General features: G+C 51.1%; 49 protein-coding genes and 1 tRNA gene (1 of these 50 running past the window's edge). 44 read left to right on the forward strand and 6 right to left on the reverse strand.

Annotated elements, in window-relative coordinates:
• The first annotated feature begins 148 nt into the window (after window positions 1–148).
• The 4 genes from EKM99_RS07705 to EKM99_RS07720 all read left to right on the forward strand — a co-directional run bounded on the left by EKM99_RS07705 (window position 149) and on the right by EKM99_RS07720 (window position 5,358).
• Window positions 149–221: transfer RNA gene (locus tag EKM99_RS07705), tRNA-Thr, on the forward strand.
• Window positions 222–622: 401 nt separating this feature from the next.
• Window positions 623–1,525, forward strand: a complete 903-nt coding sequence (locus EKM99_RS07710) for a C39 family peptidase (protein WP_125582498.1) — start codon at window positions 623–625, stop codon at window positions 1,523–1,525.
• 10 nt (window positions 1,526–1,535) lie between these two features.
• On the forward strand, window positions 1,536–2,387 hold the full coding sequence (locus EKM99_RS07715; RefSeq protein ID WP_164511556.1) for a C39 family peptidase: 852 nt from the start codon (window positions 1,536–1,538) through the stop codon (window positions 2,385–2,387).
• 157 nt (window positions 2,388–2,544) lie between these two features.
• Entirely contained in the window at window positions 2,545–5,358 is a 2,814-nt protein-coding gene (locus EKM99_RS07720) for a MucBP domain-containing protein (protein WP_125582501.1), read from the forward strand.
• A 268-nt stretch (window positions 5,359–5,626) separates the two neighbouring features.
• Here the strand turns inward: EKM99_RS07720 and EKM99_RS07725 are convergent, their stop codons facing one another.
• A complete protein-coding gene (locus EKM99_RS07725; protein ID WP_125582503.1) occupies window positions 5,627–6,154 on the reverse strand; it encodes an NUDIX hydrolase in 528 nt (175 codons plus the stop codon).
• 212 nt (window positions 6,155–6,366) lie between these two features.
• On the opposite strand from EKM99_RS07725, the gene EKM99_RS07730 reads away from it, so the two are divergent.
• The 5 genes from EKM99_RS07730 (at window position 6,367) to EKM99_RS07750 (ending at window position 11,675) form a co-directional block, all read left to right on the forward strand.
• The gene (locus EKM99_RS07730) at window positions 6,367–7,620 is read left to right on the forward strand and encodes an MFS transporter (RefSeq protein WP_225419817.1); all 1,254 of its coding nucleotides are present in this window, start codon (window positions 6,367–6,369) and stop codon (window positions 7,618–7,620) included.
• 65 nt (window positions 7,621–7,685) lie between these two features.
• Window positions 7,686–9,020 carry a dihydrolipoyl dehydrogenase family protein gene (locus EKM99_RS07735; protein WP_125582505.1) on the forward strand — a complete coding sequence of 445 codons (1,335 nt, stop codon included), beginning with the start codon at window positions 7,686–7,688 and terminating at the stop codon, window positions 9,018–9,020.
• 445 nt (window positions 9,021–9,465) lie between these two features.
• Window positions 9,466–10,647, forward strand: coding sequence for a cation:proton antiporter (locus EKM99_RS07740; RefSeq protein WP_125582506.1), 1,182 nt, complete (start codon window positions 9,466–9,468; stop codon window positions 10,645–10,647).
• Window positions 10,648–10,699: 52 nt separating this feature from the next.
• On the forward strand, window positions 10,700–10,882 hold the full coding sequence (locus tag EKM99_RS07745) for a hypothetical protein (protein ID WP_125582508.1): 183 nt from the start codon (window positions 10,700–10,702) through the stop codon (window positions 10,880–10,882).
• 400 nt (window positions 10,883–11,282) lie between these two features.
• Window positions 11,283–11,675 carry a transporter gene (locus EKM99_RS07750; protein ID WP_125582510.1) on the forward strand — a complete coding sequence of 131 codons (393 nt, stop codon included), beginning with the start codon at window positions 11,283–11,285 and terminating at the stop codon, window positions 11,673–11,675.
• Window positions 11,676–11,838: 163 nt separating this feature from the next.
• Here the strand turns inward: EKM99_RS07750 and EKM99_RS07755 are convergent, their stop codons facing one another.
• Entirely contained in the window at window positions 11,839–12,177 is a 339-nt protein-coding gene (locus EKM99_RS07755; protein ID WP_125582512.1) for a hypothetical protein, read from the reverse strand.
• Window positions 12,178–12,322: 145 nt separating this feature from the next.
• Between EKM99_RS07755 and EKM99_RS07760 the strand changes: the two genes are divergently transcribed.
• Window positions 12,323–12,784 (forward strand): hypothetical protein, encoded by a 462-nt coding sequence (locus EKM99_RS07760; protein ID WP_125582514.1) that lies wholly within the window; start codon window positions 12,323–12,325, stop codon window positions 12,782–12,784.
• 107 nt (window positions 12,785–12,891) lie between these two features.
• Here the strand turns inward: EKM99_RS07760 and helD are convergent, their stop codons facing one another.
• A complete protein-coding gene (helD, locus tag EKM99_RS07765; protein WP_125582516.1) occupies window positions 12,892–15,198 on the reverse strand; it encodes an RNA polymerase recycling motor HelD in 2,307 nt (768 codons plus the stop codon).
• A 323-nt stretch (window positions 15,199–15,521) separates the two neighbouring features.
• On the opposite strand from helD, the gene EKM99_RS07770 reads away from it, so the two are divergent.
• The 9 genes from EKM99_RS07770 to metG all read left to right on the forward strand — a co-directional run bounded on the left by EKM99_RS07770 (window position 15,522) and on the right by metG (window position 25,749).
• Window positions 15,522–16,481 carry an alcohol dehydrogenase catalytic domain-containing protein gene (locus tag EKM99_RS07770; RefSeq protein WP_225419818.1) on the forward strand — a complete coding sequence of 320 codons (960 nt, stop codon included), beginning with the start codon at window positions 15,522–15,524 and terminating at the stop codon, window positions 16,479–16,481.
• Window positions 16,482–17,064: 583 nt separating this feature from the next.
• Window positions 17,065–18,084: a tryptophan--tRNA ligase gene (gene trpS / locus EKM99_RS07775; protein ID WP_125582519.1), complete on the forward strand. Its 1,020-nt coding sequence runs from the start codon at window positions 17,065–17,067 to the stop codon at window positions 18,082–18,084.
• 20 nt (window positions 18,085–18,104) lie between these two features.
• Window positions 18,105–19,025: a Ppx/GppA family phosphatase gene (locus tag EKM99_RS07780; protein ID WP_125582521.1), complete on the forward strand. Its 921-nt coding sequence runs from the start codon at window positions 18,105–18,107 to the stop codon at window positions 19,023–19,025.
• An 11-nt stretch (window positions 19,026–19,036) separates the two neighbouring features.
• The gene (locus EKM99_RS07785; RefSeq protein WP_125582523.1) at window positions 19,037–20,299 is read left to right on the forward strand and encodes a hydroxymethylglutaryl-CoA reductase, degradative; all 1,263 of its coding nucleotides are present in this window, start codon (window positions 19,037–19,039) and stop codon (window positions 20,297–20,299) included.
• Window positions 20,300–20,314: 15 nt separating this feature from the next.
• Window positions 20,315–21,280: an IpaB/EvcA family protein gene (locus EKM99_RS07790; RefSeq protein ID WP_125582525.1), complete on the forward strand. Its 966-nt coding sequence runs from the start codon at window positions 20,315–20,317 to the stop codon at window positions 21,278–21,280.
• Between the two features lie 339 nt (window positions 21,281–21,619).
• Window positions 21,620–22,324 (forward strand): NAD-dependent protein deacylase, encoded by a 705-nt coding sequence (locus EKM99_RS07795; RefSeq protein WP_125582527.1) that lies wholly within the window; start codon window positions 21,620–21,622, stop codon window positions 22,322–22,324.
• A 5-nt stretch (window positions 22,325–22,329) separates the two neighbouring features.
• Window positions 22,330–22,656 (forward strand): hypothetical protein, encoded by a 327-nt coding sequence (locus EKM99_RS07800; protein ID WP_125582529.1) that lies wholly within the window; start codon window positions 22,330–22,332, stop codon window positions 22,654–22,656.
• Window positions 22,657–22,668: 12 nt separating this feature from the next.
• On the forward strand, window positions 22,669–23,514 hold the full coding sequence (locus EKM99_RS07805; RefSeq protein ID WP_125582531.1) for a DUF72 domain-containing protein: 846 nt from the start codon (window positions 22,669–22,671) through the stop codon (window positions 23,512–23,514).
• 198 nt (window positions 23,515–23,712) lie between these two features.
• Window positions 23,713–25,749, forward strand: a complete 2,037-nt coding sequence (metG, locus tag EKM99_RS07810) for a methionine--tRNA ligase (RefSeq protein WP_125582533.1) — start codon at window positions 23,713–23,715, stop codon at window positions 25,747–25,749.
• Window positions 25,750–25,894: 145 nt separating this feature from the next.
• Here the strand turns inward: metG and EKM99_RS15795 are convergent, their stop codons facing one another.
• Window positions 25,895–26,041: a hypothetical protein gene (locus tag EKM99_RS15795; protein ID WP_164511557.1), complete on the reverse strand. Its 147-nt coding sequence runs from the start codon at window positions 26,039–26,041 to the stop codon at window positions 25,895–25,897.
• Window positions 26,042–26,645: 604 nt separating this feature from the next.
• Between EKM99_RS15795 and EKM99_RS07815 the strand changes: the two genes are divergently transcribed.
• The 7 genes from EKM99_RS07815 (at window position 26,646) to EKM99_RS07845 (ending at window position 31,594) form a co-directional block, all read left to right on the forward strand.
• Window positions 26,646–27,425, forward strand: a complete 780-nt coding sequence (locus EKM99_RS07815; protein WP_125582535.1) for a TatD family hydrolase — start codon at window positions 26,646–26,648, stop codon at window positions 27,423–27,425.
• Window positions 27,412–27,975, forward strand: a complete 564-nt coding sequence (rnmV, locus tag EKM99_RS07820) for a ribonuclease M5 (protein ID WP_125582537.1) — start codon at window positions 27,412–27,414, stop codon at window positions 27,973–27,975. The genes EKM99_RS07815 and rnmV overlap by 14 nt, the downstream gene beginning before the upstream one ends.
• Entirely contained in the window at window positions 27,976–28,866 is an 891-nt protein-coding gene (gene rsmA, locus EKM99_RS07825) for a 16S rRNA (adenine(1518)-N(6)/adenine(1519)-N(6))-dimethyltransferase RsmA (protein ID WP_125582539.1), read from the forward strand.
• A gap of 99 nt (window positions 28,867–28,965) precedes the next feature.
• Window positions 28,966–29,202, forward strand: coding sequence for a Veg family protein (locus EKM99_RS07830; protein ID WP_061777444.1), 237 nt, complete (start codon window positions 28,966–28,968; stop codon window positions 29,200–29,202).
• A 246-nt stretch (window positions 29,203–29,448) separates the two neighbouring features.
• A complete protein-coding gene (gene ispE, locus EKM99_RS07835) occupies window positions 29,449–30,303 on the forward strand; it encodes a 4-(cytidine 5'-diphospho)-2-C-methyl-D-erythritol kinase (RefSeq protein ID WP_125582541.1) in 855 nt (284 codons plus the stop codon).
• 119 nt (window positions 30,304–30,422) lie between these two features.
• On the forward strand, window positions 30,423–30,989 hold the full coding sequence (locus EKM99_RS07840; RefSeq protein ID WP_164511558.1) for an ImmA/IrrE family metallo-endopeptidase: 567 nt from the start codon (window positions 30,423–30,425) through the stop codon (window positions 30,987–30,989).
• A gap of 26 nt (window positions 30,990–31,015) precedes the next feature.
• On the forward strand, window positions 31,016–31,594 hold the full coding sequence (locus EKM99_RS07845; protein ID WP_125582544.1) for a uracil-DNA glycosylase family protein: 579 nt from the start codon (window positions 31,016–31,018) through the stop codon (window positions 31,592–31,594).
• Between the two features lie 651 nt (window positions 31,595–32,245).
• On the opposite strand, the gene yicI is transcribed toward EKM99_RS07845, so the two are convergent.
• Window positions 32,246–34,534: an alpha-xylosidase gene (gene yicI / locus EKM99_RS07850; protein WP_125582546.1), complete on the reverse strand. Its 2,289-nt coding sequence runs from the start codon at window positions 34,532–34,534 to the stop codon at window positions 32,246–32,248.
• A gap of 522 nt (window positions 34,535–35,056) precedes the next feature.
• Between yicI and EKM99_RS07855 the strand changes: the two genes are divergently transcribed.
• The 15 genes from EKM99_RS07855 (at window position 35,057) to EKM99_RS07925 (ending at window position 53,953) form a co-directional block, all read left to right on the forward strand.
• On the forward strand, window positions 35,057–36,466 hold the full coding sequence (locus EKM99_RS07855) for an MFS transporter (protein ID WP_125582548.1): 1,410 nt from the start codon (window positions 35,057–35,059) through the stop codon (window positions 36,464–36,466).
• A gap of 21 nt (window positions 36,467–36,487) precedes the next feature.
• Window positions 36,488–37,645, forward strand: a complete 1,158-nt coding sequence (locus EKM99_RS07860; RefSeq protein ID WP_125582550.1) for an ROK family transcriptional regulator — start codon at window positions 36,488–36,490, stop codon at window positions 37,643–37,645.
• A 971-nt stretch (window positions 37,646–38,616) separates the two neighbouring features.
• On the forward strand, window positions 38,617–40,092 hold the full coding sequence (locus EKM99_RS07865; protein ID WP_125582552.1) for a 6-phospho-beta-glucosidase: 1,476 nt from the start codon (window positions 38,617–38,619) through the stop codon (window positions 40,090–40,092).
• Window positions 40,076–40,993, forward strand: coding sequence for an ROK family protein (locus tag EKM99_RS07870; RefSeq protein WP_125582554.1), 918 nt, complete (start codon window positions 40,076–40,078; stop codon window positions 40,991–40,993). The genes EKM99_RS07865 and EKM99_RS07870 overlap by 17 nt, the downstream gene beginning before the upstream one ends.
• Before the next feature lie 233 nt (window positions 40,994–41,226).
• Window positions 41,227–41,505: a type II toxin-antitoxin system RelB/DinJ family antitoxin gene (locus tag EKM99_RS07875; RefSeq protein ID WP_125582556.1), complete on the forward strand. Its 279-nt coding sequence runs from the start codon at window positions 41,227–41,229 to the stop codon at window positions 41,503–41,505.
• 168 nt (window positions 41,506–41,673) lie between these two features.
• Entirely contained in the window at window positions 41,674–42,609 is a 936-nt protein-coding gene (locus EKM99_RS07880; RefSeq protein ID WP_125582558.1) for an alpha/beta hydrolase, read from the forward strand.
• Between the two features lie 223 nt (window positions 42,610–42,832).
• Window positions 42,833–44,077 (forward strand): MFS transporter, encoded by a 1,245-nt coding sequence (locus tag EKM99_RS07885; RefSeq protein ID WP_125582560.1) that lies wholly within the window; start codon window positions 42,833–42,835, stop codon window positions 44,075–44,077.
• Between the two features lie 723 nt (window positions 44,078–44,800).
• A complete protein-coding gene (locus EKM99_RS07890; protein WP_125582562.1) occupies window positions 44,801–45,721 on the forward strand; it encodes a dihydroorotate dehydrogenase in 921 nt (306 codons plus the stop codon).
• Window positions 45,722–46,349: 628 nt separating this feature from the next.
• Window positions 46,350–47,279 carry a metal ABC transporter solute-binding protein, Zn/Mn family gene (locus tag EKM99_RS07895; RefSeq protein WP_125582564.1) on the forward strand — a complete coding sequence of 310 codons (930 nt, stop codon included), beginning with the start codon at window positions 46,350–46,352 and terminating at the stop codon, window positions 47,277–47,279.
• On the forward strand, window positions 47,276–47,977 hold the full coding sequence (locus EKM99_RS07900; RefSeq protein ID WP_125582566.1) for a metal ABC transporter ATP-binding protein: 702 nt from the start codon (window positions 47,276–47,278) through the stop codon (window positions 47,975–47,977). The genes EKM99_RS07895 and EKM99_RS07900 overlap by 4 nt, the downstream gene beginning before the upstream one ends.
• Window positions 47,970–48,767 (forward strand): metal ABC transporter permease, encoded by a 798-nt coding sequence (locus EKM99_RS07905; protein ID WP_125582568.1) that lies wholly within the window; start codon window positions 47,970–47,972, stop codon window positions 48,765–48,767. Before EKM99_RS07900 ends, EKM99_RS07905 begins: the two co-directional genes overlap by 8 nt.
• A gap of 1,303 nt (window positions 48,768–50,070) precedes the next feature.
• Window positions 50,071–50,910, forward strand: a complete 840-nt coding sequence (gene purR / locus EKM99_RS07910) for a pur operon repressor (RefSeq protein ID WP_125582650.1) — start codon at window positions 50,071–50,073, stop codon at window positions 50,908–50,910.
• A gap of 16 nt (window positions 50,911–50,926) precedes the next feature.
• Window positions 50,927–52,306 carry a bifunctional UDP-N-acetylglucosamine diphosphorylase/glucosamine-1-phosphate N-acetyltransferase GlmU gene (gene glmU / locus EKM99_RS07915; RefSeq protein ID WP_125582570.1) on the forward strand — a complete coding sequence of 460 codons (1,380 nt, stop codon included), beginning with the start codon at window positions 50,927–50,929 and terminating at the stop codon, window positions 52,304–52,306.
• 82 nt (window positions 52,307–52,388) lie between these two features.
• A complete protein-coding gene (locus EKM99_RS07920; protein ID WP_125582571.1) occupies window positions 52,389–53,369 on the forward strand; it encodes a ribose-phosphate diphosphokinase in 981 nt (326 codons plus the stop codon).
• Between the two features lie 230 nt (window positions 53,370–53,599).
• The gene (locus EKM99_RS07925; RefSeq protein WP_125582573.1) at window positions 53,600–53,953 is read left to right on the forward strand and encodes a DUF3899 domain-containing protein; all 354 of its coding nucleotides are present in this window, start codon (window positions 53,600–53,602) and stop codon (window positions 53,951–53,953) included.
• 80 nt (window positions 53,954–54,033) lie between these two features.
• On the opposite strand, the gene EKM99_RS07930 is transcribed toward EKM99_RS07925, so the two are convergent.
• Window positions 54,034–54,942, reverse strand: a complete 909-nt coding sequence (locus tag EKM99_RS07930; RefSeq protein ID WP_125582575.1) for a LysR family transcriptional regulator — start codon at window positions 54,940–54,942, stop codon at window positions 54,034–54,036.
• A 169-nt stretch (window positions 54,943–55,111) separates the two neighbouring features.
• Here EKM99_RS07930 and EKM99_RS07935 point away from each other — a divergent pair, with 169 nt between their 5' ends.
• The 3 genes from EKM99_RS07935 to EKM99_RS07945 form a co-directional block, all read left to right on the forward strand.
• On the forward strand, window positions 55,112–56,590 hold the full coding sequence (locus EKM99_RS07935; RefSeq protein WP_125582577.1) for an FAD-dependent oxidoreductase: 1,479 nt from the start codon (window positions 55,112–55,114) through the stop codon (window positions 56,588–56,590).
• Window positions 56,587–57,144, forward strand: a complete 558-nt coding sequence (locus EKM99_RS07940; protein ID WP_125582579.1) for an NADPH-dependent FMN reductase — start codon at window positions 56,587–56,589, stop codon at window positions 57,142–57,144. Before EKM99_RS07935 ends, EKM99_RS07940 begins: the two co-directional genes overlap by 4 nt.
• 169 nt (window positions 57,145–57,313) lie before the next feature.
• Window positions 57,314–57,671, forward strand: partial view of a type II toxin-antitoxin system RelE/ParE family toxin gene (locus EKM99_RS07945; protein ID WP_164511559.1) — the 5' portion only. It continues 65 nt past the right edge of the window; 358 of the gene's 423 nt are visible here — the first part of the coding sequence; it begins with the start codon at window positions 57,314–57,316; its stop codon lies off the right edge, out of view.

Genomic DNA, 57,671 nt, shown 5'->3' on the forward strand with positions numbered 1-57,671 from the left:
CGAACACGGAAGTTAAGCTTCAGCACGCCGATAGTAGTTGGGGGATCGCCCCCTGCGAGGATAGGACGTTGCTACGCAAACGGAAAGGCCCAGTGATTGGGTCTTTTTTTATTGCCATTTTTCGTGAAATTAGCGATAATGGTATTATGCCGCTTTAGCTCAGTAGGTAGAGCGTTTCCATGGTAAGGAAGAGGTCGTTGGTTCAAATCCAATAAGCGGCTTATCAGTAGACAAAAATGTAGAACCAAGAGAGTGTGGATAAGGCCGCCGTTTAGGGTCTTCCCCACACTCTCTTGGTTTTTTGTTGTCGAATCCGCAGTAAAGGCCACGTGGTAAATCAGTATTGCTAAAATAAATCAATAAGGTGGAACACACTTGTTTCCTGATAGTTGGCGGCTGTATACTTTAAGGGTTAGAAATATAAAGCGTTGTCTCATGGAAAGGGGACTTGCTGTATGAGCATAAAGGCGTTATCTCCAGTGGGGCGAAGAAAGTGTCGTGGAAAGTAATGTAGTGCAATTCTCAGAGCCAAGGAGTCCTACCCGTACGGTCTGCTTTAGCGGTGCTGGACGCTTCCTTTGTGAGGCTGGGAGAAGTAACGTTTTCGTATTAGGAGGATAAAATGTTTAAGCAAATTGGTATTGGTATAGCTGTCGGGTTAGCATGTCTTGGCCTAGGGGTAACCGCTCAAGCCGCAAGTGCCCAGCACGTCATTTCACAAAAGGCCGTCACAAAGTATGGGAAGGTAACGGGGAATATCGCTGGGAGCCTCTATACGTTTAAAAACACAGATCAAACGCTGACATTAACCGCTACACACCAACTCAAGAAATATCCGCATACAGCCTGGATTGTCAGCCGGTCGGCATTAGTTCAGATGGCGAATGGCCAGAGCGCACGCTACAACTACGTCACGTCAACTAGCTCGAAGACGCCCAAGCAGGTTAGTGGGTGGGTATTGGCGCACGATTTGAAAACGCCAGCTAAGGTCAACTTGGGTGCGTCTTATATTAGCCAAAATGCTGTGAAAGCTTGGATGGGATGTGAGTCTGCCAGCCTGTTGGAAGGGCTACATTACAAGGGCGTTTTAAAATCGACGGGATTGGTGGCGTTCATGCGTCATTTGCCACGGAGTAAAAATAATAATCCCAATAACGGCTTTGCTGGTAGTCCCTATAAAGTGACGCCAGGAGTCTTCCAGTCGATCTTTCCGAAACCGCTGGCAAAATGGGGTAATACCTATACGCCAGTTAAGAATATCAGTGGCGCGTCATTAGCCAAGTTACGGTCGCAATTGCGACTACACAATCCCGTCGTGGTTTACGTGACGTTGCACTTTGCCAAGGCGCAGTATGGTCACTACTTCTGGGGAACTGGTATTAACAACAGTCACGTCATGTTGCTCGACGGCTATAAGGCAGGGGCGTACCACGTTGCCGATCCCAACCACGGCAAATATTGGGTCAGTGCCAAGAAATTTGCCCGCAGTTATAACTATAAACACTTTGCGGTTGCTGTTCAGTAAGGAGAGACTGATGAAAAATTGGTTAAATGTACTAGCTGGTGTGACCACAATTCTGATAGGTGTCAGTCTCATTGGGATTGCGCATGCCAGTGAATATGTCGTGACGTCTGGTCGTCACTATCATGCCCGAATTGTTCGTAGTGCAGGCTGGCGGCTGTGGAATCAACCGTACACGACGCAGGCAAAATCAACCCGTCAAACAGGCAAGTTGCAAGGAAAACTGGTCCAGATTGACCGGGTCGCCAAGCGGGGACGGACGCGCTACTTTCAAATCAGTCGCCGGGGCCACACGTATGGCTGGCTCAATGCTAATGGGCTGAGAACCACCAAGCGCTACGTCCTACCCTACACCTACACTAGCCAGTTGTATCCGCTGTACGCGCCCAATGCCTGTGAAGCCGGCAGCTTAAAAATGGCGCTATCCGTGAAAGGACTCGCGACGGGGACGTCCTTGAAAACCATGATTACCAAAATGCCTAAAGCAAAGACGCCCAGTCAAGGTTTTGTAGGGAATCCCTATACGGAGAGCCGTCCCGGTGAGACCCGGACCATTTATCCCAAGCCTTTAACGGCTTATACCAAAACCTATGATCCTCACGCTGAAAATATTACCGGCGCCAGTAAGAATCAGTTGATAAAGGAAATAAAACGGGGCAATGCCGTGATTTTTGCTGGCGCTTGGCGGATGCAAAAACAGCGACCATACCACGTCTTAGCATTAGTTGGGTATCAACCTGGTCAATTTTTAGTTGCAGATCCATACATGAAAAGAGGGTGGCCCAACAAGGTTTATTGGGTGCGCTCAACAAACTTCACCGACGTATACCAATCCCGCCATTCACGGGCGATTGCGGTACGTTAACAAAAAAATAGGAATCACCGTTGAAAGGCGGTGGTTCCTATTTTGATTGTGCACAATGAATTATATTTTCTTTTGGGTGGCGACCTGATAGGATATGGTTTATCGGAAAGAGAACAAAGACAAGCGTAAGTAAATTAAATTTTTGGAGGAGAAAGAGATGACACAACACGTCAGTAACAGTTTATGGATAGCAACGGCAGCGGCCTTGATGGGGACGGGTATGCTGATGACGGATGATCAGACGAAACATGCATTTGCAGCGAAAGGTTCTGGGCACGTTCGCGTGGTTGAAACGGGAGATTTGAAACCAACGGATCGTTTAGATAAGGAAATGCAAAATGTGTATCTCCAGTCGGTTGTTTTGCAAGCGCTTAATCGAGAAAACCTCGGTCGCAAAAAATGGACGGAATTTTCTGAGGTTAAGGTAAAAGACGTCACCCACATTAAACGGTTAGCGATTACCAAAGAAAATACAATCTACGGGACCAACATTCCGTTGGGTGAGTATTCATTGGCGGGTCTTAAGTACTTCAAGGAGTTGGAAGAACTAGAATTGGACGGGTCAATTCGAAACTTTGATGACAGGGACCACTTTACGGCTGGTTCCAAGCCAATTGCGCAAGAGCAGGGCAAGTTGACCAAGTTAAAGCAGTTGGAAAGATTACAAAATTTAAAGGTGCTGGATCTGAGCCACAACATGATTCGTGATATCAGTTCGCTGGCTGGGTTGCCTAAGCTGGATGTCCTTAAATTGACGGGATGTCGGATTAAAGATTTTTCACCACTGGGCGGGAAGAATTTTGAAGTTTTAGAAATAACCAATCAGGTCATCACGGCAAATTCACGACTTAAAGGACAGACAGCCAACGTCCATCTAGAAAACAGCTTAACTTGGATTGATGGCACTAAAAAGCAGATGACGCCGGTGAAACAATTTGACATGACGTCTTACTTTCAGGAATACCGAAATGAGCTAGGCGAATGGCAGTCAACGACGCGGTTCTACAAGCCACGGTTTAGCGGCGGGGAAGCGACTGCCAACACACAGACTAAAGGACTTGATTTTAAAAATCTGGCGGTTCAAGAACGGACGAAAGCGACTGATACAATTGGTGAAGGACAGATTGCTGGTGTAGGTGCCGACAACCGTTTTGCCATGATTGGTGAGGTTCGTGGGGATGATGACCGGCCAATTTGGACATACATTGATACGTATTCATCGGATGTGTACCCAGCGCCAGTCACGGTGTCGTACGTTGATGATCAGGGGAAGAAGTTGAGTGAAGATGAGGTTTTGAAGGACAACTTGGGAGCTAGTTACACCGCGGAAGAAAAGAAAATTTCCGGATACAAATTGCAGAAGGTTGAAGGAAAAGCAACCGGTGAATTTACGGCTGACAAGCAGTCCGTGACCTTTGTCTACGTGCTGGACGATAATGATAGCGGTTCCAACGGTGGGAGTAACCCTGGTGACGGCGGGGACAACAATGCCGGTAATGGGAATGGCAACGGCGGTTCTAACAACGGGAACGGCGACGGCGGTTCTAACAACGGGAATGGCGATGGCGGTTCTGACAACGGGAATGGCGATGGCGGTTCTAACAACGGGAACGGCGACGGTGGTTCTGACAACGGGAATGGCGATGGCGGTTCTAACAACGGGAATGGCGATGGCGGTTCTAACAACGGGAATGGCGATGGCGGTTCTAACAACGGGAATGGCGATGGCGGTTCTAACAACGGGAATGGCGATGGCGATTCTAACAACGGGAATGGCGATGGCGGTTCTAACAACGGGAATGGCGATGGCGGTTCTAACAACGGGAATGGCGACGGCGGCTCGAATAACGGGAACGGCGGCGATGGGACTAACACCGGCGATGGTGGTGACGGTTCTAACACCGGCGATGGTGATGACGGTTCTAACACCGGCGATGGCGGTGATGGGACTAACACTGGCGATGGCGGTGATGGCACTAACACCGGCAACGGTGGCGGAACGGTAACCGGGCCTGGAGCTGGTGGTACGAATCCAGGTGGCGGTTCCGGTGGCGGAAACACAGGCGGCTCTGGCTCTGGCAACGGTGGTGGATCTGGCTCTGGCAACGGTGGTGGATCTGGCTCTGGCAACGGTGGTGGATCTGGTACTGGCGGCGGCTCTGGCTCTGGCAACGGTGACGGTTCCGGTAACGAAGGCGGCTCCGGCAACGAAGGTGGCGCCGGTGATGGCGGCGGAAACGTAACCGGACCTGGTACTACGACTCCAGGTGGCGGTAACGAATTTGGAAACGGGAACGATACTGGTGTCGGTGATGGGAACAACAACGGTTCCGGTCAAGGCAATGGTTCAAATAACGGTAACACCAATGGTTCAGGTAGTGGTTCTGGCAATAGCGGGTCAGGCAATGGATCAGGGCCTGGTAACAGCGGTTCAAACAATGGTAACAGTGGTTCAGGTAATGGAACGAACACTGGTAACCAGGGCTCAAACAATGGCAATGGTTCTGGTACCGGCAATAACGGTTCGAACAACGGTTCCGGTAATGGCAGTAACAATGGGAATGGCAACGATTCCGGGACTAACAATGGCTCGGGTGCCAACAACGGTGGTTCACAATCTGGCAACACTGGTTCACAAGAGGATGCCGTGAGCGCTGAAGAAGATGAGGACCAAAACGTTACCGGTTCGCTTGCTGACGGCTTGACGAGTGGCAGTGGTTCCGCGACCGGTGGCTCACCAAGTGGGTTAAGCTATGGGGGTTCCGGTGCGGCCAGTTCCGACGATAGTGACAGTAGTACCGGCAGTGGAAGTGGTAGTTATGGCCATTCTACTGGTAGTAGTTACGGAAGCACGGCGAATGGCGTCTTGCCGCAAGCCAACGAACAACAGTCACAGGCATCGTGGCTCGGTGCACTAATGGTGGCCATGACGTTAGGCGGCTGGAAAATGTCTCGCAAACGCCGGCAATAGAATTCAGTCACGACCAACTAGCAGTAATAGAAGAATGCAGTAATTTGTCACGCAAGACTGATCATTAGATTTAGAACCAATGTTTAACTGGTTTAGTCAAAGACGTAAGTATGAAATTGTAGCTGGGGGAGCTACATCAGTTTACAAGCAACGTCTTAGTCCGGACTGATAAAAATTTTGAGGAAGGTCAGTTGAAAGCCAGGCGTCAGATAGCTAAAAAAGGAAGTCCCGTCAACGTCGGTGAGCGTTGGCGGGACTTCCTTTTTAATTACACCATGTTTAGGCGTTCCTGGATATGATGACGTGCGCGTTCCAGTTCCTGCGTGTAGGCATTGAAGCCGATCTGTTGGAGGTGCCGGTGGGCGTTTACGGGATCAAAGTAAGCGACACGTTGAAGTTCGGCAGTTTGAATCGTAAAATCAGCGACGGTCCAGTCCGTTTGAAAGGCGAACCACGCCTCAATCCAGTGCGAGTGTGGTTGTAAAAGAAAGTTGTCCGCGGGGGTTACCGAGATGTCTAATCCCAGTTCCTCGGTCATTTCCCGGTGCATCGCTGCCGTAATGGTTTCGCCAGCAACTACCGAACCACCCACCGAGCAATCCCAACAACTCGGAAAGTTGAGCTTATCGGGAGAGCGTTGTTGCAGAAGCACTTGTCCCGCCGGGTTAAAGATAAAGGCATCGACGACCAAATGAAATTCCCCAACCTGCACGGGCTCCCGGCGTTGCTGCTGGCCGACCCGTTGTAACTGCCGATTGTAAACGTCCCAATACTCGCCTAAGCGGTCAGCCGCCATAACCAATCATCTCCAAACCTTTTAGTCTAGCGTACCACTTTTACGTCAAAAGGTTGACCGTTAAATTAGCCGATTGGATTCAAAAAGCACATCACTGACAGGAAATCATGATGTGAGGTGATTGGCAGGTTTCCGAAAGAATTTTGTGGAAAACTATTAATTAGAAAATGGTTAGAGTATAATGAGAATATTTATTGATGGGAGGGACCACCTTGGACGTTCAAATTACCAATCGCCAATCGGTCATTCAAATCGTGAAGGCCGCCAGTAGCGATATCATTAGCACCCTTGGTGGTGACACCTTTAGTTTTGCCCTGGGACTCATGTTATTACATACGACGCATTCCGCGATTAGTTTTGGCCTGGGATCCATTATCTATCCGCTAGTCGGGCTACTACTCGTGATGCCCGTTGGCAATCTTGTAGATCACCGCAAGCATAAGCCGTTACTCTTGAGCAGTCGGGGCATCGACGTCTTAGCTTTCAGCGCCTATGCTTTGCTGGCGCCTCATGTGAGCAACGTCATGGTTTTGGCGGTCATTGTGCTGACCATTATTGCTAGTGCAGACAAGGTAACCGCGACGACCTACACCGCGTCTGTTCACGAGTTAGTTAACGATGAACACGTGAAGACGTTAGCAACCATCGAACAGGCCGCTACGGCTGGGATTCAATTGATTTCCCCAGTTTTAGCTGCGGCCCTTTACGGCTGGATTGGGTTTGAAGGAATCGTCGAAATTGAAATTGTCGTGGAGGCATCGACTTGGTTGATTGCTTTAAGCATGCGGTTCCATCCCCTCAAGGGCGCAGATGAAACGAGTATGCCCGTGGCTAAAGGCCAATGGGAACAATTCAAAGTGGGCTTACTGTTTATCCGTCAGCACTTCACGTTGTTTTCAGTGGTCTCCATGGGAATCTTCTTGAATTTCCTCTTCTCCTCGATTGACGTGGGGCTCCCGTTTGCAGTCGTTCAGACGCGGCACTTGGGAAATTCACGGCTGAGCTGGATACTCAGTGCCTTTGCTGGCGGCGTGCTCCTGGGTAACCTGATTCTATCTGTATTGCCGCGTTTTAAAAACGTTTTAATGACCGTGTTGCGATTGTCGATAACGATCGGCATCTTAATTACTGCGATTGGCGTTCTCTTCATGGTACCAATCGGTGGTCGCACATTGGTTATTAGTCTAATTATGGTCTCGTTAGCGATTGGGTTAGTCTTGGCCTTCGTGAACACGCCGATTTCCGTCTATATGCAAATGACGGTGCCCACAGAACTACTGGGGCGGGTAGGGTCCACCGTGTCAACGCTGATGCAACTCGCTTTGCCTTTAGGAACCGTGTTCTATGGGGTGTTATTTCAAAAGCTGGCAGCGGGTCCCGTTTACCTGGTTACTGGGATCGTCATCACCGTGTATATGGGGTTAGACGTCATCCTCGTCCGTCGGCACCCAGGTAAAGCAAATTAGGCGTGATTGCGGGCATTTCGTGCTACACTCGACAACGTAGAGTATACGAAATGGAGGGATACAGCATGCAAGAATTTGATGTTGTTGTGATTGGTGGCGGCCCAGGTGGACTAGCTGCGGCCTATGGTTTACATGCGCATGGCATGAACGTCGCTGTGGTGGAAAAGGACCTTTGGGGTGGCACTTGTCCTAACCGCGGTTGCGACCCGAAGAAGATTTTGATGGCTGCCGTAGAGGCTCAGGGCCGGAGTGAAGCGCTACAAGGGCACGGCCTGACTGGAACGCCCCAAATAGATTGGCCGGCTTTGATGGCGGCCAAGCGGGCCTACACGGATAAAATTCCGAGTGGGACGCAGGGTGGACTGCAAGCCGCTGGCATTGCTAATTTTCATGGTGTGGCGAGCTTTAACGAAGATGGCACCTTGTCTGTGGGGGACGAACAGCTGAATTCGGCTAACTGGATTATCGCTACGGGGCAGGAACCGCATCTACCAGCCATTGATGGTCAGGAATGGTTACAAACTAGCAACGAGTTTTTGGATCTCGATACGTTGCCAACGGATATTACCCTCATGGGTGCGGGTTTCGTAGGGGTTGAACTGGCAGCGATTGCTAATGCCGCTGGTAGTCGGGTTCATTTGGTCCATCACAGTGACCGCGCGTTGCGGGCGTTTGATAAAGATCTCGTCACTGATTTACTGGCACGACTACGTGCCGATGGTGTGGATGTCAAGTTGGACACAAACATTACGGCTGTCGCCCCAGCCGATGATCAATATCGTGTGACGACAGCATCGGGAGAGACCTGGACCTCCGACCTAGTCTTTGCGACTGCTGGGCGGACACCGGTTCTGGCTGATTTACACTTGGAACGCATTAACGTGGTCACTACCAAGCATGGGATCAGCGTTAACGGCCGGCTACAAACGACCAACCACCACGTCTTCGCGATTGGTGATGTGGTTGACCGGCCACAACCGAAATTGACCCCCGTTGCCGGCTTTGAAGGACGGTACCTGGCCCAAACGCTGACGACTTGTGATTCACCGGACATTGTTTATCCGGTGATTCCATCCGTCGTCTATGGCAAGACACAATTGGCTCAGTTGGGAATCACCACGGCCGAAGCCACCCGTGCACCAGAGAAATATCACGTCACCGACTTGGATTTAAAACACTGGTACAGTTATCAGCGGATCCAGGATCCAGCCGCACGCATTAAAGTTGTGGTGGATCAAGATAGTGGCAATATTGTGGGCGCGGCGGTCTTGAGTAGTGAGGCCGAGCAGGTCATTAATTACCTTGATTTTGTCATTCAAAATAAGATGCGAACCGTGGATATTAACCAAATGATTACGGCCTATCCAACATTGGCGTCTGACTTAACGTACTTCAATTAAATCTATTATCTAGACACGTTAGGGGGTGCCAGCTTTTAGTTGGCGACGCCTAGCGTGTTTTTGATTGGCCGCTCACCCAAGCAACCGAAGGACTGGCTCCCACCTATGTCGAAGGCGATGGTAAACTTTTACCAGACTTTGAAATGGGGGCGAGGAACGTGCAGCAACTTTGGCGCGAGAAACGGTTTTGTAATTTCTGGTTTGGGTGGTTTCTGGTTCTACCGTCAGTGAGTTGGTTAATCAGCTATCCCCACCAGGGACGGCTTGATATGGTGGCTGAAGGGCTGATGGTCCTTTGGGGCGTGATGGTACTTGGGTGGGCAATCATTCCCCACAAACAGGTGTAGATTGTCGTAGCACCGCCAAAAAGTTGCTGGTGGTGCTTTTGTGTTGGCCAAATGTGGCGTATCATAGAACTTATTATATTTGAAAAGGAGGAGTCCGCGTGGCATTTCTAGGAACGTTGTGTTTGATTTTGGTACTGACGACGCTGGCGGGAAATTTATCGAACCGCCTTGGCGTTCCAGCAGTGATCGGCGAGTTACTAGTCGGCATTATCTTGGGGCCAGCGCTGCTCAACTGGGTCCAGTTAAATGACTTGGTGAGCTTGTTTGCTGACATTGGGGTTGTCATTTTGATGTTTCTTGGGGGGCTGGAGAGCAATCTGCAGTTACTGATGAAGTATCTCCGCCCAGCCATCGTTGTGGCGACCTCCGGCGTGATTTTTCCCATTACACTCATGGGGCTAACCTCCTGGTGGTGGGGGTTCACCCCGTTGGAATCGCTCTTCATTGGGGTGATTTTTTCCGCGACGTCCGTGTCGATTTCGGTGGCCGTTTTGAAGGAATATCACGCATTGACGACACGGGAGGGCGCGACTATTCTGGGCGCTGCTGTGGCCGACGATATCATTGGCGTGGTTCTGTTATCCTTGATGATTAGCCTGTTGGCCAGCCAGGGAATCAAGACTGCCGGCAGTCAGCCCGCGTTGGTTCTAGTGTTGGTAGAACAAGTTGCCTTCTTCGGCGGCACCTATATTGTGGTGAAATGGGTGGCCCCATACTTAATGCATCTGAGCGAGCGCCTGGTCATGGCGTCGAGCGTGACGATCATGTCGATGGTTATCTGCATGGGGATGGCCTGGATCGCCGATATGGTCGGCCTTAGTGGTGCAATCGGGGCCTTCTTTGCCGGAATTGCCGTTGCCCACACACCGTACCGCGCCGTCTTGGCCGATCACGTCGAGCCACTAGGAAATGCCATTTTCATTCCGGTCTTCTTCGTAAGTGTCGGGCTGAACATGACGCTGAATCATTTGGTGGAAAATCTGGGAATCATCGCCATTTTGACGGTCCTTGCCTGCATTTCCAAGCTGATTGGTTGCGGTCTGGGTGCGCGGCTGAGTGGCTTCACCATGCCCAGCAGTACCGTGATTGGTACGGGGATGATTGCCCGTGGCGAAATGGGCTTGATTACCGCGCAGATTGGTCACGAGGCTGGTTTGTTAGGCGGCAGCGACTATTCCGCGATGATTTTAGTAATTATTCTGGCAACCGTGTTGGCGCCTTTGCTCTTGAAGCAGGCCCTGAAACGAATGCCACAGGAGCGACCAGAACAGGCCGTTTAACAGCGTTGGGGAACGCTTGATTCCAAATATTTATAAGAGTAGGGGAAAGCACATGCGATTGAATCGTTTGTTTTACAAGCAGGTTGAATTCTGGTTGGGGTGCCTTATTATTTTGGCAGGGCTCTGGTCGATTGGGACCAAGTTGCTGACACTGGATTGGTGGCTGGCATTGGTTGAAATCTTGATTGGCTTAGCGTTGGTCATCGATTGTCTCATTGATAGTGCCCACAAATAAGAATATCTTCGATGTAATAAGTTAGTCCAAAAGTTTTGATGATACATTCAAACTTTTGGACTGCTTTTTTGCGTGTCAGTAAAACGACCTGGACATGTCACACGTTCACTAATGATTGGTAAAACTTAAATTATCCTTGCAGAGAGTACCACCGGATGGTCGACGTGGGCATTCATCATAAAAATCTATTTCAAAGCCGTCCCAGGATTAACTTGTATTTTGTCACATCATTTAGAATATTTATTCAAGTAATTCTTTTGTTTGCTAAAGTATCGTAGTATGCTTAATATTGTCGTGTTTTTTGACTAACAACTTAGTTTCAATGAATCAAATCCATAAGAGATTGTCCAAAGTCTGATGACATTAAAAGCTGTGCACATATCTAGAGGAGGAGTTTATAATGACTCGATTAAAGCTTAATACCTGGACTGGCGTTTTAGACATTGTTAACTGTGTCTTGTTCGCTATTTCTTGGTTTGTTATTTTTGGTGCTGCGGTCAGCGATGCAAGCAATGGTGGTAGCTCAACGGATTCCGCAGCTACTTTCTTCTACGCAATGGCTTGGATCGGCGTAGTCTTAAATGTTATCGCGTTGGTTCAATCTCGCAAGCACAACATCTCACTCGTGGGATCGGTCCTGGGTATTATTGGGAGTGCCTTGTTTGGCCTCTCCGCTGCTCTGGCATTTCCTGCAATGGTTGTTTTAATTGTTGCGGCAGTGTTCATCATGTTACAACACCCAAGCAAGAACTACGCTAGCCAAAACAATGATTCACAAACACCTACAAACTGACTTTAATATGAAAAAATAAATATCCGTAGAAAAAGCCCCGCTAAATCAATGGATTTAACGGGGCTTAAGTGTTGCTATCTTGCGGATTGGTTAGTCACTACTTTACGGGATGCACCGTCCAGCGTCAACTACTTTCGTTTATGCTGCTAAATGGTTCAGGCCACTACCAAATAAACCACGTTGGTGGAATGACCTCGGTGAACGCTAGCCACGCGACCAGTCCCAATATGAACCACAGCGCGTAAAAAATAAGTAAGGCGCGTTCGTAGTTGGGCAGTCGGTGCCAACCGGGGCGGTGCAAACGAAAGCCGAACCAGATCAGCATCCCCAAGCTTAGGATTCCCATCAGTAAGACGCCAAACAAAACGAAGACGTCGGGGTGGAAGGGGTCATTCTCCGCCATGCCAATGAAACCTTCGATGATGAGAAAAAGTGGCAGAGCCAGTAGAACAACGTTGAGTCCCAGCTCCCACCAGAGGTGTCGCCAATTTTTTTGCTGCATGTGTGAACATCTCCCTGTTACCCTCAGCATACCAGACATTGACGGGTGCCGCCGATTTTGTTGCGACTTGCATTCTGATGGGAAGACGCGTAAGTTTAGTAAAAGCTACTCGGCAGGCGACAGCTTTTTCACGGGAGGAATCGACATGAACAAACCTTATTTTTTACTTGCACTGGCTACGGTGACGCTTGGTTTGACGGCCGCTAATGTGACCTCCGCCAAGGCAGCAACCTGGCACGCAGGGACGCCCAAAGTGTTACGGCACACCTGGTTTTATAACGGGAAGGGCGACAACAAAGCTTATATTACCTACAGCAAAACGAAGAGCACGGGGAACTTATTTGGGTATGACGCCACGAGTGAGCGCTACTACCGGTTGCCCGGGTATGGCTTGAAGAAGCTGAAATACCAATCATTGGGCAAGCACGTCTATCGTTTGTCTGGCATTCAATACTCACCCAAGGGCAGTCAGGTGCAGTACGATGGTGAACGCATGACTTACAAGGTTAAAATTACATCGAAGCAAGTTCACTTTTACCAGGGTTACCACAATTATGTCCGCAAGGCGACCTTCACCACGATGAAGACGCCGGCGGGGATTGCTTAAGTATTCTGCGAGACGGTTGTTCACGCAAGCAAGCGCACAGGTGCATTTAAAAAAGCCACGTTAACGAGAAATTTTCTCGCTAACGCGGCTTTTAATGTCTCACTGATTTAATTTTGAAACTCGTGTTCAATCGTTAAATCTGAAGCCGGAATCTTATTAGACGCAATCAACGGTGAGGCCGCGCCAATGCAGAGCAGCGTCAAGTGGTGCATCGCCCGCGACGCAATCGTGTAGAGCGTCCCGGTCAACTGTTCATCCGGGTAGTTCTCCGCGGAAACGTTGTAGGCAATCACGCTGTCGAACTCCAACCCCTTGGCAAGGTAGATTGGGAGCACGACGACGCCCTTGGGCAGTGATCGGTCGGTATCCGTCAAACGGGTCAGCTCAAAGTCACGGTGGAGCTCCTGGTAAACGTACTTGGCTTCCGCCGTACTCTTGGTCAGGATGGCAACGGTGCCGCTGTTCGCCAACTCTAGCTTCAACTCGCGCGCCAATGCCTTGAAGGCCGCCGCCGTGTCGTAGCGAATGATGACCTTGGGCAAGTCACCCGGCCGGTTGAAGGCCTCAATCTGATCGCCGTCTGGCAACAGGGCCTTGGCAAACGTGGTGATTGGCAGCGTTGACCGGTAAGACCGTCGCAACGTAATCAGTCGTGACCGTTTGACGTTTAAGGCCGAATCCAACTTTTTCAAAATGGCCTCGGGTGCCTCAACGGCCTTGAAGAGCGCCTGTTCACTGTCGCCTAAGAGGGTGAGTTTGGCCCGCGGAAAGGCGTGTTGCAGGTAAATCAATTGGGCCATTGAATAGTCCTGCATCTCATCGACAAACAAATGCTGCATCCGATGATTGGCCCCGCCGCCAGCTAAAATATCCCGCAGGTACAGCAAAGGTGCCGCGTCAGTCAGGGCCAATTGGTGAAATTCAATGTCATGTTGATAGGTGTCAACGACCTGCTGCCAATCGGTCTGGGTCACAATTTCAGGTAGCGGGCACTGGGCCAAGAACGCCGTGTATTGACTGTAGACGTCCAAGAAGTAGCCGTTGTAAATGGCATCGTCAACGGAACGCAATCGCCGCCGAACAATTTGGCGGGCAATGTAGTCAATTTCGTCGTCTAGCTGTTCAAATTTACCTAAGTGCTTTTCACCTAACAGATTGTGGTAATCCTCATCACTCAGTTGATCGATGATATCGCGGACCCAGTCTTCCTTGGCTTCAGCGGCAATTCGGTGTTTGAGGCGCTTTTCCAAGGCGTTTTTCGTGCGTAGCAGGCGGTCAGCTGGGGCCGTTGCGTCTGGAAACTGGCGATAAATGTCGCGGATTTCTTCTTTACTAAAGAATACACGACTCTTGAAGCGGATGTCGGTGAATTTCAAATCGTCCGGGGTGCACTGGTAACAGTAGTCTTTGACCGCCGTCATCATGGCCGCACTCTCCCGGAAGTTACGCAACGGCAGGTTAACGGGGGCCTCCTGATCGGCCTCGTAACGTTCAAATTGCGTTTGGACGTTGAGCCCTTGGAACCGCTGTGTTAAAAATTCTGCCAGCGTGACCTGCCGCATGTTCCGTTCCCCTAGGCTGGGGAGCACGTCACTGATGTAGTGACTGAACAGGCGGTTGGGCGAGAACAAGACGATTTGATCGGCCTCGAGGTCGCGGCGACTGTGGTACAACAGGAAGGCAATGCGCTGTAAAATGGCGGACGTCTTCCCGGAGCCGGCGACCCCCTGAACGACCAACAAGTCGCTCTTGGTATCGCGGATGATGTCGTTTTGTTCACGCTGAATGGTGGCCACGATATTTTGCATGGTGGCGTCGTTTTGCTCGCCCAACGCATGCTGAAGCATCTCGTCGCCAACGGTTTCGTTGGTGTCGAACATGCTTTCAATTTGGCCACCTTGAATCAGAAATTGGCGCTTCTTGAGCAAGTTGGTCTGCTGATCACCGGCCGGCGTGTTGTAGGCCACCTGACCGAGCACCCCGTTGTAATAAATACTGGAAACGGGTGCCCGCCAATCGTAGACCAAGAAATTCTGATCATCGTCCACAAATGAGGCGGTGCCGATGTACAAGGATTCTGGTTGGGAATCGTCGGGATCTTGGATGTCGATACGGCCAAAGTAAGGAGACTTCTGCAGTTCCTTAAACGTATCTAGTTGGCCTTGAATGATATTTTGATTTTCAGTTAAACGGGAGACTAACGCCCGTTGCTGCTGCAATTCGGCACTGGTTTCGATTCGGTCATCGACTTCAAACCAGTTGACCGAGGTGTTTTCACTGTAATTCTGCAGGACGTTGCGCAATTCTTGATGCGCGGCGTTGTAGTCAGCATCGGTCTTGTCGATGCGCTTGCCAATTTCATTTACCACGCGGTCGACGCGCTGTTGTTCCTGTGCTTCTTCGCTGGTGGTCAAAATGACCGCCTCCTTTTGCTAGTCTAAAGTGCCTAACAAGTTTAGTCATATTCCCACTGCATGTCAATCAATCCTACTTCGCTGATCAGAAATTTTCAGGCTTTTTTGCTGTTTAAAGTGGCAGAGGGTTTCGTGACAATATTGCATGGCGGTGTTTCAAACGGACGATGGCATTGACGTAACGTTTATGAACGCGCTTACACTACTGCGACTTCTATGATAGGCTGAAGTTATCAGTCGTACTCGGAGGCATGAAGTAAGTCTGGCAAATCTGACTTCGATTGCACTGATACATAGGCTGTTGAAGGTTCCCACGCGAAAGGATGATTATGATGCAAGGCTGGCAATTTACGAAGACCCACGAACCGTTACGATTGGTTGAAGTGGCTGATCCCGTCGCCCAAGAAGGGCAAGTTGTGATTGATATCAAGGCTTCTGGGCTGTGCCACACGGACGTGACCATTATTGACGACCCGGGCTGGATGAATTTAATTCAGCCACCAGTCATCTTAGGCCATGAATGTGCAGGCGTTATTGAATCTGTTGGTGCGGGTGTCAGCAAATTCAAGCCGGGAGATCGGGTTGGTGTTTGTCCAATTGATCCCGACACGCAGGTTTCTATTGGTGGCGTTGTGGATGGTGCTTACGCTAACAAACTGGTTGTCCCACAGACAGAATTAATTCCATTGCCTGACAACGTGTCGTTCATTGATGGCGCTGCGGCAACTGATGCGGGGATGACCTCTCATCGTGCAATCTTTGGTGTTGGTGGCGCGAAGCCTGGAATGAAGGTCGGTATCGTTGGGATCGGCGGAATCGGCGACTTCGGTGCTCAACTGGCGATTGCGACAGGCTGTGAGGTGTACGCAGCAGACCCGAAACCAGCAGCTAAAAAGATGGCCGAAGCTATGGGCTGCAAGGCAATTTTTGATGACGTGGCTGAGATGAAAGAAGTCGCGCCCGATTTGATTGTGGATTTTGCAGGTTTTGATAGCACGACAAGTCATGCCTTATCCGTCGTGGCTCCAGGTGGTAAGGTGGTTGTTGTCGGGATGGGAATTCTTCATTCAACCATCAGTACGTGGGATTTGATTATGAAACGAGCTCAAGTTGTGGGCAGCATGGGTGGAGACAATTCAGATATTGCCTTCTGCTACGATGCTTTGTCTCAAGGAAAAGTTAAGCCGACCTTAGCCACGATTGCCTTCAATCAAATTGATGCTGGATTGGAAACGTTGCGTCGAGGCGAAGTTAATGGTCGCTTGATTGCCACGCAAGATTAGTACGGCGTGAATAGCCCGACATGTTAGCTAGTCTCCAGGTTAAGAGTCGTGGGCAAACGTTGCTGACTCAGCGATGAGTCCCTCAATTTCATGGTGCAGAACAATCCTAACCGGAGGAGGACAGAGACGGAGGACCGCTCCCCAGGCCGCAGGCGGTCCCTATAGCAGCCGGAATCTCTGGCAGCCGTAGGTGGCAAATTTTAGGCAATTTGTGGATTGACTCTCGGTTAGCTGAACCGATGCCAATGGCTGGACTGATGATGCTTAGTTCACTGGTCCTTAACGATGTTGGCATAAAAATATTTGTAGAAGTTACCAGTTTACTTTCCCCGCAGAAACCTCTAAAATAAGGGAATAGAACTTGATAGAAGTAGGCCAATTCCAGAGAAAAACCGCTCGTGCTGAAACGGTTTTACGGCCCAAATGGGTCAAGTAGATTTAAACTAACCGATAATTAATTATCGCGGTGTCCCCGTTACCGACAAGAGTGGTGGTCACAACGACCACAAATTAGGTGGTACCGCGCACGAGCGTCCTATTGGCAATTGGCCAATGGGGCGCTTTTTCAGAAAGGATGAACAAAATGAGCAAAAAACACGTTATTTTAACTGGTGACAGACCTACAGGTAAGCTTCACATTGGGCATTACGTTGGTTCCCTCAAGAACCGCGTGGCGCTGCAAAACACGGGCGATTACGATACTTATATTATGATTGCGGACATGCAAGCACTGACCGACAACGCCCGCGATCCCGAAAAAATCCGCCACAGCCTGTTACAAGTTGCACTTGATTATTTAGCGGTCGGCATCGATCCCGCCAAGTCAACGATTTTAGTACAGTCACAGATTCCAGCCCTGAACGAGTTAACCATGGCTTATCTGAACCTGGTTTCCGTTTCCCGGTTGAACCGGAACCCGACCGTTAAGAATGAAATCAAGCAAAAGGCCTTTGGTGAAAGTGTGCCCGCCGGGTTCTTCATCTACCCCGTTAGCCAGGCTGCCGACATCACGGCGTTTAAGGCCGACACCGTTCCCGTTGGGGAAGACCAAGAACCCATGCTCGAGCAAACTCGGGAAATCGTTCGGAGCTTCAACAGCGTTTACGAACAGGAAATCCTGGTTGAACCAGAAGGCTATTTCCCACCTAAGGGACAGGGCCGGATTCCTGGCCTCGATGGCAACGCCAAGATGAGCAAATCTTTGGACAACGCCATTTATCTGGGCGACAGTGCCGATACGATTCAAAAGAAGATCATGTCCATGTACACGGATCCAGAGCACATTCACATCGAAGATCCCGGTCACATCGAAGGGAACACCGTTTTCACGTACCTGGACATTTTTGCGGATGACCATGAGCACGTGGCAGAATTGAAGGCCCAGTACGAACATGGTGGCCTCGGGGACGTTAAGATCAAGCGTTACCTGAACGACGTGCTTCAAGCAAAATTACAACCAATTCGCGAACGCCGCGAAAGTTTTGCGGCCGATGAAGGTGCCGTTTACGATATCCTCAAGCAGGGGAGCGAAAAGGCCAACCAAGTCGCCGCCCAAACGTTGCGGGAAGTGCGTCACGCGATTGGCATCGACTACTTCGGTTAGACCGAACGGGGGGATGAACAATGCAAAACTTAGCCATTGTTGATTTGGGCTCAAATTCGGTTCGCATGGCCGTGAACGAACTGCATGACGACGGCACGTACCGTGAAGTCAACCGCATTAAGGCTGACAGCCGGTTGTCAGAGGGGATGGGTCCCGAAAAGATCCTCCAACCGAAAGCGATGGACCGGACGATTGCGGCCCTCAAGTCCTTTCGCCCCTACTATGAGCAATTACCTAACCTAATCGTGCGGGGTATTGCGACGGCCGCCGTGCGGCAGGCACGGAACCGCGATGAGTTTTTGAAACGGGTGGCCGCGACGACCAACATTGAGTTGGAAGTCCTCTCCGGTGACCAAGAAGCCTATTACGACTACCTTGGTGCGGTCAATCGCCTCAAAATCAAGGATTGCCTGTTGCTGGATACGGGTGGCGCTAGCTGTGAATTGGTCCACGTGAAGGACAGCCGGGATGCCAATCTGATCAGTGTGCCGTTTGGCGCGGTCAACCTGTCGGAACAGTTTCGGCTCGATGACCGGGTCACGGCGGTGGATCTGTTCTCCGCACAAGTCTTTTTGCGGGAACGACTCCAAGATATTTGGTGGCTAAATGATGCCAAACACCTGCCACTGGTCCTCCTCGGGGGTGCCAACCGGACGTTAGCGCGGATGAACCGCCAACAACAGAAGATTCTGCACGTGGAAAATATCCACGGGTACCGGCTGACAACCGGACAGGTCATGAAGACGTTTGAACGGTTGTTGCGGGTGCCTTTGCGCGAGCGCAAGCGAATCTCTGGCCTTGAGACCGAACGAGCTGATATTATTATCGGGGGGATGTTGCCGTTGGTAACCCTCCTGCAGATGCTAGATTCCGACCGCGTTATTTTCTCTGAAAGTGGCGTTCGGGAAGGGATCATCTCCGAATACCTCAGTCAACGTTAGGAGGTTCACAAATGAGCCAGACACCCTTTTACCGCTTGTCGTACGCTGATCGTTGCCAGCAAATTGCGCAACGGGTCCAGTTAACACAGGCCCAGCTGGCCGCGATTGTGGCGCACCGGCAGGCTAGTGATGAAGACTTAATTGAAAACTACCTGACGACCTACGGCTTACCGGAAGGCGTCGCGGTCAACCTCCGCGTTAATGGCCGTGCCGTGACCGTGCCCATGGTGACCGAAGAACCCTCTGTGATTGCCGCGGCCAGTAATGGCGGGCGGTTATTGACGAGTGAAGCGGGCATCACCACTGTCGTTGACCGGCGCGAGGTGATGGGGCAGATTGTGTTCAGTCACGTGGCTGACCCGACCGACTTGCAGGCGTGGCTCATGGCCAACCAGCAACGGCTATTAAAGGTCGCCGATGCTGCCCATCCCAGCCTGCTGAGTCACGGTGGCGGTGCGCGTTCCTTGCGGGTACGCCTCCTACCGCCCAATTGGGTCTCGTTAGACCTGTTTATCGATGTGGGTGAAGCAATGGGGGCCAACCTGGTCAACACGCTCACGGAAGCTGTAGCGGCCGAGATTAAGGCCCAGCGGGATGATGACATCCTGATGAGTATTCTCAGTAATTACGCCACGCACAGTCTGGTCACAGCTAGCTGTGCCGTTCCTGTAGAACAGTTGCAAACGAAAACGATTGCCGGGGCGGACGTGGCCCAGCGAATCGCCGAGGCCAGTGACCTGGCGCAGGTCGATCCGTACCGGGCGGTGACCCACAACAAGGGCATCATGAACGGCATTGACGCTGTGGTGCTAGCGATGGGCAATGATTGGCGAGCCGTCGAAAGTGGCGCGCACGCCTTTGCCAGCCGTCACGGCCAGTATCAGGGGCTTAGTAAGTGGTGGGTCAGCGATGGCTATCTGCATGGCGAACTCAAGCTACCTTTGGCCTTAGGCTTTGTGGGCGGCGCGACTAAGGTGTTGCCCCTCGTGCAGGTCAACCAGCAGATTGCGCAGGTTTCCAGCGCCCGGGAACTAATGGGCGTGACTGCCGCAGTGGGATTGGCCCAAAACGTGGCGGCCTTGCGTGCACTGGTGACCGATGGCATTCAACGCGGCCACATGTCCCTGCAGCGCAAGTCGCTAGCACTCTCGGTCGGGGCGACGCCGAGGGAATTACCGGCCGTGGTTCAACGTTTAGCGACGATTACGCAACCGACGACCGCCCAGGCACAGGCCGCGCTGGCCGCCGTTCGCCAAGCAAATTTGAAAGAATAGGTGAAATAAAACAGTATGCAAGCAAAAGATATTCAATTAAATAAAGAAGTGCAAAGCCTGTTAGACCAGGTTAACGCGCTGTATCCGGGCAAAGTTGAGGTCCAATTCATTGGTGAACTGCAGACCGGCTTCGTACGGCATGACCAGGCGCAACAGATGCAAATGGGCAAGGATATTGCCATCCAAGTGGCCGATTTAACCGCGCCCAACTATACGGCTTCCCATGAATTGCTGCATTTATTAATGATTTTATCTGGGTTCCCACAGGTTTTCTTCTCCATGACGACCGGCCAACCACAACTCGATGAACAACTCATGATCATGGGGACCGAGCTGTACGACATCGTCAGCCATGAAGTCGTAGTCAGCGAACAGCGCAAGCACAACCTGATTGACGACCACATTAAGGACCTCTATTTGAAAGGCGTCACGGCAACTCTGAAGCCAGAACCAACGCCGGTCGACGACGAAATGACCTTGCGGACGCTGACGTTACTGGACGCGTTGGTCTTCTTTGGTACCGACGAAGACGCCATCATGGCCCAGTTTGAAAAGGACTACCCGATTAGTTTTGCAGCTGCCAAGAAATTGTACGCCGTCATCACGGAGAAGCCCGTCGATTCGCCATTTAGTCTGCGACGCAACGTGGTGAAATTATTCAAGGCGTTTGACGCCCAACTAGAAGCTTGGCGGTTACCAGCCTTGCACAACACCGAGTTCACCACGTTGACCAGTGTCTTGTCCAAACGGCAACTGAGTCTGCAGGTCAAACAGATCTTTGAACTCTACCACTCAGATATGCACGAGAAGACGACCCAACGGCGGGGGTACGTGGGCTTTAACAGGGCCGACGAGCAGAACGCGTTTGTGATTCCTTCGCCAGCGCCTAAGGAAGATACGCCGGAGTACTTCACCAAGATTTACAGCATGACGGTTGAGGAGCTGTTCAAGCAACTCAAAATGCCTTATATTTTACGGTAGGGCTAGACGGATATTTGGTACGCCTTACCGGGCGGGCAAAAATGAGACCGGAACGCTGTGGGCGGACGCTGGCAGCCGAAGGGCGGTCTTCCATGGCTAGGCTCATTTTTGCCCGCCCTCACGGCTGACACGGTGTTAGCCCATACGTACGCGTCGATTTGATATTAGCTCTTTCGGTTGGCGTAGACCGGTATGAGCGAAGTGGCTTACGAATAGTAATAGCGTGGCCAACTAGCTACACGAAAGCTGGGTTTACTTCTAGGTATCGTAATTTAGTCAAATTGGCATAGTACTAGTGAAACAGACACAGTTCAAGCATTTTAAGAAGGGATGATGGGGATGGAAGCGAGCTTACAAGCAACCTTTGATGACGCCAAGCACATCGTATTTTTAACGGGTGCGGGCGTCTCGACGCCGTCGGGGATTCCGGATTATCGGTCTAAGAATGGCCTGTACACCGGTCACCGTAACGCCGAGTATTACCTGAGTCACGCCTGCCTGGTACAGGAGCCAGAGGTCTTTTACGATTATGTGAAACAAAACCTGTACTACCCGGACGCCAAACCCAATGTCATTCATGAAAAACAAGCCGCCCTGACCCAACAGGATCGGGCCATGGTGATTACGCAAAATATCGACAACCTGTACAACGTGGCGCACACCAAGCACCTGGTGGAATTCCACGGCAACATGTATCAGGTCCACTGCCAGGTCTGTGGCGCCAAGGTTGCTTGGCAAGACTACCTGCAGGATCCGCACCATGACGCGGACGGCGGCTGGTTGCGACCGGACGTCGTGCTTTATGATGAGGGGCTGAACGAATTAAATATTCAACGGTCGGTCGCCGCTATGAATCAGGCTGACCTGGTCGTTATTGTCGGCACCTCCATGCGGGTTTACCCATTCGCAGGGCTGCTCGACTACCGGAACCAATTGGCCAAGGTGGTTGTGGTTAATCAGGAAAAGTTAGACTTAGGCTTCGACTACACCATGGTTCAGGCGGACGCAACTGCGTTTTTCAATGAACTTCAAGTACGGGGGTAACGTCGATGACCCATCAAGAAGTAATCCATCAACTTCGGGGGCTGGTGAGGCGTTTGCGCTGGCTAAACGTCCTCCAGCTCATTCCCGATACACTGGTGATTTATGGCATTCTCCAGTTGGCTTTTAGCAGCCAATTGGTGACACTCTTTAATGCGAGCTTCAGTCGCAATCAGGCGATGCTGGCGACCGTGTTATTTGCCCTGATTGACCTCTGTGTAACCGGTATTCGGTATAATGATCGGATGGCTGGCAAACGGCTGATCAGTCAACTAAGCGGCCGTTTGACAACCCCTGAGGCGGAGTTGATTAAGCAGTTTGAACGGTTTAAGTAAGGAGCAATCGGCATGATAACCATTGGATTGACGACCTGGACGGAACATCCGGCCTTGATTGGCGGTGAAACGCGCCCGGTGACGCTGAGTGAATACACGGGTCACTTTCCAGTCGTTGAATTGGATACGCCCTTCTATGGGATTCCCCGGGAGAGCACGATTGAGAAGTGGCAGGCGGCGGTTCCCGAGGGCTTTCAATACATTTTGAAGGCCAATCAGGTCATGACGCGCCACGACCGGGATGAGACGCTGGCTGAAACGGATCGAAACCTGGCGTTTGACCAGTTCCGCGCGGCGATTCAACCACTCGTCCAGCACCGGCAACTATTGACGGTGCTGTTTCAATTTCCCCCGTTCTTCAACCGCACGACGGCGAATATCGAATATCTGCGGCAGGTGCGCGTGTTGATGGGGAATTTGCCCGTGGCGGTTGAGTTCCGGAGTCCCAGTTGGTTTGCGACGCCGGGGATGGCGGCCGATGTGATGGCCTATCTGAAATCGCTACGCTTCACCAACGTGGTGACGGATGAGCCCCACAATTTGAACGACGGGATTCCGCTGGATACGACGGTCACCACGCCCGAGCTGGCTGTGGTTCGGCTGCACGGACAAAATGCCGCGGGCTGGTTTAACCACGGCGAAAACTGGCGCAAGACGCGGACACTGTACCGTTACTCAGAGGACGAACTCCAAAAGGTAGCAACGCTGGTCCACCAACTGAACCGGCAGGCGAAAAATGTTTGCGTGATCTTCAACAACAACGCCGGGCGGGACGCGGCTCCCAACGCGCAACGGCTTCAGGAAATTCTGAATCTACACTGGCAGAACCTAGCGCCCCAGCAACTCGACTTGTTTTAACCGATACCAAATTTGCGGTGCGCAGCTGACGAAAATTCAGTTGGGTGCTTTTTGGTTTTCGGCGATCGATTTTCACCACAAAATCCTGGGTTAGCGCTATGGCTAAACCGGGGTTTATGCTATACTTGATTAGAATTTATCATGAATTTTAACCCGATAATAACGGAATAATTTAGAGCGAGGGAAGGCTTTTATTTTATGGCAGACAAACCAAGTTTTTACATTACAACGCCGATCTATTACCCATCTGGGCGGTTACATATCGGTAACTCCTACACCACGATTGCGTGTGACACGGTCGCGCGTTACAAGCGGAGCAACGGTTACGACGTTTTCTTCTTGACTGGGACCGATGAACATGGTCTGAAGATTGAGGACAAGGCGCAATCTCAAGGCCAAACACCGCAGGAATACGTGGACGGTATGGCGACTGGCATCAAGCAACTCTGGAAGACGCTGGAAATTTCCAACGACAAATTCATCCGGACGACCGACAAGGAACACGTCGCTGCCGTGCAAGAAGTCTTCGAACGTTTGTTAAAGCAGGGCGACATCTACTTGGGCGAATACGAAGGTTGGTACTCCGAGGACGACGAAGAGTACTTTACCGAGACCCAACTCGCCGAAGTCTACCACGACGATAACGGCAAGGTGATTGGTGGGAAGGCGCCTTCTGGCCACGAAGTTTCCCTGGTCAAGGAACAGTCGTACTTCTTTAAGATGAGCAAGTATGCTGACTGGCTGCTGGACTTCTACCACAGCCATCCCCACTTCATCCAACCAGAATCGCGGATGACCGAAATGATCAACAACTTTATCCAACCTGGCCTGGAAGATCTCGCCGTTTCACGGACGACCTTCACCTGGGGCGTGCCCGTTAAGAGTAACCCCAAGCACGTGGTCTACGTGTGGATCGACGCGTTGCTCAACTATATCACCGCCCTCGGCTACACCAGCGATGACGAAAGCCTCTTTAAGAAATACTGGCCCGCTAACGTCCAAATGGTCGGTAAGGAAATCGTGCGGTTCCATTCCATTTACTGGCCAATCGTGTTGCACGCCCTGGGCATCGAAGCCCCAGACGAGTTATTTGCGCACGGCTGGTTACTGATGAAGGACGGCAAGATGTCCAAGTCTAAAGGGAACGTCATTTACCCTGAAACCTTGGTCGACCGTTACGGCTTGGATGCGCTCCGGTACTACCTGATGCGCGCCATGCCTTACGGAAACGACGGGACGTTCACGCCCGAGGACTTCGTTGACCGGTTGAACTACGACCTGGCCAACGACTTGGGGAACCTGTTGAACCGGACCGTTGCCATGATCAACAAGTATGAAGCGGGCAAGCTACCGGCATTTACACCGGGCGTCACAGATTTTGACAAGGACCTGGAAGCTACGGCTGAAACGGTGATTGCCAACTACCACGACCTGATGGACAAGATGCATTTTGCCGATGCCCTCTCCGAAATCTGGAAACTGGTTTCTCGGACCAACAAGTACATTGACGAAACGGAACCGTGGAACTTAGCTAAAGATGACAGTCAGGCCGCTGAATTAGCCGCCGTTATGGCCCATCTAGCTGCTAGCCTGCGGGTGATTGCCACGCTGATCAGTCCCGTCATGACCCATGCGCCAAAGGAAATCTTTGACCAATTGGGCTTGGACCCAGCGACGTTGACGATGACCGACCTGAACTTAGCCGACTTACCAGCTGGCAAGCAGGTGGTTGCCAAGGGAACACCAATTTTCCCTCGGATCGACGTGCAAGAAGAAGTTGACTTCATTCAAGGTCAGATGACCAAGTCTGAAAAGACGAAAGGACGCGCAGCTATGGCTGAAAAAGCACAAGCACAACAGGCAGCCGCCAGCAAGAACGACGCTGACGAAGCCGTTGACGGCAAACCGGAAATTCGTTTTGATAAATTTGAAAAGATTGAACTCCGGGTCGCTGAAATCACGGCGGTCGACCACGTTGAAGGTGCCGACAAACTCCTGAAGTTCCAACTGAACGTCGGGGACCAAGGCAACCGGCAGATTCTGTCTGGTATCGCCGAATGGTATCCAGAACCCCAAGAATTGGTGGGGAAGAAGGTTGTGATCGTTGCCAACCTAAAGCCACGGAAGATGCGTGGTGAGGTGAGTCAGGGGATGCTACTGTCCGCTGAACACGACAATCAGGTCCAACTCTTGACGTTGCCAAGCACCATGGTGAATGGCTCCGACGTCAGCTAGGATTGCCGGTTAAACTGGTGGTCAACCGCGCCTCCGGGATGGTGAAAAATGGGACCGGAACGCTGTGGGCGGCCGTCTGAAGCCGAAGGGCGGTCTTCAGACTTGCTTTGAACCTCGCTGTGCGAGGTTCAAAGGCACCAGTTCTCTAACCAGCTAAGAACGCTGCTAAGAGAACTCCCACGGCTTGGCCCGTGTTGAACTCCGCCTCCGGGATGGTGAAAAATGGGACCGGAACGCTGTGGGCGGCCGTCTGAAGCCGAAGAACGGTCTTCAGACTTGCTTTGAATCTCACAGTACGAGTTTCAAAGGCACCAGTTCTCTAACCAGCCAAGAACGCTGCTAAGAGAACTCCCACGGCTTGGCCCATTTTCACCATCCCTGCGGCTGACACGGGTTTAGACCGTGATACTGGCTGGGCTGCTACTGTGGATTATGTATTCCACGGTCAGCAGACGGTCCAGGCACAAATCAATTAAATAAAACCATAACGACAAAACGTGGGCGGCGGATCGATGAGACGCCGGTCACGTTTTGTCGTTGCGAGGCCTACTGTGTGGGTGGGATGATTCACTTCCTGTTATGTGGCCAACAAGCGGCGCAGTAACACGTTTCAGCGTGCGTCCCCACCCCCACGTTGCCAGAGAGTCACCGTCAAGAGCCGGAGGAGGCTAGGGTGGAGCCAGCTGTGTCGGCGGTGTTAGACCGAGTGTTCTGCTCGGCCTTACAGCGCGGGACGACCTTGGAGACGCGCGGGTTTGGCGCGGCTTCAAGTCGAGGTGGCAGCCCGCTCCTTAGGCTGGAACCGGCCCCACAGCAGGCGTAACCCTAGCAGCCGCAGGCGGCAAACCACCGCAACCCCATCACTAAGACAACAGATAATAAAAAGGAGACTCACGATGAAAATCTTTGATTCGCATACGCATTTGAACAGTGAAGAATTCATCAACGACGTGCCCGGCTACCTCAAGCGAGCGGCTGACTTGGGTGTGGTCAAAATGACCAATATCGGCTCCAACACGCAGCTGAACGCCGACGCCATCAAATTGGCCCACCAGTATCCGCAGCTGTACGCGGCCGTTGGCTGGCACCCGGAAGATTCTAAAAACTACGATGCCGCGGCTGAAAAGCTGTTGGAGGAGCAATTGGCGGACGACCGGGTCGTTGCGTTAGGTGAAATTGGGTTGGATTATCACTGGGATACGTCGCCCAAGGACGTGCAACGCAAGGTCTTTGCCCGGCAAATTGCGATTGCCAAAGAGGTCGGCAAGCCCATTGCCGTCCACAATCGTGATGCCTTTGAAGACACCTATCAAATCATCAAGGATGCCGACATCAGTGAGATTGGTGGCGTCATGCATAGCTTCAATGGTGATCCCGAATGGTTGAAGAAGTTCCTTGACTTAGGGATGCATATTTCGTATTCTGGCGTTGCGAGCTTTAAGAACGCTCACGAGGTCCACGATGCTGTTCGCGCGACGCCACTGGACGTGATGATGGTGGAAACGGATGCGCCGTACCTGACGCCGGAACCACATCGGGGCGAGCAGAACGAACCGGGCTTTACCCGTTATACGGTCGAAGCCATTGCCAAGGAGCGCGAGACCACGCCGGAAGAAATTGCGGCCGCGACCTTTAAGAACGCAGAGGAGTTTTACAAAATTAATGAAAAAGATTAAAGAGGTCCTCGTTGTTGAGGGCAAAGACGATACCAAACAGATCAATCGTGCGGTCAACGCCGATACCATTGAGACGCGGGGGTCAGCGATTGATGACGATACCCTGGCCTTGATTGAGAAATTAGCGGATCAGCGGGGAATCATTATCTTCACCGATCCTGATTTTTCCGGAGAAAAGATTCGTAAGATCGTGGCCGAAGCCGTGCCCAACGCCAAACACGCCTTTCTTCCCAAGAAGGAGGGCCGTCCGGACAAGGCTGGCGGGTCCCTCGGCGTGGAGCATGCCAGTCCGGAAGCCATTCGGGCCGCACTGAATCACGTGTACACGGAAACGACCGCGGCACCGACCTTGATTACCCACGAAGACCTGTTGGCCGCTGGGCTGATTGGTGGGGCTGGGGCCAAGGAACGCCGGGAACAGTTAGGCGAGTTGTTACAGATTGGCTACGTCAACGGGAAACAACTTGAGAAACGCCTACGTATGTTTGGCATTCAACCGGCTGATTTTGCGGCCGCTCTCAAGCAAGTACGGGCAAAGGAGAATGATTAAATGAAGAATGCAGTACCCGAAATTGGTTCACCAGCACGGACTAAGGCGATTCTGAATCGGTATCATTTGGTAGCGAAGAAGAGTCTGGGGCAGAACTTCTTGTCCGATCTTAATATATTACGAAATATCGTTGCGGCTGGGGATGTGACTGAACAGGATAACGTGATTGAAATTGGCCCTGGGATTGGCGCGTTGACCGAGCAACTTGCCAAGCGGGCGCACAAGGTTGTCGCGTTTGAAATTGACGAAAACCTCCTCCCTGTGCTCGATGAGACCTTGCTTGATTACAATAACGTTAAGATCATCAATGAAGACATCTTAAAGGTGAACCTGCCCGAGGTCGTCAAAGATGAGTTCGAACCCGGTCATCCGCTAAAATTGGTGGCCAACTTGCCATACTACATCACAACACCGATTCTGATGGCCGTGCTACAGAGCACCGTGGACTTCGACGCTATCGTGGTTATGATGCAGGCAGAAGTGGCCGATCGGATGGTGGCATCGCCTGGCAGTAAGGCGTACGGTTCCTTGTCCGTGGTCATGCAGTACCGGGCCCACGTGGAAATTGCGTTTGACGTTCCGCGGACGGCCTTCATTCCCCAACCCAACGTGGATTCCGCAATTTTACGCTTAACGCCGCGCGAACCGTTGCCAGTCAATCCGTACGAAGACAAGGCCTTGTTTAGTTTTGTTAAGGGATGCTTTGCGCACCGGCGGAAATCCTTGTGGAACAATTTACAAGGTATCTTCGGCAAGCAACCGGAAGTTCGCGAACGAATTGAATCCGTCTTAAATCAAACGAAAATTTCGCGACAACTACGGCCAGAACGGCTGACCTTGATAAATTTCATCGAATTAACCAACGCTTTCCACAATGAAGGACTTATGTAACCCTTACCAATTGAGGATTCTTGCGGTTTGTTAGCTGTTGTGGTATAATTTGCAATTCTTGTGAAACGGTGCTATAATTGTTTCACAGAGGTGAAGTGCATGCCAACAAGTTTAGCGAACATTAAGAACAAACTGGACGATCGTATCGGCGAAAAGTTGATGGTGATTGCCCAGGCCGGTCGTAAGAAAACGACAGAGCGGCATGGAATTCTTCGGGAAACCTATCCAGCCGTTTTCGTGGTGGATTTAGACCAAAACGAAAATTCGTTCGAACGGGTTTCATACAGTTATACCGATATTTTAACTAAAAACATCGAAGTCGACTTTGATGAATAAATAATTGGGCCTACTGAGGCCTTTTTATTTTGGCCATTTTTTCGTGGGTGAGGGCTAATCACGTATTTTTTTCCTGAAATACCTGGCACCCAAACAGGGGATTATTGGGTTATTGATGTAAATGTTCGCCAAGTGACCTTCTTTTGTCACACACTCTTTTTATTTTGGTTGAAACCATAGTATAATGGGCTTAATTAGAATTACGAGAACGGTAGGCAACCTACCCAGTAGAATTCAGGTGAGCTCATGCAACTGATTGAAAAGGCGCCAGCGAAGATCAACCTCGGCCTTGATACCCCGTACCATCATCAGGATGGCGCGGAGGAGTGGAACATGGTCATGACGTCCGTGGACTTGGCGGATTATGTCGAAATCCAAACGTTAACCAAACACAAACGCATCCGGGTCGCCTCGGATAGCGGTTTTTTACCCAACGATCAGCGGAATCTGGCTTTTCAAGCGGCCCATTTGTTACAGACGAAATACCACATTGATGAGGGCGTCAACATTCGCATCAAGAAAAACATACCGGTGGCCGCCGGTTTAGGTGGGGGCTCATCGGACGCAGCGGCCGTTCTGCGCGGCTTGAATCAAGCGTGGGGTCTTGACCTCAGTTGGCAGGAACTCGCCGAATTGGGGCTGCAGATTGACTCTGACGTGCCGTATTGTGTCTATGGTCGCACGGCACACGTCCGGGGACGGGGAGAACGGATTACGCCACTGTCCAAATTACCGGCGGCCTGGGTCGTTTTGGCAAAGCCCAAGGTGAGTGTTTCGACGCCCACCATCCTTCAACAGATTCATTATGATCATTTGGAACACCCCAATATTGAAGCGCTTTTACGCGCCGTCCGGGAACAAGACATCGACGGGATGTGTGCCGTGATGGGCAACGCGTTAGAGCCACTAACGGCTCACCGGTATCCAGAGATCACCCAACTCAAGCAACAAATGATGAAGTTTGGTGCCGATGCCGCGCAAATGAGTGGCACGGGCCCCACCGTTTTTGGCCTGTGCAGCAAGCAATCGCGGGCACAACGGGTATTTAACGGCATGAAGGGCTTCTGTCGGGAAGTGTATTTGGTACGACCGTTACCGTAGACCTTTTTCACCATGAGCTATGCGGTCAAACATTAGATTGTCCCAAGTTTAGTATAGCTTATGTTTTTTAGGCTCAACTGAACCTGTGTGGTATGTTTGGAGCTAAGAGGGTGAAGCTGATGTTGAAGTTTAAGAAAATATATTCTAAGTCTTTTATTCGGCAGTTTGGTAATCAAGCAAATCAGTTCAGTGAAATGTCAGCTCTTTCTGATTCACCATACATTGATTTAAGAAAGATTAGTAAGCTAATTGGTATGGGTATTATTTATGATTCTCTCTCAGAGCATAATTCTGGAACAGACAGTTGGTGTAATGGGAACGTACATGTAAATCAAAGAGTTTCTGAAACTAAGAATAGATTTACCATTGCCCATGAAATTGGTCATGAATTATTTGGTCACCATAACTTAGTTTGTCGTCCGAATTATTTGGCGTCGTATCAAAAGGTGCTAGAGAAAAGTCGTGAAATGACGGCTAATACTTTCGCTGAAACACTGCTCATGCCCCGGATACTCTTGGTAAAATTGGCGAGTGGGATAATTAGGAAGAATCAATTTGATGCCGCGGGACTAACAGCACAACAAGTTAGCATGATTACGGACACGATTTCAGAAGAACTTGTTCTGTCTAGAAAGATGGTTAAATATAGATTTCAAAATGTAAGAATTTTTGTAAATCAACAATAGTAGTGAATTATTAGGAGTGATAAGCCATGAATGCAGACGAGATTTTCCAAGCCATTCAAGCCGATCCGGCCAACCAGGCCTTTACCCAACAGGGGATGTTACCGCTGTACCACATTGACCCCAACGCGGAAATCCTGCTGGTCAGTCAGGCGCCCAGTCGGCAGGCACAAGCGTCGATGACGTTTTGGGATGATCCCAGTGGAAACCGACTGCGGGACTGGATGGGCGTCACCAAGGATCAGTTTTACAATTCTGGCAAGCTGGCCGTGATGCCCTTGGACTTTTACTATCCAGGCAAGCACGCTCACGGTGGGGACTTACCGCCGCGAAAGGGCTTTGCGGAAAAGTGGCACCCATCGTTGTTGGCGTTGATGCCTAAAATCAAGCTGACATTACTGATCGGACAGTACGCGCAAAAGGCTTACCTGCCCAAACGGGAGAAAACGTTGACGGCCACGGTTGCGCACTATGCCGATTATCTGCCGGACTACTTCCCGTTGGTCCACCCCTCACCGCTCAATTACGGCTGGATGCATCAACATCCGTGGTTTGAAACGACAGTTGTTCCTGAGTTACAGGCTCAGGTGGGAAAAATTATTCTTTAAAAAAAGCAGGCTAGTCGCAGGTAATTACCTGTCGCCCTGAAAAGTCGTCACCAGTTATCTTCAGCGATAGTTGGTGACGACTTTTTGTTTGCCAAACAACGGATAGTCTTAAAGAAACTCTGCGGCCAATTACATCACTTTAGCATATTACAATCATGATGAAGATGATCCAGTAGAGAATTTCTAGTAAAGGTAGTCAGTTGCAGTCGTCACAAACACGGTCTACGGTAACGTAGTGATTAAGCACAATCAAAACCGGAGGAGGCCAGAGGTGGAGGCAGCTGTGTCGACGGTGTTAGCTGGGAACCAGCTTACACCGTGGGACGCGTTTGGAGACTGTCGTTTTTGGACAGGCTTCAAACCGAGCCGGAGGACCGCCCCTCAGGCCGCAGGCGGTCCCCATAGCAGCCGGAATGAAGCACCCAGCACCCAATTTACATTGTCGAAACGTGTGACCAAAGGCAGCTGACTCCGCTTAAAACGGATAGCCGAACAATCCAAGCCCGGGATTATCCGGCTATCCGCCTTAATGCTCGCCAGCTAACCGCCTTTTGTCGCACTCTTTCCAAACAAAAAGTCCCCATACTACCAACGACTCGCGGGTCGCTAGTGGCATGGAGACTTTTTAAGATATCAGGTTAAATGCAGAACTTACAGGGTAACCGTAACTGAGTCGCCAGCTAAGGCAGCCTTCGTTACTTGGCCATTTTCATGAACCAGAACGGTCGCAGAACCAGACAAGCCGGTAGTCGTAACCTTCAGTTCGTTGCCGTGACGGTCAACCGTGACCTTACCAGCATCTTTCCCTTTTTGATCAACGACTGCTACGGACGTGGTGCCTTCGTGCATGTCGTACAGGTTGATGTCGAGGTCCTTGGTGAAGTCGTAGTCGGCGTGGACAGCCTTAGGATTCCGCAACAGAATTGTGTTGTCCTTGGCCAGAACAGGGAGGGCTAACTCACTGTAGTCCTTGCTGAACCATTTGCCATCTTGCACGTCGTAGACTTCACTGTCGTCAATGATACTAGTCCACTTGCCGGCTGGCAGGTAGAGGTTGACGTGGCCTTCGTGGTTGAAGACGGGGGCAACTAAGATTTGACTCCCCAGCATGTACTGGTTGTCCAGGGTGTGGGTGGTGAGGTCGCTCATAAAGTCGAACCACATTGGCCGCATCAGTGGGTTACCGTAAGCTGTGTTGTGGGCAGCTTGGGTGTACAGGTAAGGCATCAGGGACAACTTCAGGTTAACGAACTTCCGGGTGTTGTCCACAGCTTCGTCATCGAAGTTCCATGGCACACGGTAAACGTTGCTACCATGGTAACGACTGTGAGAAGACAACAGACCAAATTGGGTCCACCGCTTGTAAAGGTCAGCAGTTGGCGTATCTGGACCATCTTCGAACCCACCAATATCATGGCTCCAGAAAGCGAAACCAGAACTCAGGAAGGAGAGCCCACCATGTAAGGTGTCAGCCATGTTCTTGAAGGTTGACAGTGCGTCGCCACCCCAGTGAACAGGGAACTTTTGTGAACCGACAGTTGCGGAACGGGCGAAGACAACGGCTTCATCGGCACCCTTAGCTTCAGCGATCGTGTCAAAGACAGCTTCGTTGTATTGCAGGGTGTAGTAGTTGTGTTCGCGTTTTGGATCGGAGCCGTCAAAGAAGACAGCGTCGTCAACGGGAATCCGTTCACCAAAGTCGGTCTTGAAGCAATCCACACCCATGTCAAGCAGGGCTTGGAGCTTGCTCTTGTACCATTTAACGGCGTCAGGGTTGGTGAAGTCGACGAATGCATTGCCGGCTTGCCACAGGTCCCATTGCCAGATATTGCCATCTTCGCGCTTGACGAAGTAGCCGTTCTTCTTGCCTTCTTCAAACATCTTCCCTTTTTGGGCGATGTACGGGTTGATCCAGACACAGACCTTGATACCACGGTCATGAATCTTCTTGATCAAGCCTTCAGGGTCTGGGAATTCGTCGCGATCCCATTCCATGTTGGACCATTCAAAGCCCTTTTGCCAGAAGCAGTCAAAATGGAAGACATCCAAAGGAATTTCGTGATCCTTCATGCCGTCAATGAACTTCATAACGGTTTCTTCACTGTAATCAGTGGTGAAGGAAGTCGTCAACCAGAGGCCGAATGACCATGCTGGTGGCAATTGCATCTGACCCGTCAATTGGGTGTAACGGTGCAAGATTTCTTGAGGCGTTGGGCCGTAGATCACGTAGTACTGTAAGGATTGACCCTCAGTGCTAAATTGAACCCGGTCAACGTTTTCGGACGTAATTTCAAAGTCAACGGGTTGTGGTTGGTCCACGAAGACCCCGTAGCCGGCATCCGTTAAGTAGAAGGGGATGTTCTTGTAAGATTGTTCGGAAGCAGTCCCACCATCTTGGTTATCAATGCGAACTTCTTGGCCGTTCTTAATGAAGTTACCGAAGCGTTCGCCGAGGCCGTAAACCTTGTCGTCCACGCCAACGTTCAGTTGTTCACGCATGTAGTCTTTGTTCGTGTCCTTGTCGTGAATCACGCCTTGGGCCTTGTCCAAAGATTGGGTCAACAGGTGGTCACCATGTAAGAAGTCTAATTGGAAGGCCGTCTTAAATGGAATCCGGGCAGTTAAGTCGCCTGACTTGAAGGTTAATTCGTCATCGCCCGTGGTAATAGCCACGTCAGGATTTTGGTTATCAATGTGGTAAGAAGGACCCTTCGTATCCTGGTCGAAGTGGGTCAGCTTAACGCCAATCACGCCTTCAACTGGGGAAGTCAGGTTAATCGTACTCATACCTAAGTTTAGTTCGTCGCCGCGTTCATTGATGAACTTGAATGGGGCGTACAGCGTCAATTGCTTGTCCGTCTGCTTATAATCGAAAGCTTCACGTGGTGATTCAATCTGGTATTGTGGCCGGTCTAACCAGTAGCCATTCGTAAACTTCATGGATAAACACCTCTTAGATTTTTTTGAAAATTGAATTTCTTAATCGACAACCACAGTGTACGTTGATATTCAGAAAATGTCAACGCTTTCACAAAGAATTTCCCGAAAAAAATCGATTCACAGCAGGAGACCAATTTGGAAATTGGCGAAAGCGGGTCTGTCATTTATAGAAAGAAAAGCTGACGATTTCAGGACAACCGGTTGCACAACTTAATCAGCGGATAACCGCAGGCTGACGCAGATTTCAGCCGATTCAGATTGCCAGCGAAAACTTAAGAAAATTAAGTTTTTCGGTACCGTTTTTGCACAATCTCTGGCGGAAAAGACCGTGCGATAGTCTTGAGCCAATTCAGAGATAGCGAAACGACTGAGAATAAGTGGTTGCGGCCCTAAATTGCTTATTGACAACTGGAAGCGGTTACAGTATGCTATGTTTTGAAAATTGAATTTTCTTGAACGTCGACGATTCAGCTATGATTCAGGTTTCATAATTTGGGTTTATAAATTATAGAGGTGTTTAATATGAGTGAAAATGCTCCTAAAGCAGTGACTGCCATGAAGAACATGGTGCCATGGAACGAACGTATTGCTTATAGCTTTAGTGACTTCGCCTGCAACCTGTCCTTCCAAATGGTTGGGACGTACTTAATGATTTTTTACACGGATACATTTGGTTTGAGTGCCGCTGCCGTTGGGACTTTGTTCCTGGCCGCACGGATTGTTGATGCGTTCGACGGCCCATTCTGGGGAATCATGATTGACCATACACATACTAAGTGGGGGAAGAGCCGGCCGTACTGGTTATGGTTCTCGATTCCATTTGCCGTGTTCTGTGTGTTGGTCTTCACCACACCAAGCATGAGCTTAACTGGTAAATTAGTTTGGGCTTACGTGACCTACATTGGGGTCGACGTGCTGTACTCAGCCGTTAACATTCCAATTACTTCTATCTTGCCATCATTGACTAGCAACCCCCAAGAACGGGTAACGTTGTCCACGATTCGTCAATTCATGGGAACTGCTGGTGCCACCATTATTACTGGGATCACGTTGACCATGGTTGCCTTCTTCGGTCACGGCTCCACAACCAGCGCCCGTGGCTGGTTCATCTGGGCCTTGATTGTTGGGATCATCGTTGTGATCATTTTCGGTTTTGTGTTCAAGAATACGACTGAACGGGTTCAAACGAAGAGCTCTCGTCAATCCATTCCAATCAAGGAATCCTTGAAAGCTTTGAAGCGTAACTGGCCTTGGGCAATCATCATCTTCATTAACTTCATCTACTGGATGGGGATGCAAACCCGGTCACAAGTTACTGTTTACTTCTTCAAATACAACATGCATGACGCAACGTTAGCTTCATTCGTCTTGAGTTTACAAATGGTTGCCTTGGTTGCCGTTGTCTTGACGCCATGGACTTCCAAGCGTATCGGTAAGCGAAACACCATGCTCGGTGGGATGATTCTCGCCGTTGTTGGCCAATTACTCTTGAGCTTGGGTGCTAACAGCTTGAGCGTGCCAATGATTATCTTCGCTACCATTGTCGGTTACTTAGGGACTGGTTACGTTTCTGGCCTGATCGCCGTTATGTTAGCCGACGCCGTTGACTATGGTGAATGGAAGAATGGTGTGCGTGCCGAAGGAATTGTTACCTCATTCTCCAGTTTTAGTGCTAAATTAGGTATGGGGATTGGTGGGGTCATCACCGGTTGGATTTTGACTGGGACTGGCTACGTTGCCAACCATACCCAAAGCGCTGGCGCCTTACACGGGATCGAATTGAACTACATTTGGGTCCCACTGTTAGGCTTCGCACTTTCTGGAATTGCTTTGATGTTCTACCACGTTGACGGTATCGAAAAGAAGATGCAGAGCGACTTGGCTGAAAAGCATGCCCGTGAAAATGCAGAAGATGCTGAAGACGCTAAATAAACGATAAAGTGAGTGAACTGCATGATTATTAACAAGGACGTGATGCGTGATCACAATGAGCGGTCGGTTCTACAGGCCATCGTGAATCACGGACCCATTTCGCGAACAGCCATTTCAAATTTGTTGGGGTTAAATAAGGTGACCGTTTCAGATATTGTGGGCACACTTAGCGACCGCAAATTAGTCTTGAGCCAGGGCGAGACCACCACCAATCCGGGAAGTGGTCGTCGGGCCGCGCTGATTGCTTTCAACGCGACGTACGGCTACACCATCAACTTCAGCATTTCCGGGAAAACTTTGGAAATGCTAGTGACCCAGCTGGATGGTCGCGCCCTGGAATACAGCGAAAGTCCCATTGGTAAGCTTGCAGTGAAAGAAATCGTCGCCAAGATGGAAGATATGATTGCGCAGTTGCCCAATTTCAAAACGGAAAATGGGCTACAGGCCATCTCCATCGCCATCTTCGGGGTCGTTTACGAAAATGAAATCGTCACGTCGCCCTTCGTGGACTTCGCTGATTTCAACCTGGTCGGCTACTTTGAGCGCCGCTACCACGTGCCCATCGTCATGGAAAATGAAGCCAATCTGTCCGCCGTCTTTGAGCAAGACTTTAGTAAGCAGGAACTGCAAAGCATCGTGTCCATCAGCATTCATGAGGGCATTGGTGCCGGCATCCTGTTGAATAAGCAGCTCTACCGCGGCAACTATGGCCGTGCTGGTGAAATTGGCCAGATCATGATTCAGGGAACGGGGCGGAAACGCCAGCGCTTAGCCCAGCTGCCCAGCTTCGATAGCGAATGGTCGGAGGCAGCGGTGTTGCGGAAGGCGGCCCTGATTAAGGACGTTGATGATTACACGTTGAGCGAATTGGTCGCCGCAGTGAATCAGCATGACCCGGAAATTTCCGAGTTGGTTGAGGAGCTGTGCTACCACCTGGCAATCGTGACCAGCGACTTGATTGTCGCCTACGATCCACAGATGATTTTCTTCAACTCACCTCTGGTTGATCAGTTGCCAGAAATTTTAAAGAATATTCAGATGAAATTGGGCTTTATGCCATTGGTACCGCCACTGGTGATGTCCAAAGATGTGAAGTATGCCACCTTATTGGGCGGCGCTTCGTTGGCCATTCACAAGGTGCTGTCGATGCCTGGAACGCGGCTGATTTTTCACCATTAGCAAAGCACCCTCTAGCGTGGCCCAGCAGCTCAGTTCTTGAGTTTGTTGGGCCACGCTTTTGATTCTGTATTGGTTTGGTTTAGTGCGTTGGATTGTGTAAACTTTGACGCCTGCGGCCTCTGGGTACTTCGCCTGCTGTGGGGACCGGCTGCGGCCTGAGGGGGCGGTCCTCCGCCTTGCCTTGAAGCCTCGCTGAAGTGCGCGAGTCTCCAAGGTCATCCCGTGATGTAAGGCCGGGAAAATTCGCCCGGTCTAACATCACCGCCACAGCTGGCTACGTACCCAGCTGCCTCCGGCTCTTGGTTGTGGTCCTGCTATTCTGTTGGTTTGGATCCAGCAAATCAATTTTGTGGTGGCTAACCATGGATGTGGTTTGGTCCAGTAGATTGATCTCAAAAGTTACGGGCGAAACTAGACGGGGTTGGAGAGTGAGTTGGTGCAATAATTCCCGGTGGCCGAGCAATTAAACCGTCCACGAAGCGTGGAAAATTTTCCGTGGGCTTTGCACTAATCTAAGAGATATGAACCATCGTAGCTGAGAGGTCAGGGAAAAATGATTCTAGTTGTTCAAATTCATCCAGGCGAATCGTGAGTTAACCAACGTGAACGACCAGAGGCGGGTCAAGGTTCCCAGCTGTGTCGATGGTCTTAGCTGAGTGAATTTTTCTCAGCTTAGAGCATGGGACGACCTTTGAGACTGGTGGTCTTCCAGGCTTAAAGGCGAGGCGGAAGACCGCTCTTTGGCTGGAGCCGGGCCCCACAGCAGGGAACACTGAAGTCGCCACGGAAAAGCTGATTAGCGTAACAATTCCAGGGCACCGACCAATTTACCCGACCACGAAGCCGTGGAAAAATTTCCGTGGGCTTTGAACCAGCCTAAGAGATATGAACCATTTTCCCCGCCCGGTAAGGCGGCAATTAACGACAATGTAACTATCGTAAAAAGAAAGAACATCAAGGAGGAAATTATTTTGACGAAAAAGAGTTTACCAGCAGGATTCCTTTGGGGCGGCGCCGTTGCTGCCCACCAAGTTGAAGGCGCCTACAACGTCGGTGGCAAAGGCCTGAGCGTGGCCGATGTCATGACCGCGGCCGGCAACTACGACGAACGCCGCATCACGGATGGCGTTCAGGACGGGGAGTTTTACCCGAACCACGAGGCCGTGGACTTCTACCACCGCTACCCCGAGGACGTGAAGTTATTTGCCGAAATGGGCTTTAAGAGCTTCCGGACGTCGATCGCCTGGTCTCGGATTTTTCCGCAGGGTGATGAGTTGGAACCGAACGAGGAAGGTCTGAAATTTTACGACCGCCTCTTTGATGAATGCCGGAAGTATGGGATTGAACCGGTGGTGACCCTGTCTCATTTTGAAATGCCTTACCACTTGGTCACCGAATACGGCGGGTTCCGCAGCCGCAAAACCATTGAATTCTTCACGCGGTTCGCTCGCGCCGTGTTCACCCGTTACCAGGACAAGGTCAAGTACTGGTTGACGTTTAATGAAATTAATAATCAGACTAATTATGACCGCGCCTTCACGCTGTTCACCAACTCTGGGATTCAAGCGCAACCGGGTGAGGACGCCGAGGCCGTGATGTATCAAGCCGCCCACTACGAGGTCGTTGCCAGCTCACTCGCGGTGCAGATTGGCCACAGCATCAACCCTGATTTCCAAATTGGGGCAATGGTGGCCTTCTCACCAGTCTATCCGGCCAGCGACAAGCCCCGCGACGTCTTCAAAGCGCAACGGGCCATGCAGGCACGCTTCTGGTTCTCCGACGTGCAGGTTGAAGGCCAGTACCCAACTTGGCTGACGCAGTATTTCCAGACCAAGGGCTTTGATTTAGACATCACCGCGGCCGACCTGGCGAACCTGAAGCAGGGGACCGTCGACTACCTGGGCTTCAGCTACTACATGTCCTTCGCCACCCAAGCGACCGATCACGAGGACGACCAATTTTCTTACAACGAAGCCAATGATTTGGTCACCAACAAATTCGTGCCGCGTTCCGACTGGGGCTGGCAAGTGGACCCCCAAGGCCTGCGCTACGCCTTGAACTGGATGAACGACCGGTATCACTTGCCACTATTTATCGTGGAAAATGGGATCGGCGCCATCGACGAGTTGACGGCGGATCACGAAGTTCACGACCAATACCGGATTGACTACCTGCACGATCACATTGAACAGATGGAACTGGCGATGACAGAAGACGGCGTGGACGTCATGGGGTACACCCCGTGGAGCGCCATCGACATCGTTTCCGCCAGCACTGGCCAGTTGTCGAAACGCTACGGCTTCATTTACGTCGACCGTAACGACGACGGCAGTGGCAGTCTCGCCCGTTACCGCAAGGATTCCTTCTATTGGTACCAACGCGTCATCGCAACCAACGGCGCGGATCTCAACAAGACGGTGGGTGACCAAGATGCCAGTCAAGTCTGAACCGCTCTTAGTGATTGATATTGGCGGGACCACCGTTAAGTATGGGGTGTGGCTGAATGATCAGTTGGGCCGGAAAAATCGGTTCGACACGCCCGCTACCTGGCCCGAGCTCTTGGCAAAATTGACCGCGTTAAAGGCCAGTTTTGAGTTACCCTTCACGGGCGTTGCCATCAGCTTGCCTGGCGGTGTTGACACGGTGGCCGGTAAAATTTCTGGTACCAGCGCCGTCGACTACCTGAATGATTTTCCCATCAAGGCCACGTTGCGAACGGCGTTGGGCCTACCCGTCACCATTCAAAATGATGCGAACTGTGCCGCGCTAGCCGAGTCGTGGCGCGGCAATGCCAAGGACGTCCAGGACGCGCTCTACCTGATTGTCGGGACGGGGGTTGGTGGCGCGGTAACGTTGAACGGCCAACTGTTAACCGGCCAGGACCATTTTACCGGTGAGTTCGGGTACATGGTCATGACCCCGGCGAACGAAACGTTCAGTGAGCTGGGTAGTCCGGTACGGATGGCCGAACGCTACCAGCGCCTGAAGGAAATGCCGACGCGTTTCACGGCGGAAGACGTCTTTGACCTGGCCAACAACGGTGATACCATCGCGCAACAGTGTGTTGGCGACCTCTTGAATTGGCTGAGCCTGGGCGCGTACAACCTGTACGTGGGCTTCAACCCGCAACGCCTGCTGATTGGCGGCGGAATCTCGGCGCGGCCGGGCTTTGTGGCCGATTTGCAGCAGCGGATCCAGCGCTTCATGCACCAGCACCAGGCCGCGTTAACGGCCGACGTTCAACCCTGCTTGTTCCTGAACGACGCCAACCTGATTGGGGCGGTGCGTCAGTTCTACTTGGAAACGGGGGATGAACGACCAGCGGGGATGGTGCGGTTGCGGGCTTAGATGGTAAGCGTGGGACAAATGGCGCTTAGCTGACGAACATTAAGGCTGATTGCCAAATGATTCTGGACTTGGATTCTTTGGCGATCAGGTTAAAGCGGAACCAGTTGCCTTTGGATTGCACGTTTCAGCAATAGAGCATTGGCGTCTGGGATTTGTCCTGGACGCCTTTTCATGGAGACCAATAGCTTGAAAGTATCTGTGCCGCAGGGTATTGTGAGGCCGAGGTGACGGAAATGACTCGAAAGAAACAGCGTGTACAAGTGACCATTGATGCAGACTTGGTTGATGAAGTTAATCATGTGTTGGCGAAGATCGGAAGCAAGCCGACTACCTTAATCACGGCCTTGTACCAACAAGTGGCAACTACCGGCGAGATTCCTTTTAGGTTAGACCTCACTGAGAGAGAAAAGGTCGACTTGGCGGTTAGAAGAGCCAGTCAAAGCCGACCCACAAAGATTGTCCACTCGGTAGCTGAGCTGGACAACCTATATGATGATGACGATGAATACTAGGGCCGCACACGTTTTCTATTCGCGGTACTGTCAATGATTTAGTAACCTGAATGGTAAAAGTAGTGGTGCGCGGTAGCAATTACCGTGATTTCTCAAGTGAATTAGTGGCAACCGCGGATTTTTTTCGGTAGAGTAGGGGTAGACATTAAATAGAAATGGGGTAGTGACATGAAGACTTGGCAAAAGGTCGTTGGCGGGGCAGCCGCACTGTCCGCGGTGGGGGTCGTCAGTGTGCTCGGTGCCGCAGCCGGCCTGTATTTATCAGCGACGCGGTCATACGCGCGCAGTCGGCAACAATCCAAAGAGCGGGCCATCAGTGAAAATACGGCGGCCGACAACGTGTGGTACATCCGCCACAATCCGGTCGAATGGACCCAGACCAGTCAAAATGGCTTGTGCTTACGAGCGAGCTGGATTGCGGCGGAACAGCCAACCACCAAGGTCGCTATCCTGGCGCACGGCCTGGGCCACGCGCGTGAGCAAATGATTCCTTGGGCGCGAGTATTTCACGACTGGGGTTACGCGGTTTTGATGCCAGACGCCCGGGCGCACGGCGAGAGTGACGGCCACACGATTGGTTACGGCTGGACGGATCGCCACGATTATCAGGGCTGGATCAACCAGGTAATCGCGCAAAACGGCAATGACAGTCAAATTGTCATGCTGGGGATTTCGATGGGCGCGGCGACCGTCATGGCGACGGCGGGGGAAAATTTGCCGGCCAACGTCAAGGCCATCATCGCTGATTCGGGCTACGCTTCCGTCTTGGGTGAGGCCAGCTTCCGGATGCGCCACGAATTTCACGTGCCAACGCAGCCGACACTCGCCATCGCGGACCAGTATTCGCGCTTCGGCGACTACCGGCTGTCGGACGGCAACATCGCCGCACAGCTGAAGAAGAGCCAGATTCCGCTGTTGTTGATTCAAGGCACCAAGGATGAGACCGTGCCGGTTGAGAATTTGAACCTGTTATACCAAGCAGCTGCCGGACCCAAGCAGAAATATCAGGACCCCGAGGCGGCGCACATTGCCACGCGTGAGGACAATCCTGAGCAGTATGATCAATTGGTGGCAGATTTCTTAGCCCCTTACATTGTCGATTAAAAAAATAAATGAGACGTGAATTTCCGGTGATTGCCGGGGGCTCACGTCTTTTTTTTGCAAAATGATAAAATGATTAGACTTGCGTTTTTTTTATAATTGGCTTTTAATGTTAGATAAGTTGCGGCGTCAAGACAACCGGGATGTCGTGAGGGGCGTTCGTGTTTTGCTAAATAGCGTAAGCGGGTGATTAGGGTCGCTGTCACGAAAGAGAGAAGTGGGGTCCATGTTAAACGTTCTCAAGAATCAGTCGGTCCGGGTGCTGTCCCTGGCCAATGTCTTTGAAACATTAGGTATCAGTATTTTTAACATCGTCCTGTTAACGTACGCCAAGACCTATGCCAATCCGGCAATCATGGTGTCGGTCGTATCGATTGCGACGGTGGTGCCCGGAACCTTGGGCTTTGCGATTGGCTTTTGGGCGGACCACGTGACCCACAAGGATCGGATGTTGATTCTCACCAAGGTGGTGCAGGCCGCGCTCTACCTGTTGCTGGCAGTGGTGATTGATGCGCGGACGGTAGTCGTGTTCACGGTGGTGGTCGCCATTAATTTGGTGTCCGACTGCTTGGGATTCCTGAGTAGCAGTTTGCGCCTGCCAGTCATTCGGGAACGGGTGGCCAGAGACGACCGCCAACAGGTGTTGGGGTTCAACCAGAGCATCGCGTCACTCCTACAGCCAGTTGGCCAGTCGATTGGCGTCTTCGTGTTAGCGGCGACGCATGACTACGCGCTGGCGGCACTGATTAACGCGGGAACATTTCTGATTGCGGCCGCGATTCTGCTGGTCGGCAGGCACGCCATTCACATCGCGCCGGTTGCCGTGCCCCAACCGCAGACTGCAGCAAAGGGACCGAGCTTGTGGCAGAAAATGAGTGACATCCTGGGGCAATCGTCAGGCGTCAGCATTGTGCGGCTCCTATCGGCGGTGGTCATCGTAAACGCGGTGGGGGCCAGCGTGGACGCGGTCATCAACCTGTATCTGCTAGACCAGGGCAAGGCGACGGGGGTGCCATTTGGGATGGCCATCCTGATTGTGAATGTCCTGTTTGTGATTGGCACGGTGATGGGGAGCACACTCCGGCTGAAATTTCTCGACCGGCAATCGTTTAAAATGGTCATGGTCGAAACCATTGCGGTGATGGTGGTGCTCTACCTGGACTTCCTGTGGCTGCAAAACTACTGGCTGCTGGTCGTCTTGATGTTCGCCATCGCGTTTGGCCTGGGAAATATGAACCCCAAACTGTACGCGCAGGTGATCAGCATCGCGGACCAAAGCCTGGTGGGCACCATCTTCGGCACGGTCAGCTCGCTGGTGACGGTGGCGGCACCGGTCGGCAGCGTGGGCATCGTCCTGCTCTACAATGCGGTCTCACCGGCAGCGGCGTACTGGGTGTCGATTGCCATCCTGGTCCTGGGAACGGTAATTCTGTTGTCGGGCAAGTCGGCTGCACCAGTAAGTGGTGATTAGATAGTGCTGTCCGTTCTCGCCGGCGGGGGCAAGGTTCCCTGCGGTGGGGACCGCCTTCAGCCTGAGAAGCGGGCTTCCGGCTTGACTTTGAGCCAGGAAACCCACCGGTCTCAAAGGTCATCCATGTTCTAAACCGAGAATGTCACTCGGTTAAGACCATCGACACAGCTGGGAACCTTGCCCCGCCTCTGGTCACTTATACCGTGTGTGCATTGTGAGCTGGCAATGATGATGTGAAACGAGTTTGAATCTTTACAGAAAATAAAATGAAAAGCGACTGGGTTTTCGAGTTCTGCCGGTATTGTCCAGCGACATCTGTTTGGGCCGATACAGCTAGTGTGAGATTGACCGTAAAATTCTAGTTGACGGTAATGCCAGCAGGCGGTATCCTACTACTAATCCAGATTGGCTAATCGGAATTGATACCAAGTAATTTGGAAAAAAATTATAAATGTACGCTCGGCGCGGGTTAAACCAATTTCAGCCGCAGGGATGGTACAAATGAGCCAAGCCGTGGGAATTCCCTTAGTGGCGCAGCCGCTTAGGGAATTGATACTTTTGAGACGCCGATTTTGGCGGCTCAAAATAAGTCTGGAGACCGCCCTGTGGCTCCAGACGGTCGCCCACAGCGGTCCGGTCTCATTTGTACCATCCCGGAGGCGATGGAAGAACCTGTTTAACCGAGCGAACAGCTAGACATTAACGTATCACGGGAGGATATCTATGTCAGAAATTAGTGTGCAGTTACCGGGGTTGAACCTCAAGAACCCCATCATTCCAGCCAGCGGGACGGCGGCGTACGGTCAGGGATTAGCGCAACATTTCAACCTGAATGACCTAGGGGCCTTGGTGGTCAAATCCACGACGCTGGAACCCCGGACCGGGAATCCGCGGCCCAACGTGACGGAGACGACGGCCGGGTGGATGAACGCCATCGGGCTGACCAATCCTGGCATTCAGGCGGTCATGGCCGACCAGTTGCCCTGGCTCGCGGACCATTACCCGACGTTGCCAATCATCGGTAGCATTGCTGGCAGCACGTTTGCGGAGTACGTGGCGGTTGCCCAGCAGATGACTCAAGCGCCCAACGTCCACGCGTTAGAGGTCAACATTTCTTGCCCCAACGTGGCGGCGGGCGGTTTGGCCTTTGGCACGGATCCGGTGTTGGTAAAGGACTTAGTCTCGCAAATCATGGCGGTAGCCACCAAGCCGGTGTACGTCAAATTAACGCCGAACGTGACCGACATTACGGTGATTGCGCAAGCGGCCGTCGCGGGCGGGGCCACCGGACTGACGTTGATCAACACGTTGACGGGCTTGCAATACGATTTGGCCACGCGCCAGCCGACCTTGAGTAATGGCACGGGCGGCTTGTCCGGTGCGGCGATTCACCCCTTAGCGGTCCGGATGATTCACGCGGTGCGTGCGGTGACGGACGTGCCCATCATTGGTGTCGGCGGGGTCATGCGGGCAGAGGATGCCATCGAGTTCTTCCTGGCAGGCGCCAACGCGGTGGAGGTCGGGGCGGCCACGTACGGCAATCCCTGTGCCTGCCGTGACATTGTCCGTGAGTTGCCAGCAGCGTTAGACAAGTACGGCTTGCCGGATTTGATGACGTTGAGCCGGCAACAAGCCCAGCACTAGTCGAGATGGTTCGGTTAGCGTAATAGGCGTCTTTAATAGAAAAAACAAGTAGGATTTGAGAGGCTGTGACCACTGTCGCAACCTCTTTTTAACGTCGAAATTAACTGATTACACGTGAGTCAGAGGGCAGCTGGCTCCATCAACCGCCATGACAACATAGTGCTTCCTAGCCCAACCACTTTACGTTTCCACAAAGATTCGGCCACGATTTCCGAAAGCTGTTGACAAGTTTTCAATTTCTGGTAAACTACTAAACGGTAATCATTACTGTTTACATATGGCTATTGCTTGTAAAGTTGCTGGTTAACTTCCACGCTAAAGAACGAGTAGGGTGAATTGTCTTCACTACTTTGGAATAGCGAAGCTGCGAGACGAAAAAGTGGCGTACATGGCCGTTCCAGTGGGCTAAAACAACGTTAGCCGCAGGGCGGGTGAAAATGGGCCAAGCCGTGGGAATTCGCTTAGTGGCTTGGCCACTTAGAGAATTGGTAGCATTGAGACGCGATTTGCGCGGCTTAATGCTAAGTCTGGAGACCGCCCTTTGGCTCCAGACGTCCGCCCACCGCGTTCCGGTCCCATTTTTCACCCACTCGGAGGCGCTGACATGGATAAATGATTAAAGATGGGGATGACGGACTTGCGAAATAAATTAGGACGACTGAACGGCTACCGGTGGCTAGCACTGGTGGTCAGTTTGGTGGCGGTATTCACGTTGGCGGGCTGCCAACCAACCACCCAGCCGAAACAGTCCGGTAAAATTAACGTGGTCGCCACGCTGGGATTCTACGGCGAGGCCGCGCAAGCTATTTTGGGCAATCAAGGCAACGTGCACACCATCATCAACAGTCCCAGCATCGACGCCGAGAGCTATGAGCCGGACGTGAAGACGGCTAAATTGGTCGCTAAGGCCAACGTGGTGGTCGAGAATGGTCTAGGCTATGACAGCTGGATGGACCGCGTGGTGGCCGCAAATCAGGGCTCTGGGACGAAGACTTTGTCGATCGGCAAACTGATGGGCAAGACCACCGGGGACAATCCCCACCTGTGGTCGGATCCGACCGTCATGACCAAGGTGACCCAGCGACTGGTGAAGCAATTTAGTCGCTTGGAACCTAACCATGCGGCGGCCTTTAAACGCCGTGGCGCCGCTTACGAAAAACAGTTGGCGGTTCTGGCACAAACGGCTAAACAGATTAAGAAGAATGCCAATGGCCAACAAGTGGCGGTCAGCGAGCCCGTTTTCGATTTTGCCCTGACCGCGATGGGCTATAAAATTAGTGATGGGCACTTTGCCAAGTCGATTGAAGAGGACAGTGATCCCACGCCGGCTGACATCACGCAGTTACAAGCGCAGATCAAGCAGCACAAGATTGCATTTTTTGTGGAAAATACCCAAAACTCCAGTAAGAATGTGACCGCCATGGTTCAGCTCGCCCGCAAGTACCACGTGCCGGTGGTCAAGGTGACGGAAACCATGCCAACTCATCAAACGTATCGGACCTGGATGCTCGCGCAATATCGCCAGGTTCAGCGGATTCAGGAGGAGAATCGTTCATGACGGAACCAGCAATTTTAAAACTTGAAAATTTGGGCGTGACCTTCCCCAATCATCCGGTGTTCACGGACCTCAATCTGACAATTCATCAGGGGGAGTTCTGGAGCATCGTTGGGAAAAATGGGGTGGGTAAGACTACGTTGATGCGCGCCATCTTGCATCAATTACGGCCAACCACTGGGAAAGTGGCCTACCTGCCAGACGGTGGTAGCTTGAAGATTGGCTACGTCCCCCAATTTCGGAACATCGACAGCGATTATCCATTGACCATTAAAGACTTTGTTGGGCTTAACCTGACGGGGTGGAAGTGGCCGTGGTTGTCGCGCAAGGAACACGCGGAGATCGACCACATTTTGGCGGAGACGGGCTTGACGAAATTAGCCAAGCGGCCGATTGGTCAGGCGTCCGGTGGGGAACGGCAAAAGGCATATCTCGCACAGGCGTTGGTGGAATCGCCGAATTTGTTAATTTTGGATGAGTCGACGGCCAGTCTGGATCCCGTCACCAAGACGGAGCTGCTGGACCTGGTCATCGAGTTGAATCAGCGGCTACATTTAACGGTGCTTTTCGTGACCCACGATATTCCGATGGCCCGTAAGTACAGTTCACAATACCTGATGTTAACGCCAGCGGGCGCCGAACAAGGCCCCATCAGCGGCTTAACGCAGGAGAAGGTCTGGGAGGGCGAAAAAAATGTTTAGTTATGAATTTATGCGCAACGCCTTCGCGGCTGGGACCATCATTGCGATTATTTGTGGGATCATGGGTGTCTTCGTGATTGCGAGAAACATGTCCTTTCTGACCCACACCTTATCAGAAATTGGTTTCTCTGGTGCGGCCTTTGGGGTCTTCGCCGGTTGGGCACCGCTGAACGGGATGCTCCTGTTCACGGTCGTCAGTTCGGTCATTGTCGGCCAGTTGAGTGCCCGGAGTGAACGCCGGGAAGCGGCTACTAGCGCCATTTCCGCCCTGTTCATTGGGCTAGGAATTCTGTTCCTCTCGTTGGCCAATAAAAACGCCAGCTACGCCACCAGCATTTTATTTGGGAGCGTCATCGGAATCAGTGCCAGCGACGTCCAACAAATGTTGTGGCTGTCCATCTTGGTGTTGATCGTCGTCTTCATTATTTATCGGTTCTTAAAATTCGATTCATTCGACCACACAGGCGCCCGGGTCAAGGGTTTGTGGACCAACACATTGTCGATCACGTTCCTGGTGCTGGTAGCGCTGAGTGTCAGCGTAGCGGCCCAAATCGTCGGTTCCCTGTTGATCTTCATCCTGTTAACCTTACCGGCAGCAACGGCAAAGTACTTCGCCCACACGGTAGGCGGCATGATGATCCTGGCGGTCGGGTTAGCGCTATTGGGCGTCTGGGCAGGCTTAACGCTGAGCTACGTCACCAACTACCCGGTATCCTTCTTCATTGCAGCAATTGAAGCCGTTTTTTACTTCTTGGCGCTGGGGTGGCAGAAGGTGCAAACGGCAGAATAGAGTGCGGAGCGGGGCGGTTAACTGGCGAGCATTAACGGCGCTAAGTGAAGGCCCCTGGGCTTGGGGGCTTTGCTTAGCGTTGTTAAGCGGAACCAGTTGCCCCGCGTAGCACGTTTCAGAGGCTGCATATTTCCGAGTTGTTCCGTGGAGAACCAATCAAACGGGCTAAAGCAAGATAGGCTTAAAGGAAAGTCCCGCCTCGAGCAGGAGAGTGTTTCTGAACCAAAGTTAAGCGCAGGACCTGCCCGGTGTAGCACGTTTCAGAGGCTGCATATTTCCTCCGAGTTGTTCCGTGGGGAACCAATCAAACGGGCTAAAACAAGAGAAGCTCAAAGGAAAGTCCCGCCTCGAGCAGGAGAGTGTTTCTGAACCAAAGTTAAGCGCAGGGACCTGCCCCGTGTAGCACGTTTCAGAGGCTGCATATTTCCGAGTTGTTCCGTGGGGAACCAGTCAAACGGGCTAAAACAAGAGAAGCTCAAAGGAAAGTCCCGCCTCGAGCAGGAAGGCATTACTGAACCAAAGTTAAGCGCAGGGACCTGCCCGCATAGAACCAGTTCAGCGACCTAAATCAGCAAACAAATAAAAATCACAAAGTCTCACCAGAGAGCCGGCCAAAGTGGTCAGCTTTTTTGTTTACCATCTGTCACCGCTCCACGCACATCAGAAAATAACCACACCATCACGAGTGACCAGAGGCGGGTCAAGGTGATCAGCTGTGTCGATGGTCTTGGCTGAGGCCACTCAGCCTAGAGCATGGGACGACCTTGGAGACTGGCTGGGCTGTGCCAGGCTTCAAGGCAAGCTGGAAGACCGTTTCCCAGGTTGGAAGCGTTCCCCAAAGTAGAGCACCTGGAACCCGCTGCCAGAAACGCCAAACGTTTCCTAAAAATAGAAACACACATCCAATCGATTGGTCCTAGGTCAGGCCAGTGTTAGCCGCAGGGCGGGGGAAAATGAGCCAAGCCGTGGGAATTGCCTTAGTGGCGACAGCCGCTTAGGCAATTGATACTTTTGAGACGCTGAATTTGGCGGCTCAAAATAAGTCTGGAGACCGCCCTTTGGCTCCAGACGTTCGCCCACAGCGGTCCGGTCGCATTTTCCCCCGACCGGAGGCGAAACCAACGACCAGTCTGGCGTAGACCAATCACCCAACAAAACCGTTAAAAACATGGAAAATACCATCCGATTTCTTAAATTTACCCAACTATTCTTAATTCTCACGAAAATGTAACGAAAAACCCGAACATTTATGCTAAAATTGGCTTTACAATTAACTCTAAAGAAAACAGTTGAGGTGAAGAAGTTGAAAGTCAGAAGAAGTGACCGGTTGGTCGACATGACCCGGTATTTGTTGGAACGACCGCATCAATTAGTATCATTGACATTTTTTGCGGCGCGTTATGAGTCGGCGAAGTCTTCCATCAGTGAAGACCTGACCATTTTAAAACGCACCTTCCAAGCACGGGGGACCGGGATTTTGGAGACGGTGCCGGGTGCTGCTGGTGGGGCGCGGTTCATTCCCTACATTTTAAGAGAAGAAGCCGAACAATTCGTAGATGAAATGATTACGGAACTGTCCGAAGCCGATCGTTACCTGCCAGGTGGTTACGTGTACATGTCCGATATTTTGGGACGGCCCGCAGCTTTACGGCAAATTGGTCGGATCTTAGCGACGCAGTACTTGAATCAAAACGTTGACGTGGTTGTCACGGTGGCTACCAAGGGAATTCCTTTGGCCCAGAGTGTGGCGAACTACCTGAACGTGCCATTTGTGATTGTGCGTCATGATTCACAAATCACGGAAGGTTCCACGGTCAGTGTCAATTACGTTTCCGGCTCAACGAAGCGTATCGAACGGATGGCGTTGTCTAAGCGGAGCGTGAAGCCTAACTCACGGGTCCTCATCGTGGATGACTACATGAAGGGTGGCGGGACCGTTGGTGGTTTGCGCTCCCTGGTTGATGAGTTTGACTCACAACTGGCCGGCGTGGCTGTCTTTGCGGAAGGTGACTTCAGCGGGCAACGGACCGTCAGCAAGTACACGTCGCTACTGAAGATTCAGACGGCGGACGAACAGATTCGCGTTTCACAAGGGAACTACTTGACCCAAATCTTTGGCGACGAAAATTCCCAATTAAATTAGCTAGGAGAGATTTGGAATGACTACCAGAAATACCATTATCCTCGCTGCCGGTAAGGGCACCCGGATGAAATCGAAGCTGTATAAAGTCTTGCATCAAGTGTGTGGCAAGGCCATGGTTGACCACGTGTTGACGCAGGTTGAACAGACTAAGATGGACAAAATTGTGACGGTCGTGGGCTACGGTGCCGACGACGTTGAGACCACGTTGGGCAAGCGGACGCAATACGCGTTACAAGCCAAGCAATTGGGGACCGGTCACGCCGTCTTACAAACGGAACCGATGCTCAAGGACGAAGAGGGCACGACGCTGATTGTCAGTGGCGATACCCCGCTGTTCCGCGCAGAAACTTTTGACGACCTATTTGCCTATCACGAAGCCAAGCATGCCGCGGCGACCGTGTTAACGTCCATCGCACCCGACCCAACCGGTTACGGCCGGATTGTCCGCAACAACATCGGCATTGTCGAAAAGATTGTGGAACAAAAGGATGCCAGCTCCGAAGAACAAGAAATTCACGAAATCAACACCGGGGTTTACGTTTTCGACAACCAAAAGTTGTTCAAGGCGCTCCATGAAACCTCTAACGACAACGCCCAGGGCGAATACTACCTGACCGACGTGATTGAAATTTTGAAGCACCAAGGGGACATCGTGGCCGCTTACCAAATGGCTGACTTCGATGAATCCATGGGCGTCAACGACCGGGTTGCTCTGGCTGCTGCAACGAAAATCATGCGTGACCGGATTAACGAAGCCCACATGCGTAACGGGGTCACCCTGATTGATCCCGCGACGACTTACATTGATGCCGGCGTGAAGATTGGTTCCGACACCATCATCGAACCGGGCGTTCTACTGAAGGGCGACACGGTGATTGGTGAGGACTGCTACATCGGTGCGCATTCTGAATTACGTAATGCCAAATTGGCCGACCACGTGACGGTTACCTCTTCATTGTTGGAAGATTCCGACATGGCGAGCGGCTCAAACATTGGTCCTAACAGTCATTTACGACCTGAATCACACATTGGGCCTAAGGTTCACCTGGGCAACTTTGTGGAAGTGAAGAAGGCAACCATCGCCGAAGGCACCAAGGTGGGGCATTTGACCTACGTTGGGAACGCCAAGCTGGGTAAGAACATCAATGTCGGCTGTGGCGTGGTCTTCGTCAACTACGACGGTAAGAACAAGCACGAGACGGTCGTGGGCGACGATGCCTTTATCGGCTCCAACTCGAACTTAGTTGCGCCGTTGGACGTGGCTGACCACAGTTTCATCGCCGCCGGGTCGACAATCACTGATTCTGTGAAGCAATACGACATGGCGATCGCCCGGGAACGACAGACGAATAAACCCAATTATTATCAAAAACTACCATATCGTGGCGAAGATTAAGCCGAAGCTCTTGTGTTTCCGCACGCGATAGCATAAAATTGTTGTAGGAATTCAGGCAGACTATAGGCTATTGGAGGAAATTATGGCTACGCAATATTTTGACCCTAAACTAAAGATTTTTGCGTTGAACTCCAACAAACCGTTGGCAGAAAAGATTGCTAACGAAGTTGGTGTCGAATTAGGGAAAACCTCGGTGGACCGGTTCAGCGACGGCGAAATTCGGATTAACATTGAACAGAGCGTTCGGGGTAGTCACGTTTACGTGATTCAGTCCACGTCCGCTCCCGTCAACGATAATTTGATGGAACTGTTGATCATGATTGATGCGCTGCGACGGGCAAGTGCGGCCACCATTAACGTGGTCATTCCGTATTACGGCTACGCGCGGCAAGATCGTAAAGCGCGTTCCCGCGAACCAATCACGGCGAAATTAGTCGCTAACATGTTACAAACGGCCGGTGTGACCCGGGTCCTAGCGTTGGACCTGCATGCCGCCCAAATTCAAGGATTCTTCGACGTTCCAGTTGACCATTTGATGGGTGCGCCGCTGTTAGCGGACTACTTTATCAACAGTGGTTTGGCTGAAGATGCCGTTGTTGTGTCACCGGACCATGGTGGTGTGACGCGGGCACGGGCGTTGGCTGAATTCTTGAAGGCCCCAATTGCCATTATCGACAAGCGCCGGCCAAGAGCAAACGTGGCAGAAATCATGAACATCATCGGTGATGTCAAAGGTAAGCGTTGCATCATGATCGACGATATGATTGATACGGCTGGGACGATTACATTGGGTTCGCGAGCATTAATGGAAGCGGGCGCCAAGGAAGTCTACGCCAGCTGTACCCACCCCGTTTTGTCCGGTCCAGCGATTGAACGAATCGAAAAGTCACCAATCAAGAAGTTGGTTGTGACGGATTCAATTCAATTAACGGCCGAAAAGCAAATTGATAAGATCGAACAAATCTCAGTTGGTCCACTGATTGGTCAAGCCATCAAGCGAATCAACGAAAACCGGCCAGTCAGCCCATTGTTCAAGAACCGTTTCCACAGTCAAGAACAATAAAGAGACAAGGAGACTCAAGGCGGCGCGGGCTGGCTTGGGCCTTTTTGGTAGAGTGCGGAGCGAGCCGCTTAGGTCCTGAGCATTAACATCGGTTCAGTGATGACCCTGGGCTTGGGTCATTGCTGAACCGGGGTTAAGCGCAGGGACCTGGCTCGCGTAGCACGTTTCAGATTAAAAACAAAGCACCACCAAAGCACCACCCTCACCATCAACCCAAAGGAATGAACTGAATGAAAAACTGGAAAAGAGCGGCGACCGGAACCGTAGCGGCGGGCCTGTTAGTTGCATTAGTCATGAAAATTATCGGCCAATCGTTTATGGTCATCGGCAACCTGCTGTTCATGGTGGGCTTGGTACTCATCGTGTTCGGCGCCATTTGCGTCCTAGCCAAGGGTCACCTGTTTACGGGCTGGCGGCACTTATGGCACCGCAAAGAAAAGGTCGAACCGTTACCCGGTGAAAAGGTACCAGTACGGCAGGTAGCCAGCACGAAGAACGCGCCAATCGTGGTGAACACGTTGGCTCGGTTTGGGCTGGTTAGCGGCATCTGTTACATCATTTTGGGTGTCGTATTTACAATTTAATTAAAAAATTAGGCACTCGGCTGTGACGGCTGAGTGCCTTTTTGAAATGATTTGGTTGATTGAAGGTTCTGCCGAAAAAATTATGCATCAGTGATGGTGGCACGCTTTTGTTGTAACAGATGATGCAAAGCGGGATTACTGTTTTGCGGGTCATAAACCATCACGATTCTGTATTCCTGCGAGTCCAATTCAAAAGGACGGTAGACAATGTTGTCAGTGCTTGCAGAACCGGTGTCTAAAAGCCCGGCTGGATAAAAGGCCACGGCCTGGTTAAGTGCTACCAGCAATTGCATTTGCTCGATGCTGGGGACCCGTTGAACGTGTTTCGTCTGCTGACTTTGTGGAATGCTAGCCAAGAAGCTTTCAAGCAAGAAGGTTGAGCTTTCAGGGCTGTAGTACAGGATAGGAATCTCTTGTAGATCGGTCACTTTAATCTTTTGCTGTTCTGCTAATGGGTTGTCCGCACTAAGTCCTAGGACCATTTCGCCAGAAAAAATCGGTAAAACGGTCAGTGAGGAAGTTTCGGGCAGGACTGATTGCCCATACTCGATGGAGTAAGCAATGTCCAACGCTCCTCGGTGAATACTCTTGACCAAGTGTTCATTGCTTGCCTCACGAATGGTCACGTGAACGTCCGGATGGTCTGCTTTTAATTGATGGACGTCGGCTTGTAGTAAATGACTTTCAAAGATGGAAAAATAACCGATGCGTAAGGTCTGACTACTGAGGTGATCTAGTCCATGCAATTCGTGAACGGCATTGTTGTAATGATTCACAATGTCTTGTGCTTCGGCCCAGAAAAAATGGCCTTGCGTGTTTAACGTAATTGTATTGGCTTTTCGCTGGAAAAGGGTGACACCAAGTTCAGATTCAAGCTGGCGAATTTGTTTTGAAACAGCCCGTTGTGAAAGGAAATGGCGGTCGGCAACTTGCTTAAAACTCCCATACTGAGCGACTTCTAAAAATAAATGCAGATGATCAATGTCCAAGAATTTCCCTCCTAGGGGTTAGATTTAGTTCGCCTGGCGAATTCTTTTGTGACTATATTAACATACACGTGTGCTTTAGAATATAGTCATTCGATAGGATATGCAGCAAGAGAAAATTTTTTTGAATCTAATTGTGTATAAATTCACTTTCTAAAACGGAGGAAAAATGATGACTATGCCAAACCAAAAGCAATATGATGTTGTCGTCGCTGGTACGGGAGCCGCTGGTATGTCGGCGGCTTTAACTGCCGCGCAACAGGGATTAAAAGTGCTGTTGTTAGAGAAGGGCCACACGACCGGTGGCAGTAGTAATTACACTGAGGGACTATTTGCCGTTGATTCCTATTTGCAGAAGGATGCAGGGATTCATGTTTCTGGAACTGAAGTTTTGAAAGAGGAAGTCGCCTATTCCAAGTACAAGGCCGACTCACGTATTTGGCGGAAGTATGTTGACGCTAGTGCAGATAACGTTCAGTGGTTGGCTGACCAAGGCGTTGAGTACGAAGGCGTACAAGCGATGGGGGATGGCGAGGCCACTTGGCACATCTACAAAGGAATGGGTAACCAAGTCATTCACGGTGCTTTGCAACCCAAGGCAGAAGAACTCGGCGTCGAAATTTTAACGTCAACCTCTGCGCAAGGGCTTCATCGCAATGACGACGGCGCAATTGTTGCGGTGGATGTTAAGGATGAAGAGTCTGGCGAAGTCATTCCGATTCAAACGCCCGCAGTTGTCTTAGCAACGGGTGGCTACTTGAACAATCCAAAGATGATGGCCGAATTGACATCATACGATACGGAACGATTAATTCCAGTTAGCTCGGGTAAGGGAACTGGCGATGGCTTGCAAATGGCTTGGAATGCTGGTGCAAAACCTTATGGAACGGGAACTGCCATGTTGTTTGGTGGTTACTTAAAGGATCCGGATGAACCATCATTTAAATTTATGGGCTCGCAAATGAATGCCGCCGCTGGACAACAACCACTCTTATGGGTGAACGAAAAGGGCGAACGCTTCGTTGACGAGAGTGTCGTTTATAACTTCTCTTATGCTGGGAATGCCATGTATACGCAAAACGCGGTCTACAGTATTCTTGATCAAGGGGTCATCGACCGGATGGCTACTGAAGGAAACTTCATGGGGTTAGGTGTTTACGTGAAGCGGGGAGAAAAGATGACCAAGCTTCAGGATGAAATTGATACGGCCGTCGCAGCAGATAAGTCGTTTATCTTTAAGGCTGACACGATGGCAGAGCTGGCCAAAAAGATGGGGATGCCAGAGGATCAGCTAAGCCAAACCATTCAGGTGTACAATCAAGCAGCCGAAAATGGTGTGGATGATCAATTTGGTAAGGATGCCGCGTACATGATTCCCGTTAATGAGGGACCCTATTACGGTTTCAAGCTTAATACAGGTGCCTTTTGCACGATGGGTGGCCTGCAGGTAACACCGGACAATGAAGTCGTTGATAATGCGGGGCAAGTTATCCCAGGCCTCTATGCGGCTGGAAATGATTCATCTGGGCTGGTAGGTGATACGTATGGTCCTAACATGCCGGGGACTTGTGTGGGTTATGCCTTTTATTCAGGACGGAATGCGGGGCAAAGTCTAACGGATTATTTACAAGTGAAGGAGACAGCCAAATGAAAATTATTGGGTTAGTTGGGAACAATGCCGACTTCTCTTATAACCGGCTGCTACTCCAGTTTATGGCCCAGCAGTTTACGACGGATGTGACAATTGAGGTTCAGGAGATTAAAGAACTTCCTTTATTCAATGAATCGACTGCCCAGCCGGCACCGGCTTGTGTCGTTGCTTTGGCCCAAAAAATTGATGCGGCCGATGGCGTTGTGATTGCGACACCGGAATATGATCATTCGATTCCGGCTAGCTTGAAGAATTGTCTGGAGTGGCTATCCTTTGCTGCGCATCCATTCACGGACAAACCAGTCATGGTGGTGGGCGTGTCACTGGGTCAGCAGGGAACATCATTCGCGCAAACGCAATTGCGTGAAATCCTGAATTCACCAGGCTTGAACGCACACGTTTTGTCTGGCAATCAGTTCATGATGGGCTTTGCTAAACAGCAGTTTAGTGAGGATGGTCAACTGACGGACGCACGAACGCTTAAGTTTTTGACTCAGTGCTTCGCAACTTTCCAGCAGTTTATTCAAGCACATCAAGTGATGCCGGTGGAGTAGTAACGCGTTATTAGTCAAATAAATTTGGAGGTTTTGACAAATGTCAGAACCTCCTTTTGCGTTCAAACGACGTCTATTTAGGCGGTTGATGAGTAGTGGGTTAATACGATTGTTGGGGCGTTTGGTATCTTTGTGGAGGGGAGTTCGGTATAGTGGTCTTATTATTAAAATGAATAAATTGAAAAAAATTGAGGGCAAAATAAAATATTTTGACATTTGTTACGCAGTTAACCTTAAAGGAGTCTTTAGAGAGAGGTTAGCTAGTGTGATAGTGGAAATTGAAAATCATAAGTTGAAGACGCAGATAGACAGTGAATCAAAATTGGTGAAAAAATATGGTAAGCGAAGTGCAGTGCAAATCTTACATAAAATAGATTTGTTGAAAAGCGCCGTCAACTTGTCAGATTTATCGCATTTGCCGCCAACGCGATTGCACAGATTATTTGGTGAATTGTCGGGCTACTTTGCAATAGATGTCACGAAACAATTGCGACTTGTATTCCGCGGAATGGATGTTGCCGGAAATA

Source organism: Levilactobacillus cerevisiae, from assembly GCF_003946245.1.
In the GTDB taxonomy this organism is placed as follows: Bacteria; Bacillota; Bacilli; order Lactobacillales; family Lactobacillaceae; genus Levilactobacillus; species Levilactobacillus cerevisiae.

Coding starts and splice junctions, on each gene's coding strand:
- EKM99_RS07710 (WP_125582498.1), top strand. CDS start 623: ATGTTTAAGCAAATTGGTATTGGTATAGCTGTCGGGTTAGCATGTCTT.
- EKM99_RS07715 (WP_164511556.1), top strand. CDS start 1,536: ATGAAAAATTGGTTAAATGTACTAGCTGGTGTGACCACAATTCTGATA.
- EKM99_RS07720 (WP_125582501.1), top strand. CDS start 2,545: ATGACACAACACGTCAGTAACAGTTTATGGATAGCAACGGCAGCGGCC.
- EKM99_RS07725 (WP_125582503.1), bottom strand. CDS start 6,154: ATGGCGGCTGACCGCTTAGGCGAGTATTGGGACGTTTACAATCGGCAG.
- EKM99_RS07735 (WP_125582505.1), top strand. CDS start 7,686: ATGCAAGAATTTGATGTTGTTGTGATTGGTGGCGGCCCAGGTGGACTA.
- EKM99_RS07745 (WP_125582508.1), top strand. CDS start 10,700: ATGCGATTGAATCGTTTGTTTTACAAGCAGGTTGAATTCTGGTTGGGG.
- EKM99_RS07750 (WP_125582510.1), top strand. CDS start 11,283: ATGACTCGATTAAAGCTTAATACCTGGACTGGCGTTTTAGACATTGTT.
- EKM99_RS07755 (WP_125582512.1), bottom strand. CDS start 12,177: ATGCAGCAAAAAAATTGGCGACACCTCTGGTGGGAGCTGGGACTCAAC.
- EKM99_RS07760 (WP_125582514.1), top strand. CDS start 12,323: ATGAACAAACCTTATTTTTTACTTGCACTGGCTACGGTGACGCTTGGT.
- EKM99_RS07770 (WP_225419818.1), top strand. CDS start 15,522: ATGATTATGATGCAAGGCTGGCAATTTACGAAGACCCACGAACCGTTA.
- trpS (WP_125582519.1), top strand. CDS start 17,065: ATGAGCAAAAAACACGTTATTTTAACTGGTGACAGACCTACAGGTAAG.
- EKM99_RS07780 (WP_125582521.1), top strand. CDS start 18,105: ATGCAAAACTTAGCCATTGTTGATTTGGGCTCAAATTCGGTTCGCATG.
- EKM99_RS07785 (WP_125582523.1), top strand. CDS start 19,037: ATGAGCCAGACACCCTTTTACCGCTTGTCGTACGCTGATCGTTGCCAG.
- EKM99_RS07790 (WP_125582525.1), top strand. CDS start 20,315: ATGCAAGCAAAAGATATTCAATTAAATAAAGAAGTGCAAAGCCTGTTA.
- EKM99_RS07795 (WP_125582527.1), top strand. CDS start 21,620: ATGGAAGCGAGCTTACAAGCAACCTTTGATGACGCCAAGCACATCGTA.
- EKM99_RS07800 (WP_125582529.1), top strand. CDS start 22,330: ATGACCCATCAAGAAGTAATCCATCAACTTCGGGGGCTGGTGAGGCGT.
- EKM99_RS07805 (WP_125582531.1), top strand. CDS start 22,669: ATGATAACCATTGGATTGACGACCTGGACGGAACATCCGGCCTTGATT.
- metG (WP_125582533.1), top strand. CDS start 23,713: ATGGCAGACAAACCAAGTTTTTACATTACAACGCCGATCTATTACCCA.
- EKM99_RS07815 (WP_125582535.1), top strand. CDS start 26,646: ATGAAAATCTTTGATTCGCATACGCATTTGAACAGTGAAGAATTCATC.
- rnmV (WP_125582537.1), top strand. CDS start 27,412: ATGAAAAAGATTAAAGAGGTCCTCGTTGTTGAGGGCAAAGACGATACC.
- rsmA (WP_125582539.1), top strand. CDS start 27,976: ATGAAGAATGCAGTACCCGAAATTGGTTCACCAGCACGGACTAAGGCG.
- EKM99_RS07830 (WP_061777444.1), top strand. CDS start 28,966: ATGCCAACAAGTTTAGCGAACATTAAGAACAAACTGGACGATCGTATC.
- ispE (WP_125582541.1), top strand. CDS start 29,449: ATGCAACTGATTGAAAAGGCGCCAGCGAAGATCAACCTCGGCCTTGAT.
- EKM99_RS07840 (WP_164511558.1), top strand. CDS start 30,423: ATGTTGAAGTTTAAGAAAATATATTCTAAGTCTTTTATTCGGCAGTTT.
- EKM99_RS07845 (WP_125582544.1), top strand. CDS start 31,016: ATGAATGCAGACGAGATTTTCCAAGCCATTCAAGCCGATCCGGCCAAC.
- yicI (WP_125582546.1), bottom strand. CDS start 34,534: ATGAAGTTTACGAATGGCTACTGGTTAGACCGGCCACAATACCAGATT.
- EKM99_RS07855 (WP_125582548.1), top strand. CDS start 35,057: ATGAGTGAAAATGCTCCTAAAGCAGTGACTGCCATGAAGAACATGGTG.
- EKM99_RS07860 (WP_125582550.1), top strand. CDS start 36,488: ATGATTATTAACAAGGACGTGATGCGTGATCACAATGAGCGGTCGGTT.
- EKM99_RS07870 (WP_125582554.1), top strand. CDS start 40,076: ATGCCAGTCAAGTCTGAACCGCTCTTAGTGATTGATATTGGCGGGACC.
- EKM99_RS07875 (WP_125582556.1), top strand. CDS start 41,227: ATGACTCGAAAGAAACAGCGTGTACAAGTGACCATTGATGCAGACTTG.
- EKM99_RS07880 (WP_125582558.1), top strand. CDS start 41,674: ATGAAGACTTGGCAAAAGGTCGTTGGCGGGGCAGCCGCACTGTCCGCG.
- EKM99_RS07885 (WP_125582560.1), top strand. CDS start 42,833: ATGTTAAACGTTCTCAAGAATCAGTCGGTCCGGGTGCTGTCCCTGGCC.
- EKM99_RS07890 (WP_125582562.1), top strand. CDS start 44,801: ATGTCAGAAATTAGTGTGCAGTTACCGGGGTTGAACCTCAAGAACCCC.
- EKM99_RS07895 (WP_125582564.1), top strand. CDS start 46,350: ATGACGGACTTGCGAAATAAATTAGGACGACTGAACGGCTACCGGTGG.
- EKM99_RS07900 (WP_125582566.1), top strand. CDS start 47,276: ATGACGGAACCAGCAATTTTAAAACTTGAAAATTTGGGCGTGACCTTC.
- EKM99_RS07905 (WP_125582568.1), top strand. CDS start 47,970: ATGTTTAGTTATGAATTTATGCGCAACGCCTTCGCGGCTGGGACCATC.
- glmU (WP_125582570.1), top strand. CDS start 50,927: ATGACTACCAGAAATACCATTATCCTCGCTGCCGGTAAGGGCACCCGG.
- EKM99_RS07920 (WP_125582571.1), top strand. CDS start 52,389: ATGGCTACGCAATATTTTGACCCTAAACTAAAGATTTTTGCGTTGAAC.
- EKM99_RS07925 (WP_125582573.1), top strand. CDS start 53,600: ATGAAAAACTGGAAAAGAGCGGCGACCGGAACCGTAGCGGCGGGCCTG.
- EKM99_RS07935 (WP_125582577.1), top strand. CDS start 55,112: ATGACTATGCCAAACCAAAAGCAATATGATGTTGTCGTCGCTGGTACG.
- EKM99_RS07940 (WP_125582579.1), top strand. CDS start 56,587: ATGAAAATTATTGGGTTAGTTGGGAACAATGCCGACTTCTCTTATAAC.